The sequence below is a fragment of the Mycobacterium sp. 5-140-3-2 genome (assembly GCF_035666375.1).
GTDB lineage: Bacteria > Actinomycetota > Actinomycetes > Mycobacteriales > Mycobacteriaceae > Mycobacterium > Mycobacterium intracellulare.
In genome coordinates this window covers 5420110-5477513 of the sequence record NZ_CP142025.1, presented here as the reverse complement: position 1 = coordinate 5477513, position 57404 = coordinate 5420110, and the positions used below count along the sequence as shown (strand labels likewise).

Sequence of the window (57404 nt, the reverse complement as noted above, 5' to 3'; positions counted from 1 at the left end):
GATGTCAGCACGGCGTCTCCTCGATCAAAGTCCTTGCGGCGGCGCTCAACCCATCCACTGCCCGCCGGCGACGTCGATGGTCTGACCGCACAGGTAGTCGGCGGCCTCGGAGGCCAGGAATGCGACCATGTTGGCGGCCTCCTCGGGCAACGACGCGCGACCCAGCTGGACCTGGTGGGTGATCGCTTCCTGGATGGCGCCGCGGCCGGCGCGCTGCTTGTCGTCCTGAGGATCGAGCAGGTACTGCCGCATCTCCGGTTTGATCATGATGCCCGGCGCCACGCCCAACACGTTGACACCGCGCAGCGCGACCTCGTGGGCGAGGTTGCGCGTGAACCCGATGACGCCGGCCTTGCACGCGTTGTAGACGACCAGGCCGCGCTGCTGAATGCGGCCGCCGACCGACCCGATGTTGATGATCTTCCCCGAACCCTGGTCGAGCATGTACGCCAGCGCGGCGTGCGCCCCGTACATCATCATCGTCAGGCTGCCCAGCACCGTGTAGTCGATGTCCTCTTTCGTCTGCTTCTCGAACGGACCCGCGGCCACCATCACCGGGTTGTTCACCATGATGTCGAGGCCGCCGAGCTCGTGGTGAGCCTGCCGCACCGCGCCGTGCACCTGGTCCCAGTCGGACATGTCGGCCTTGACCGGGATGGCCCGCACGCCCCAGCGCCGCTCGACTTCCTCGGCCCGGCGTTCGACCTTCTCGAAGGTGCGGCCGATGAGCGCGACCTCGGCGCCGCAGCCGGCCAGCCGGTTGGCGATCGCCTGCCCCAGGCCGTCGCCGCCGGCTCCGGTGACGAAGGCCTTCTTGCCGGACAGGTCCATCAGCTCGGTCACGCGCTTGCCGACGATGTGCTCCGGTAGGCGGTCCAACCCGAGCAGCTGCACCCAGTCCTGGTCGTCCTGAACCGTCATCGTCGACCCCTCCTCAGCCAGACCGGGACGGCATCGCCGCCCCACCTCGCTGACGATATGACGGCCTCACGGCCAGCAGGTAATACCAATTCGGGAAACCAGTCATGCCGCATTTATATGGCTGGTAGATGTGGAGGCGATGGACACCCACCGGCTCAAGTACTTCCTGCGGATCGCGGAGGAAGGCTCGATCACCCGCGCGGCCGCGGTGTTGGGCATCGCCCAGCCGGCGCTGAGTCGCCAGATCCGGCTGCTGGAGGAGGACCTCGGCATCACGCTGTTCGAGCGGACCCGCCGGGGCGTGCACCTCACCGAGGAGGGCGAACGGCTGCGCTCCTCGACCGCCGCGCCGCTGCGTCAGCTCGAGCTCGCGGTCCGGTATGCGGGATCGCCGTTGGCGCGCATCGAGCGCGGGCTGCTGTTCGGGATCGTGCCGACCGCCGCCGGCGTCCTGGCCGCGCCGCTGGCGGCAAGCGTGGGCGCCGCGTTCCCGAATGTCCATTTCCACGTCGCCGTGGCCGAGACCGACGACCTGGTGGAGCGCCTCCTCAAGGGCGCGATCGACCTCGCGGTGATCAACCCGGTCTCCGATGACCGGCTCTTCCACCGGCACCTGGTGACCGAGGACCTCGTGCTGGTCGGGGGGCCCGCGTCGGAGCTCTCGCCCGCCAGCCCGATCCGCTTCACCGATCTCGCCAAGCTCCCGCTGGTCATGCCCAGCGGGCTGACCGGCATTCGAAACACCCTGGAGAACACCGCGCTGCGGCTCAAAGTTGCGATCACGGCCCGCTTTTCGACCGATTCGGTGGAGGTGGCCAAGCATCTGGTCGCCGCGGGGCTCGGCTATGCGGTGCTGCCGATGGCGGCGTGCGGCGCCGATGTGGAGGCGGGGCGGCTGCGGTGGACGTCGATCCACGAACCCCCGATCGACCAACAACTCGGCGTGGCCGCCACCGCGGCGCTGGAACTGCCCCGCGAATTCGCGGCGAAGATCGGCATCGTGTTGCGCGAAGAGGTGGCGCGGTTGACCAAATCCGGCTTCTGGCCGGCGCGTTTCGAGCCGTCACCGGTATGGGATCCCAACATCCCTGAGCCGCGGAACTGAACGGGATTACGCTGCCGGTTAGCGGAAAGGAGATTCGCAATGACCGTCACCGTTGTCGACCGGGGGCCCCGCCAGGTGAGCCGCAGAGTCGAAGTGGCCGCGCCGGCGGCCGAGCTGTACGCCATCGTCGCCGATCCGCGGCGTCACCACGAACTCGACGGGTCGGGCACGGTGCGCGACAACATCACCATGCCGCCGCAACTCCTTGAGGGCTCGAAGTTTTCGACGAGCATGAAGATGTTCGGCGTGCCCTACCGCATCACCAGCACGATCACCGCGCTGACGCCGAACGAGGTGGTCGAATGGCGCCACCCGCTGGGTCATCGCTGGCGGTGGGAATTCGAGGCGCTGTCACCGAACCTGACGCAGGTCACCGAGACGTTCGACTACCGGGATGCCGGTGCGCTGAAGAACAAACTGAAGTACTACGAGCGGATGGGCTTCGTCAAGGCGAACGCCTCGGGCATCGAGGCGACGCTGACCAAACTGCGGGATCGCTACGCTGGGTGATCAGTTCGCCACCGGATCGGCTGCGTCCCAGGGCATCACGCCGGACACCCAGTGGCTCAGTTCCGAGGCCTGGTCGTTGCGGTGCAGATGGCGTGGAGGCGTCGCGTAGGTGGAGTAGGGCCGGCACCGAATGACGACGCGGTTCTCGCGTTCGCACATCGCCTCGATGTGCGGGCGCGCCTCGTCACCGAGTGGCTGGCCGGACATTCGGCCGCCAACCGCCATCATCACGTCGACCGCGAGATCCCGGTCGTCCTCGACGGCGGCGTCGGCGTAGACCTGCAGGTAGGCGAAGGGCCACCGCTCGTCGAGGACGCACAGGCTCACCTTGCCGTCGCGCTGAACGATCCGGGCTTTGCCCCTCCCGGCCATCGTGGAGACGAGCAAGTCGTCGGTGTCGGTGGGGATGTAGTACACGACCGACATGGCGGGGCCGTCGTGGCGGCGACGGTAGCCGAACACGCAGGTGCGATGCGTGCGCACGAACTCGCGTCGTTCGGAGGGAAGCATGTCGCGGTCGGTGGGAGCGGTGAAGGGCTCTGCCGCCAGGGGGAGGAGCATGACGAATTTTCCTTGCTGTCAACGGGGTTGATCGACGCGGTAATTACGGATACAGTGTCTCCGTAATGCGTGACGATGTCAACCGGGGGCCGCGGCGGTCCCGCGGCCGCCCGGCCCTGCCGATGGACCGCATCCTGGGCGCGGCCGTCGAACTGCTCGACGCCGAGGGGGCGGACGCGTTGTCGATGCGGTCGCTGGCCCAGCGCCTGGGATCCGGCACCGCCACGCTGTACCGCCACTTTTCCAATCGATCCGAACTGGTGTCTCAGGTGATCGACCACATACTGGGCGAAGTCGACCTCGATGCGCGGGCGCTGGCGGCCCTACCGTGGCAGCAGGCGTGTATCACGTTCGCGCAACACATGTTTGACGCGCTGCGCCGGCATGGCAATGTCGCGCCGCTATTGATCGAATACACGCCGACGGGGCCGAGCGCGCTGGCCAATCGCGAGCGCTGCCTGGCGATCCTTCTCGGCAACGGCTTCGCGCCGGCGGTCGCGGCCCACGCCTACGCCACGCTGGCCCGTTACGTCTTGGGTTTCGCGCTACAACTGCCCGGGGCGACGGATGGGGGCGGTGAAGCGGAACTGGCGGCGGCGTTTCACCGGCTCGATCCGTCGCGCTATCCCGCGACCGTCACCGTCGCCGACGAGCTTCCCGTTCCGCTGGCCGACGAGTTCGCTTTTGGGTTGCGGCTCATCGTCTCCGGGCTCGAACAACTGCGCGAGTGAACGTTTTCGCGGCGCCAACCGTGGCTTGGGTGGATGACCGCGCCCGAAAGGACACCGCTCGATGATCGCAAACACGCTGAGCCGCTGGGGTCAACTCTTGGGCCGCTATGGCCTGGTGGTGGTGCTGGTGTGGATCGGAGTGGGCAAGTACGTGAAGATGGAATCGCGCGTGCTCATCGAGCACAGCCCCCTGATGAGCTGGCTCTACGACGTCTTCAGCGTCACCTTCGTCGCGCGGGCGCTCGGAACGATGGAAATCGTTGCGGCCCTGCTCATCGCGCTGCGGCCATGGTGGCCGCGGGTCTCGGCGGCGGGCAGCGCGCTGGCGGTGGTGCTGTTCCTGGGCACGGTGAGTTTCCTGGTCACCACCCCCGGCGTGATCGCAACCCATGCCCACGGCGTGCCGGTGCTCTCGGCGCTGCCCGGCCAGTTTCTGCTCAAGGACCTGGTATTGCTCGGGGTCGCCGTGTGGACGCTGGGCGACTCGCTGTCCGCGGGCGTCGTCACCGCACGGCCGTATCCCGCCCGCAGCGAGTGACTATATAGTCGTGGCCACGGAGAGGAAGCCGAGGCCGTGACCGAGACCGTGGGCCAGGGGATAGGCGTCGACGCGCCGCGACGCGGGCACGCCGAGGAACGCCGCGCGCGGGGCAGCCCGTGACCAGCCGAAAAGCCCGCTGGCTCTACGCCGTTGGGCGGCTGCGCGCGGCGACGCGGCGCGGGCGATCGCCGCGGGTGGCGATCATCGGCGCGGGCTTCGGCGGTCTCGGTGCCGCCGTCGCGCTGCGCCGCGCCGGCATCGACGACCTGGTGATCATCGAGGGCGCCGACGGCGTCGGCGGCACCTGGCGCCGCAACACCTATCCCGGCGCCGCCTGCGACATCCAGAGCCATCTGTACTCATTTTCCTTCGCGCCCAACGCATCCTGGACCCGCACGTACGCCCGGCAGCCCGAGATCCTGGCCTACCTCGAATCGGTCGCCGACGATTTCGATCTGCGACGCCACCTCATGCTCGACACGACCGTGCGGTCCCTGCACTGGAACCCGGGCGCCGGGACGTGGGAGTGCCGAGTGGACCGCAACGGCGAGTCCGCCACGTTGGTCGCCGACGTCGTCGTGTGCGCGGTCGGGCTGTTCGGTTCGGCCAAGCTGCCCGACATCGACGGCCTGACGGGGTTCGCCGGACCGGTGCTGCATACCGCGCAGTGGGATCACCAGCTCGACCTGGCGGGGCGCGACGTGGCGGTGATCGGGACGGGCGCCAGCGGGGTGCAGTTGGTGCCGGAGCTGGCGAAGACCGCCGGACACGTCACGGTCTTTCAGCGGACCCCGCCGTGGATGGTGCCCAAGGACGACCGCCCGTACAGCGCAAGCGAATTGGCGCGGTTCAGGCGCAGCCCGGTCGCGCTGCGCCGCACCCGGTGGAAGATCTGGAAATTCCAGCACGACAACACTGCGACGTTCGCCGACGATCCCGTGGTGGCCGGGCGCACGCAGATCGCGACGTCGTTCCTGGACCGCACCGTCGACGACGAGCCATTGCGCCGAGCGCTGACTCCGGACTATCCGTTCCGGTGTAAGCGAGTGTTGTTGGGCGACGACTATTACCGGGCCCTGCAGCGGGACAACGTCGAATTGGTCACCGAGCCCATCGCGCGGGTCGGCGAGGCGTCGGTGATCACCGCGTCGGGCCGCGAAATCGGCAGCGACGCGATCGTGCTCGCCACCGGCTTCGAGACGTCCCGCTACCTGTCCGGCATCGACGTCACCGGAACGGGCGGCCGCCGGTTACACGAGCACTGGGGTGACGATCCGTGCGCCTACCTGGGTGTAGCGGTCAGCGGGTTCCCGAACTTCTTCATGCTGTACGGCCCCAACACCAACCAGGGCGGCAACTCGATCGTCTACATCCTCGAGTCCGCGGCGCGGCTGGTCGCCAGCGCGGTGAGCCGGCTGGCGCGCCGTGGCGGCTACCTCGACGTGCGTCCCGAGGCCGAAAAGCGATACAACGACCAGCTTTCCGCCGACCTGGCGCGGACCATCTGGACACAGTGCGACAGCTATTTCCGTTCGCCCACCGGCCGCATCGTCACCCAATGGCCCTATACCGAGCTGGAGTACGCCCGCCGGACCTGGCGGCTGCGACGCCGAGATTGGATCCAAACCCTGGGGTCAGCGCGTCGAGAGGCCACGCATCAATGTGTCTATTAGCCCGTCGTAACGTCCGATGGTTTCGCCTGCCGTCGTGGTGACACTGAGCATGCGATATAGCGTGGCTCCGATCAAAGCGTCGGCGGCAGCTTCGATGTCGGCATCGGCGCGAATTTGACCCAACGAGATTCCGGATTGCAACCGGTGCATCACCGCGCGGTGGAAGCGGCCGGTGAGTTGTCGGTACAGGGTGTCGCGATCTTGAAGATTCTCAGCGGCGGCAGCGGCAAGAGCGCGGACTAGTGCGATGTTCTCAGGGTGGGCACTGAGCGCGGCAGATTCGTGCATCCAGGTCCTCAAATCTTCGACCGCGTCTCCCGTATCTGGAAGCGTGAAGTCTGCTTGCGCGTAGGCCTGCATTACCGCTTCGGCCACCAAGGGCGCTTTCGACGGCCACCGTCTGTACACCGTTTGCGTTCCCACTCCGGCATTGGCGGCGACTTTGTCCATCGACACTCCGCTGTACCCTGCCTCGATTAGGAGGGCGCGGGTGGCTTCGAGGATCGCCGAATGGACGGCCGCGCTACGCGGTCGTCCTCGGCGCGGTTGGCTCACGTGACGACCTTAAATCAAATCTTGAGCGGCCTGGCTTGTCGGCGACTGGGGCGACGCAGTCTGCCTGTGTACATAGGCGCAGCAATGTGGTTCTATTTACGAGAAAGAGTATCTCGTAATGGTGCGGGTCAGTCGGAACAGGCACCAGGTCCGTATGTTCAGTGCTGACGGGTTCGGCCCGAAGCGGGGCTTCCCGCCAAGCGGGAAGGGGCGCAGGAACACCGGTGAGCAACAACGCTACTCGCCTTTTACGAAGAACGCGCGAACAGAACGTCGCAGCCATCGTCATCGTCGTCGGTGTGGCGCACTTCCTCGTTCCACGGATCTTCGTCCCCATCAACAGCTTTGGCTCCGCCGACCATGCGCGTATCTTCACCTACATCAACGGTGCCATCGAAACGATGATCGGGCTCATGATGGCGAATCCTCGAACTCGTCGACAATCGGCCGTCGTATCTGCTTGTTACGTCATCTATTTGACGAGCAACATCGGCAGAAATCAGATCAGGACGTGGCGCGGCGACCGGCGGCTCGGATAAGGGGAAGCGAAAAGTGTCGATCGGTCAAACCGCCCAAGGGGCTGCCGAAGTCTTCAGGCCGTTCGGTGATGCCGTCCGGATGAACCTGGCTGCTGCAATACGCACCCGCCGACGTGGCTACGACGCTTGGACTGGCGCGGTGAATACCGACTATGACCCACAGAATCCGATCACCGCCGCACAACCATTCGACGCCTACCGCGCCCTACACAGAAGTGGCCGCGTGCACTACAACCCGAGGCGAGCCACCTGGATACTCAGCCGACTCGACGACGTGCGAGCGGCACTGCGCGACACCGATCAGGTCACCAGTACTCAAGGGGTCACCCGGTTGAGAATGTCGGCTCCGCTCGCGGTGCTGACCGACGGTGAGGAACACACCCGACTGCGAAAACAGATCCAGCCGGGCTTCAGCAAGGGAGCCATGAGCGCATGGCAGGAAATCGTCGAGAAGCTCGCCGTGGAACTCGTCTCCGATCTGTTGAACAATCCCGGCTGCGATGTCGTGCAGCACTTGGCGATACCAATGCCGATCCGTCTGATCGCTCAGATCCTCGGGGTACCCGAAGACGACGTCGACGACTTCCGGCGGTGGTCAGAAAACGCCGTGAGAGTCATGGATTTGACCCCGACACGCGCTGGTCTCATAGGGGCAACCAGATCCGTATCCGCAATGGTTGCGTTACAGCGCTACTTCGTGAAGCAATTCGCACACGGTGGACTCAAAGGATCGGGCACCGTGCTGGGGCGACTCCTCGAACACAACACCGATGGCAGCCTCACCGATCGTCAGCTTCTGCTCATCGCAACTCACCTGTTGATCGCCGGGAACGAAACAACCACAAACCTTCTCGGCGGAATGTTCGACACTCTCGCCCGTCACCCCAATCAGTACGACTTGATACGCGCCAACCCCGACCTGATCCCGACCGCCGTCGAGGAGCAACTCCGCATCACCACCCCGATACAGAACCTCTACCGTTACACCCGCGCCGACTATCAGATCGGCGATGTCACTATCCCCGCCGGGTCACGCGTCCTGCTGTCCTTTGGGGCGGCGAATCGCGACCCGGCCGTCTTCGACGAACCCGACGAGTACCGCGCTGACCGCAACCCGCGAGCTCACGTCGCATTCGGCTACGGCCCGCACATGTGCCTAGGAGCACCACTGGCTCGAATGGAAGCCCAAGCCGTGCTGCGACAACTCGTCACCCGCGTCAGCCGCCTCAGCCCCAACGGCCCGACAACCTGGTCGGCCCACAGTTCGTTACGCGGCCCGACTTACCTGCCGATCCACCTGACGCCAGCCTGACCGACCTACGCCGTATGAGAGCTGGACTGTTCGTCTAGCTGGCGGCGGCCGCCCTGGCCCGCTCGGTCATCGAGGCGATCACCCCGCCGTCGTTGAGGATGTCGGTGCCGGTGAGGTAGCCGGCCTTCTCGCTGGCGCAGAAGGCGAGCAGCTCTGCCATTTCCTCCGGCTTGCCCCACCGCGGGACCGCGGCGTCGGCCACCATCGCGCCCGCCCCCGCCTGCTCCTCCAGCCTGCCCATCTCGGTGTCGATCGAACCCGGGGACACCGAGACGATGCGCAGTCCGCGCGCGTTGAAGCGCTCCGCCTGTGACTGGCTGTACCACTTCACGAAGCTCTTGCTCAGGGCGTACGCGAGACCGGACCGCGCCTCTTCGGGGGCGATGTCGCACGCGGTCATCATGGCGTCCATGAAGGCGTCGGCGTCGTCGAGCGCCAGCGGGAATTGGCCTGTCGGAATGATTTCCGCGGGTAGCATGTGCGCCGCCATCGAGGCCACGTTGACGATCACCGCGCCCTCGCCGGCGACCGCGTAGAACTCCTCGTCAACGTTGACGGTGCCGACCGCGTTGGTCCGCATGACGTAATCGGCGGGTCCCATGCTCGGGCTCACGCCCGCGGTGTGGATGACCGAGACGACCGATCCGAGATTCGTGGCGGTGCCGAGCAGGTCCGCGACGGCTCGCCGGTCGGTGACGTCGCAGTTCACAATGGTGGGAGTGATCCCGAGCTCTTGCAGCGTGGCGGCGGCGGTCGTCAGCCGGTCCTGCCGGACGTCGCAGAGCACCACCGTGTGGTCGCGCCCGACGATCTTCGCGGTGGCCAAGCCCATGCCACCCGCGCCGCCTGTGATTACGGACACTCGATTCATACCTGGACCGTATACGGCGCGCGATCGCGGGACGTTACGGGTCCTGCACTGGATGTAACGGGTGGCCGGTGTGGCGGACGGCCGTCCCGAAGAACGGCGCCCGGACCGTGGCGGGCAGGTGGCGCCGGTAACGGATCAGCGCGACGACGGCCACCGCCGCGTAGACGCCGCAGAGCAGCAGGCGGCCGTGCGTCGAGGCGATCGGGAACTGCACGACGAACATTCCCAAGAGCGCCAGCGCCGCGCCCCGGTGGAAGCGCAGCGCCAGGATCAGCGCCACGCCCATCATCGTCTGGGTCGCCGTGAGCAGCATCTCCTCCACCTGGCGGGGGTCGAGGTGCAGGGAGAACCCGCCGCCCCCGAGCAGGTGGGAGATGGGCAGCGAGCCGATCAGCAGGGTCCACTGGTTGACCTTGGAGGAGATCAGCGTGGCGATGGCCGCCGTGCCCTTGCCGCGGGTGGCGAAGATGGTCGCGATGATGAACTCCGGGGCCTCCGACGCCAGCGGGGCCAGCCACTGAACCAGCAGGAAGCGGTTGACGCCCAGTTCGGTACCCGCGGCCACCAGGTTGTCGGCAAACGGCTTGGCGCACAGCAGAATCACCGCGCCCGAGGCGGCGAAGAGGCCGACCACGGCGACGCGACGACGGACGTCGGGCAGTTCGCCCAGCGCGGCGGCGGTACCGATCAGGTCGGGCTCCTCGACCTCGCCGTGGCTCAGCTTGTACAGGTAGAACCCGAACCAGGCCAGCAACGCCAGCCCCAGCCCGAAATGAATCTCGCCGGCCGCCGGCACCGCGAACGCGATGACGCCGGCGATCAACAGGAATCCCAGTTCGACGCGGTTTGCTGGCTCCAGCGTCAGCCCGGTGGGTTTCCCGGATCCGGACCTGCGCGCCACCACGATGCTGACCAGCACCACGACGGGCCAACCCAGCCCCATCAGCAGCCGGTTGGACCCGGTCATGTTGGCGGCCGCGTACTGCGTGTATTCGGCGTTGTGGCCGGAGACGTACGCGTAGTACAGGTCGACGGCGTATTCGGGCAGGACCGCGATCAAGGCGAGCAGCGCCGTCGCCAGGCCGCCGGACACATCGATCTGGGCGGCCTCGGCGGCCCACGCCAGCAAGAAGCTGGCCGCCACCACCGCGGCGCCGAAGATCAGCAGCGCGGGCACGGCGCCGACGTGCAGCCCGGCGATCCGGATGGCCACGGCCGGGGCGACGAATGCGGCGGTGATCAGCCCCGAACGCGTCAGGGTGCGGCGCCGCCACTGGGCCGTCATCGCGACGTCGGCAGCGGGCCTGTCTATGGCGAGCATCGTCATCCTTCGCGGGAGGCGGCGATCGGGTGGTGGTACTTCGGCTCGGTTGCCGTGACGAACTGATTACCCAAGCTACCCGTCGCCCACACCGTCAGCAACGCGATCGGTGGGCAAAGTCGGTGACGTGCCCAAGCCCATATTTGCTGTACAGGGGCCTGCGGAAGCAAAAGTTAGGATGCCCTGATTTCGAACTTTGGCAAACCTCGCCACGACTGGTTCGACGCGCAGCGAACGGTTCGGGTTCCCGCTAGTGGTCCGGCCCCATGGCCGCGGCGGCGGCCTGGGCGAAGAGCTCGACGGCCTGATTGCGGCTCAACGACGCCAGCAGCTGCGCGGCGGCGCGCATGGTGTCGCCCACCATCAGCGTCGGGCCGTTGCCCAGGTTCTCGAAGGCCTCGGCGATGACCTCGGAGACGGGGGCCGCGTCCGCCGGCGCCTCGTCGGACGAGCCGATCTGGCCGCGGCTGTATTCGAGGGCGCGCAGGGCCGGCGTATCGGTCTTGCCGAGGATGAGGCCCAGGACGTCGACGCCCTTGGGGTGCAGTTCGGCCCAGAGCGCCTCGGCGAACACCATGTCGAAAGCCTTGGAGGCGCCGTAGGCGACCATGTTGGGCCCACCGGCCAACCCGGCACCGGAGCCGAAGAGGACGATGCCGCCGCTGCCTCGCCGGACCATCGGCGGCGCGAAGTGGTGGCACAGCTGCATGGGCACCATGCAGTTGCGCTGCACCATCGCCTCGGCGGCCTCGATCGAATTGGCAAGGAACGGTGTGAAGTTCGGGTCGGCGCCGGCGCAGTAGACCAGCATCCCGATCTCCAGGTCGCCGGTGGCGGCGGCGATCGCCGCCGCGGCGCCGGGCTGCGCGAGATCGATAGCGACAGTGCGGGTTTGCGCCGACGTCTTGTTCTCGATCTCGGCCGCGACGCGGTCGAGAACGCCTTGCCGCCGTGCGAGCAGCACCACGTTGACACCGCGTTCGGCCAGCCCTTCGGCGAACGCCGCCCCCACACCGTCGGACGCGCCGGCCACCAACGCCCACGGCCCGTACCTCGTCGCGAACGTCATCTACAGGGCCCCGAACGTAGCGACGCGCACCTGAGTGAAGCGGCGCCGCGCGATGCGCCATCCCTTGCCGGTCCGCACGATCTCGTCGTCGTAGAAGCCCCACGCGTTGACGCCGGCCTCGTTGTCACCGAACATGATCACCGCGTCGACATAGGTTCGGGCAGTGGCGTTGTCGCCGTCGACGGCGATGACCTGGTTGGACAGCCGATGCAGGGTGTGGCCCGCCATCGCGTGCGTCTTGTCCATGAAGTCGGTGACCTCGTCCACACCGCTCCAGCGGCCGATCTCGCCGTAGTCGAGCTCGCAGTCGTCGGTGAACACGGTGCGAAACAGCGGCCAGTCGCGCCTGTCGATGCCGGTGGCGTAACGCACCAGCAGGTCCGAAATGTCTTGCCGGTCTTCTCTTTCGCTCACGGGCGATCTCCAGTCGGGTGGACGATGATCCGGGGCGGACCGTCGGACCTGCGGGCCAGCTCGAGGGCGTCGGGGACCTCGTCGAGGCCGATGATCTTCCCTACGCTCGGTAGCGGGTCCAGCCGCCCCGACGCGATCGCGTCGAGTGTGCCGTACCAGTCCTGCGGGTGCGGGCCGCCGCCGAACTGGATGGTCACGCCCTGGCGGGTGGCGGTGGTGATGTCGAGGGTGTCGCCGGTGTACCAGCCACCCGCACAGTAGATTCGGGTGCCCATCTCGGCGGATTCGACCAGCTTCTGGATCAGCCCCGGGGCGCCGACGCATTCGAATACGACGGCCGGCCCGGGCAATCCGCGCTGCGCGCGGACCTCGTTGAAGGCCTCGAACGGGGACTTCTCGGAAGGGTCGACCACGACGTGGGCACCGAAGCGGTCGCGGGCCAGCTCGCGCCGGTCGGATTTGTAGTCCGCCACGATGATGGGCTCGACGCCGCGGGCGGCCAGCGCGGCGGCGGCCGAAAGTCCGATCGCCCCCGCGCCGATGACGATCGCGACCTCACCCTGTCCCAACCGCGCCGACCGCACGTAGAACTCGCCGACCGCGAACGCGTCGGTCAAGGCGACGGCGTCGCTGGGCACGTCACCCGGGACGCGCTTGGCCGCGACCTCCGAAACCACCAACAGCTCACCGAAACTGCCCTGCGCCTCGGGATGCTGGCCGATGATGCGCATTCCGCCCGCGCCGCCGTCGACCAGCCGCACGGGCATGGCGGTCACCCGCGTGCCGGCGGCGAATTGGTCGGTGCAACCGGGACCGTGCCCGATGACCTCACCCACGAATTCGTGACCGAGCACGATGTCGCGCTCGGTGTCATACAGCGAGCGGCCGGTCGGGTCGTCGATGGCGAGTTCCGGGTGGTCCATGAAATGCACGTCGGACGCGCAGATGGCGGTGCTCAACGTGCGCAGCAACAACTCGCCCTGGCCGGGGATGGGGTCCGCGGTCTCGCGGACCTGCAGCCGACCGTCTCGCAACACCACTGCGCGCAATACGGTAGCTTTCTCGAATAATCGACATAAGATCTCGAATGTTCGTACAACTGTAAAAATCGCGTAGCGGAGGAGTCAAGCGATTCGCGGATCGACGTCAGCGCCGACCGCGCGGGTGCTCGACGTCGTCGAGCTCCTTGCGCGGTCCGGAAGCGCGCGGCTGCGGTTCTCCGACGTGGTGCGCGAGCTCGATCTCACGCAGGCGACGGCGCACGCCATCCTCAAGACCTTGTGCGACCGCGGCTGGGCCAGTCGCGATCCGATCGCGAAGACATTCGCGCTGGGGCCGGCGCTCGCCGTGGTGGCCGCCCGCACGGACACCGCCCGCCCGCTGGCCCACGCGGCGCGCTCGGCCGCGCTGCGCCTGTCCCGTGCAGTCGGCTACGCCTGTTCGGTGGTCGAGAAGTTCGGAGACTCCCTGGTGGTCACCGCCTTTGAGGGCGAACCCGCCACCCAGCCGTCGGGCATACCGGGCGACCGCATCCCCTACGCACCACCCTTCGGGGTGGCGATGGCGGCCTGGGACACCGACGAGGAACAACGCGCCTGGATCCGCCGCGGCGCGGGCAGCAATGCCGATCGCATGCAGCGCCTGCAACAGGTCCTCGCACGGACGCGGGAACGGGGATTCGACATCGACTGGACGACGCCCGCACTGGCCCAGGCCGTCCAGGTGGTCGGCACCTTGGACAGCAGTGAGATGCCGACGCCCGTGCGACACATCATGGACCAGCTGCTCGTCGAATTCACCACCATCGGGTTCCTTTCCGACGACAACCCGGGGCGGCGGAAGCAACCCGTGGTGACCATCGCCGCACCGGTCTTCGACGACAGTGGACGCGTTTCCCTGATGGTGGCCGTGCACCCACTGTGCCCGCTGAGCGCGCGGCAGATCCGGGACATCGGGGCGCATCTGACCGACGAGACGACGGCACTGAGCGGATCACAACCATCAGCCGGGTAGCCTCGCCTCGGAGGCGAAAAGTCGTGGCAGAGAACTATCTTGTGGACGAGCTGGCCCAATTCGTCGTCGGCGCACAGGCGTCTGACCTGACCGGGCGGCCCCGAGCGCTGCTGACGCGCAATGTGCTCGACAGCGTCGCGTGCGCCGTCGGTTCGTTGAACGGGGAGCTCATCGGGGCGATCCGTGAACACACCGCCCAATTCAGCGGAGACCCGACGGCAACGCTGGTCGGCGGAGGCCGGGCATCGGTGGACCAGGCCGCGTTCTTCAATGCGGTGCTGGTGCGCTACCCCGATCTGCTCGACACCTATCTGACGGTGGGAGGTCTGTGCCATCCCGCCGACAACTTCGGTGCCGTGCTGGCGGTGGCCGAGCACACCGGCGCGGGCGGCGCCGACTTCCTGCTGGCACTGGCGGTCGCCTACGAGGTCCAATGCCGTTTCAGCGCACAGGTTCCCGTGATGGCGCGCGGACTCAACCATGCGCTGCAACTGGCGATGTCGGTGGCGGCGGGCACCGCGAAACTGCTCGGGCTCAGTGCCGAACAGACCACCAACGCCATCGCGGCCGCCGCCGCCGACAATGTGTCGCTGGCGGGCGTGCATGCCGAACCGGTTTCCCACTGGAAGGGCATCTCCCCGGCCAGCACCGGCATGCGCGCCGTCTACACGACGATGCTGGCGGCGCGCGGAGTCACCGGTCCCAAGTCGCTGTTCGACGGCCCTCACGGGCTGGTCCAATTATTCGGTCAGCCAATCGATTTCCACACCGCCGACCGGGCACTGTCCTGCGTCGAGCAGACCTATCTGAAGCAGTACTGTTCGCTCATCCACGGCCAGGTGGTGATCGACGCGGTCCTGGCGCTGCGTGCCGAGAACAGTCTGCGCGGCGAGGACGTCGCGCGGGTCAGCCTCGAGGTCTTTCAGGGCGCATTCGACATCGCCGGCGGCGGTGCGTACGGCAACAAGGAGCACCCGCGCACCAAGGAGCAGGCCGACTACAACCTCAAATACCTGAGCGCGGTCGCCCTGCTCGACGGGGGAGTCGGTCCCGAACAGCTTGAGACCGAACGGGTTCTGCGCGCCGACGTTCAGGACCTCTTGTCGCGGGTGGACGTCACGGCGGCCGACGATTTGACCGCGGACTATCCGCAGCGCACGGCGGCGCGGGTGCACCTCAGGACGCACGACGGACGCGAATTCAGCCGCGAGCAGGACGATTACGAGGGATCACCCACCCGTCCGATGTCCTGGGATCGCGTGGTGGACAAATTTTGGTGGCTCACCGGGCCCTTTTGCGAGCGGGCGCTGGGTGACGAGATCATCGCGGCGGTCGCACGGCTCGACGAGATTCCCGTCGCCACGCTCACCGGACTGCTCGGCGCCGTGAGCCCCACCGCCCGGCGACCGCGCAGCGGGCCGCGCTTCTGACGCGCGCCCCCTTGCGCGTCCGGGCACGCGCGGTCGATGATCGGCCATGCCCAAAGAACGTGGCCTCAATCGGTGGGAGCTGGTTACCTGCGCGCTCGCGGGACACGTCACCTACGCGCCCGACGAGCACGCGCTCGCGCAGCGCCTGAGCGGCACCACCGGTCTGGGTGAGGCATGGCGCTGTCTGCGGTGCGGTGAATTCACCGTCGGCCCGCCGCACGGACGCGGTCACGCCGAGGACGCGCCGATGATCATGCGCGGCAAGGCCTTACGCCAGGCCATCATCATTCGGGCCCTGGCGGTGGAACGCCTGTTCCGTGCGGTCGTGATCGTCCTGGCGGCCTATGCGGTGTGGAAGTTTCGCGGAGCGCGGGGCGCCATTCAGGCCACCCTCGACCGGGACCTGCCGATCTTCCGCGCCGCCGGCTTCAAGGTCGATCAGATGACCATCGTGCACGAACTGGAAAAGGCGTTGGCGGCCAAGCCGTCCACCCTGGCGTTGCTGACCCTGATGCTGGCGGGCTATGCACTGCTGGAGGTCGTCGAAGGCGTCGGCCTGTGGCTGCTGAAACGCTGGGGCGAATACTTCGCGGTGATCGCCACCTCGGTCTTCCTACCGCTGGAGATCCACGACCTGGCCAAGGGCATCACGATGACGCGGGTGGTGACGTTCACCATCAACGTGGCCGCGGTGATCTATCTGCTGATCTCCAAACGCCTGTTCGGCCTGCGCGGTGGGCGCAGGGCCTACGACGCGGAACGGCGCGGCGAGCAGCTGCTCGACGTCGAGCGGGCCGCGACCAGGACCTGAATCTGCGGCACGGTCCGCTATTCCGCGGCCGGCCTGGGATGAATGAAAATACCCTCGGCCTCCACGGTGACGCCGTGCTCGTCGGCCAGGTGACCGACGGCGAACGTCTTGACGCCCTCCACACGCTCGACATGAGCCTGGGCCCGCAGTGGCCGTCCCAGCGCCGTGGGGCGCCGGTACCGCAGCGTGAGCGTGCCGGTGAACGCGGGCTTGTCGGGCTGGTGCGCGGTCGCGCCCAGCACATGATCGAGCACCAGCGCGCACACGCCGCCGTGCACGGTGTCCGGCGGGCCCTCGTAGGCGGCGCCCAGCACGAACTCCGACCACACCAGTCCGTCGGGTTCGTGATGGATGACCAGCGGCGGTGCGATCGGGTTGCGCAGGCCCACCACCGCGTTGCCCCACGCGATGGTCTGGCCATCGGGATTGCGGTGCACGCCGAACGGCCCGGGCTTCAACGCCCCGCTCAATTCCGCTGCCGCACTGTCGATCTTGGACGTGGCCGCCGCCACCGCCGCGGCGCCGGCCTCGGTGCGGATGCTGATATCGATGAGCCGGCGAAGCGATTCGGCCAGCGGCGCGTAGACCGACTCGAGCTCGCCGAAGTCGATGCAGGGCGTTTGGTCATGCATCTTCGCAACTTAACTCAGGTGTCCACCCAGCGGGCGGCGCCCCTCGGAAGCGTCCGGCGGGCCGGGCATACTGCCTGGGGAAGGAGGACCTCGATGGGGACCTACGCGATCACCGGATCGGCGTCCGGGATGGGGCGCGAGACCGCGCAGCGCCTCCGGGACGGCGGGCACACCGTCATCGGAGTCGACATCAAGGACGCCGACGTCGTCGCCGATCTGTCGACGCCACACGGGCGTAGCGAGGCCGTCGAGCGCGTCCTGGCGGCATCGGGCGGCAGGCTCGACGGCGCCGTGCTTGCGGCCGGACTCGGGCCCAGTCCCGGGCCGGATCGCCTTCGCCAGATCGCCCAGGTCAACTATTTCGGGGTCGTCGACTTACTGACCGCCTGGCGGGCGGCGCTGGCGGCCTCCGGGCGCGCCAAAGCCGTTGTCGTCGCCAGTAATTCGACGACGACCGTGCCCGCGGTGCCCCGCCGGGCCGTGAGGTCCCTGCTCGCGCACGACGCCGACAAGGCGTTGCGCTCGGTGCGGCTGTTCGGACCGGCCGCGCCGACCATGATGTACGCGGCCTCGAAAATCGCTGTCAGCCGTTGGGTGCGGCGGCATGCGGTGCTGCCCGAGTGGGCCGGGTCCGGCGTGCGCCTCAACGCCCTGGCGCCGGGTGCGATCATGACTCCGCTTCTGGCCGAACAGTTGTCGGACCCGCGGCAGGCCAAGGCCGTCGAATCGTTTCCGGTCCCGGTCGGTGGTTTCGGCGACCCGGGGCAGATGGCAGAGTGGGTGTGCTTCATGTTGTCGGACGCCGCCGACTTCCTGTGCGGCACGGTCATATTCGTCGACGGCGGCACCGATGCCTATTTCCGGTCCGACGACTGGCCGAAGGCCGTGCCGGTGGGCCGATTGTCCGGGTACCTGCGCCGGTTCAGGGCCTTTCCATAAATTCTGCTGTTGCGTGCCTTTCGATATACCGGGAATGTGCGCTATCCCACAGCGCGGCTTTTCGTGACGTTTACCTCGGCGCGGCGTCCACGCAAAACGGCTGTGGTGCAATTGAATGAATCGGCGCACGGCCGAAAAACAAAGGATCAACTGTGACCACTCTTCCGTCCTGGGTCAGCCAGGGCTCCGCCAACCTCGACGTGGGCGCGCCCCTGAAGGCGCGCGCCTGCGACGCGCTGTACGCGGTCCTCGGCAGCAAGCGGCGCCCGGGGGCCACCGCCCCGCGCATCATGCCCAGGGGCGTCGAACGCTGCTGACGTCCGTCGGTCAGACTGGCAACGGTGCCTGAATACGCGAAGCACGACGACTACTGGAACCACAATTCCGCCTATCACCCGTGGCTGGTCGGCCTCGCCGCGCGGCGGCACGGCGATGTCTTCGACGTCGGGTGCGGCGAAGGGCTGCTGGCCCAGCGGTTGGCCGCGGTGTCCCGCAGCGTTGTCGGCATCGATGCCGACCCGGTCTCGGTGTGGCGCGCGGCGCAGCGATTGCAGTCCATCGACAACGCGTCGGTGGAACATGGGCGGTTCGAGGACCTCGATGGGGCCGAGCGGCGCTACGACCTGATCACCTTTGTGGCCAGTCTGCATCACCTGCCGCTGCGCGATGCCCTGCACAAAGCGCGTCAAATGCTGCGGCCCGCCGGGCAACTGGCCGTCGTCGGGCTGTCCGCCAACAAGAGCATCGCCGACTGGGTGTGGGCCGGCCTGTGCGTGCCGGGGGCGCGCGTCGGCGGGTTACTGCATCGGGAGACCCGCGACATCGGGGTGCCCGTTGCCGATCCCCGGGAGGGCCTCGACGAGATCCGGCGTGTCGCCGCCGACGTCTTACCCGGGGCCGCCATCCGGCGGGGCCTCTATTACCGTTACCGCCTACTGTGGCGAAACCGCTGAGCGCGTTGCCTTTTCGCGTTCGCGCCGGCGCGCCCGGGACGCCCGCAGGTTGACGGCGTTGCCGCACGTCTTGACGTCGTGCCAGACCCCGCTGTTGTTCTTCGAGCGGTCGTAGAACGTCGACCCGCACCGGTGGTTGTGGCAGCGCTTGATCCGCCGCCAGGTGTCGGCGTGCTGGCTCAGCAGGATTTCGCCCCACAACGCCGAGGCCAACCAGCGCCACCCGTTGCCGCTGGGATCAAGCCGCACCTCACCGGCATCGGACAGCCCGAAGGACGCGACGACACCGTGGGCGCCCCGAGACCTCGGCGGTTCGCCGTCCACCATCCGCTCGATGGTGGACCGCACCGCGCGAAGCCTGCCTAAATCCGCCTCACCCAGCTCCGGTGGCGACACGTCCACGCCGCGCGCGGACGACCAGGCCCGCACCGCGGCGTCCGCCCACTCGCGCGCCTGGCCCGGGTCGGCCAGCAGGTCCGGTCCGTACCCGTCGACGCCCCTCGTGTTGAGGAAGTCCTGGACCAAGCCCAGGCCTCCAGGCGCCGCGGCGCAGCCGTATCGCTGTGACGCAATCCACGATGAAGACATAGGCAAATACTACTTGACTGCGTCGCTGCCGACAACTAGCTTGACGTAATCAAAGCAATTTTGCCTCAGTCAAAGGAGCAGGATCATGGTCAACGTCAACGGAGCGGCCGTGGTGGTCACCGGCGGGCAGCGCGGTCTCGGCAAGGCCATCGTGGCCGAGTTGTTGGACAGGGGCGCGGCGAAGATCTACGCGACGGCGCGGGTGCCGAAGCCCAGTGAGGACCCCCGCGTGATCGGCGTCGAATTGGACGTCACCCGGCCGGACTCGGTGGCCGCGCTGGCGACGACGGCGGCCGACGCAGAAATCGTCATCAACAATGCCGGCGTTCTCGGCGCCCGGACCCTGCTCGACAGCGACATCGAAGAGGTGCGAGCGGTCTTCGAGACGAACTACTTCGGCGCGCTGCGCGTCGCCAAGGCATTCGCACCCGTCCTGGCCGACAACGGCGGTGGTGCCCTCGTCGACATCGCCTCGATCCTGTCCTGGATGCCCGGATCCGGTGGGTACGGCGACTCCAAGGCCGCCCTGTGGTCGATGACGAATTCCCTGCGTGCCGAACTGGAGAAGCAGGGCACCCTGGTCATTGCCGCGCATCTCAGCTTCACCGACACCGACATGACCTCCGGCTTCGACGCGCCCAAGAACGACCCGCGCCAGGTGGCACGCGCGATCGTCGACGGCATCGAGGCGGACGACAAGGAGGTGCTGGCCGACGACGATACCCGCTACGTGAAGGCGGCGCTGGCCGGACCGGTCGAGGCGCTGCCCCGGATGCCGTGAACCGCCCGGCTCGACGTGGCCCGGCGCGGCGGGCGGCGCTCCGTGTTTGGATAGCGGTATGTCCGATACCGAACGCATCGTGACCGCCACCCGGGTCATGTCGGCCAACGCCGCGCGGATCTTCGAACTGATCGCCGACCCGTCGCGCCAGCCGAGCTGGGACGGCAACGGCAATCTGGCGTCATCGGCGCCCGGTCAGCGCGTGCGCGCAGTGGGTGACGTGTTCAAGACCACGCTGACCAACGGCGCGGTGCGGGAGAACCATGTCACCGAGTTCGTCGAGGGCAGCAAAATCGCTTGGCGCCCAGCCGAACCCGGCAAGCAGCCGCCCGGTCACCTGTGGCGCTGGGAGCTCAGCCCGGTCAACGCCGAGCTGACCACGGTGACCCACACGTACGACTGGACGGAGCTGACCGACGCCACCCGCCTCGAGCGCGCCCGCGCGACGACGACGGACATGCTGCGCGAGTCGATGGATCGGCTCGCCGCGCTGGCGCAGAGCGCCGAATAACAAGCCGCCCGGAAAAGTCAGCCCAGCTTGGCGCGCACCCACTGGAAGGTGCCGACGTTCTTGACCCGAACGCTGCTAAATCCGTTGTCTTCCAAGGTGTCGCCGATCTCGTCGTCGTCGAACGCGTGCGCCCCGACGTTGGGCAGCAGCTGCCAATAGCGGGCCAGCCGCCCGGCCGTCGGGACCATGATCGCCACCCTGCCCCCGGGCCGCAGCACCCGCGCGATCTCGGCGAGCGCGGCCTTCGGGTCCGGAACCAGTTGCAGCACGGCGGTCGACACCGCCGCGTCGAAGGTGTTGTCGCGCAGCGGAAGTCGCTGCGCATCGGCCTTGATGAAGCCGACCTGGGGCCCGGCCTCATTGCGGACGGCGCGGGCGAGCATCGGCTCGGAGATGTCGACGCCGAGGGCCAGCCCGTCGGGTCCGGCGGCCCGCGCCAGCGACGCGGTGACGTTGCCCGGTCCCGAGCCGACGTCCAGCGCGATACCGCCGGGCGGGATTTGCAACCACTCGAGCGGCAGCTGCCAGGCGCTGATCCACTGGCGAGCGAAGGCCTGGGCGTTGTCGTAGAGCATCGACCCGACTCGTGACGCCCACGCGGCCTGGATCGGGCCGGTGTTCTTCCCCACGCCGTCGTCGCCGGCCGAACCGGAGCCGAGCAGGTCGAGATAGCCGTGACTGACGTCGGGATCGGCCGGCGGATCGATGAGCAGGTCCAGTGCCCGCCGCAGCGCGGGAGGCAGCGTGATGTCCACGTCGGTCATGCGTAACTCCTTCGGGCAGCAGCCCCGAGCTGGACGCCAAATCGCACAGTGGGCTGGCGAAGATTCCCCCGTTGGGCAGCCTACGCCGCGCGCGGGGTTACCGGCGGACGGCGGCGTGCTCGCGGACGAGGGCGTAGAGGCGCCAGTAGCCCGGCACGCCCTTGAGGGCGGACTCGCCCCGGTCGCCGAAGCGGTGCCGCGATCCGGTGACGATGTCGCGCAGCGTCGAGGACACCAAGACCTCGCTCGGCCCGGCGAGGGCCGCCACCCGCGCGCCGATGTGCACGGCCATGCCGGCGATGTCGTCCTTGCCGGCGCCGCGCACCTCGACTTCGCCGGCGTGGATGCCGACCCGCACCTCGATGCCCAGCACTTGCACCGCGTCCACGAGAGCGTCGGCGCAGGCGAGCGCGGCGCTCGGGCTGCTGAACGTCGCGACGAATCCGTCCCCGGCGGTGTTGACCTCGCGGCCGCCGAAGCGCTGCAGTTCGTGCCGCACGATCCTGTCGTGGTTGTCCAGCAGGTCGCGCCAGCGGTAATCGCCGAGCTCGGCGGCGCGCTCGGTCGACCCGACGATGTCGGTGAACACGATGGTCGTGAGCAGCCGCTCGGCGTCAGAGGCGCCGCGGATCCCGGTGATGAACTCCTCGATCTCGTCCAGCATCGGCCCGGTGTCGCCCACCCAGTACAGGACGTCTTCGCCGGGGAGCTCGACCAGGCGCGACCCGGGGATGCGCTCGGCGAGGTAGCGCGCGTGCCCGACGGGGCTGAACCGCGGGTTGTCCCGGTGCAGGATCAGCGTCGGCACGCCGACCCGGTCCAGCCGGTCGCGCACGTCGCCCTCGCGGATCTTGCCGATGAACGCGCGCGCCATGCTGGGCGACGCCGCCCGGTTGCCGGCCATGTCCCACCACGACCGGAACGCGTCGTCGTGCGCGACGCTGGGGGCGATGATGCCGAGGATGTCGAAGCCCCGCTCGACGGCGTCCGGCTCGATGGCGACGGTGGTGTAGGGGTCGGCCTCGGCGAGATCGGAGCCGAACGGGTAGTCGGGGGCGCGCAGCGTGCGCGCCTGGCCGTTCACGATCACCAGGCTGTTCACCCGCTCGGGGAAATCGGCGGCGAGAACCACCCCGGCCAGCGACGTGAAGCTCGGAGCCAAGATCGTCGCGCGCTCGCATCCGACCGCGTTCATGACCGCGATCGCGTCGTTGGCCCAGGATTCCGCGCCGATCATGTCCAGCGACGGGACCCGGGAGGACAGGCCGATCCCGCGTTGGTCGAAGCGGATCACCCGGCAGAAGGACGCCAGGCGCCGATGAAAGCGGTACATCGACGGCTCGCTGTCGACGCAGTCGATGGGGATGAACGGGCCCGGCAGCACGAGCAGGTCGATCGGGCCATCGCCGAAGACCTGATAGGCGATGTCGATCTCGCCGCAACTGGCATACCGGGTCCGTGGAGCCGCAGAACTCCCAGCCACGGGTCGAGCGTAGTTCAGGGCACCGACACCGCAACGGCCTTCAGGGGCCGATGATCGGAACCAGATAGCGGGCGGCGTACTCGCGCACTGCCGCCGGGTCCGAGGTGTCGAGCCGGTCGGTGGGAAAGACGATGATGCCGAGCGCGACGCGCAGCAGGATGTCGGCGACGTTGTCCAGGTCGGTCCCGGACATCTCGGCGCCGCACCGCCGCAGGGTATGGGCGATCCCGTCGGCGAACTGGCGGATCGGGAACACGTGCGACCGGGAGAACATCCCGAACAGCTCCGGCTCGCTTTCGGCGATCCGCGAATACAGCGGCGAGTCCTGCACCAGGCGCACCCCGAGCGCGAACGCCTCGACCACGGCCTCCCGCGGATCACACCCCGCCGTGGCCTGATCGAGCGTGCTGAAGAACAGCTCGGCCTCGCGCCGCACTACCTGCCCGAACAGCTTCTCCTTGGTCGGAAAACGGCGATAGATGGTGCTGCGGCTGACCCCGGCCCGGGTGGCGACGTCGTCGATATTGGCCCGACGCACGCCGTAGGTCTCGAACACGCCGCGCGCGGTGTCCAGGATGGTGCGATCGAGATCGGTCAGCGCCTCGGCGGAAGCGGAGTGAGAGGCCGAGCCCGGTTCGGACTGCATGATTGGCGGCATCGTATCAACTCTCCGGCACGGTTCATCGGCGCTTTTCGGCGCGAGGAAAGCGGCGCGGCCCACCGGCGATGTGCGAGGCCGCGGGACGGCTGCTAGGCTCTGAAACAAAGATACGACTTTGTGTCACTGGTTCACAACGCGTGGCCGGCTCAGCGCGTGCATGAGGAGGTGGGCATGACCGCCCAGAACGACGAACTCGCCGCCCCGAGCGCGGGATCGCGTTTCGACAGCGGCGTGCGCGAGGCCGTGCCCATGCCCACCGACGGCCCCGACTGGTCGGCCACCGACGACACGTCACCGCGCCTGGGGCCCGATTCGTTGATCTGGAAGTTCTACGGAGACAACCGAACCCAGCTGTTCGGATTCCAGCGCACCGCCGGGGTCGAGAACTGCATCGAGCAGCTCGCGCAGGGCGTGCTGGACCACTCCGTGATCTTCAGCGACACGCTGGGCCGGGCCAAGCGGACCGCGCCTCCGCTGATGAACACGGTCTACTCCGAGGACCCCCACGAGTGGGGGCGAAAGGTGCGGGACTTCCACAAGACCATCAAGGGCACGATCAGCGACGGCTCGCGGTATCACGCGTTGAACCCGGAGCTGTTCTACTGGGCCCACGCCAGCTTCGTCGACCAGGTCATCTACAACACCGACACCTTCATCCGGCGGCTGTCACACGCCGAGAAGGAGCAGATCTTCAACGAGGGCAAGGTCTGGTACAGCCTCTACGGCGTCAGCGACCGCGGCCAGCCGCAGACCTACGACGACTTCGTGGCCTACTGGGACGAGATGCTGGACCGGTTCGTCCCGCACAAGACCGTGCTGTACGGCACCGGCTACATCCGCAAGGGCATCCCGGGCCCGCGCTGGATGCCCAAGCCGATCTGGAACGTGGTGTCGGCTCCGCTGAACGCCTATACCCGGCTGGTCGTCGTCGGAACGCTGCCGCCGCAGATGCGCGAGGTGTGCCAGCTGCACTGGGATGCCAAGAAGGAGAAGCGATTCCAGCGCTTCGCCGGGGTCATCCGGGCGCTCAACCCGCTGATCAACCGACTCCCCGTCAAGGCGCTCTACACCCCTTGGGCGGCCCGGGCGTGGGCCCGCGCCGGCGTCGACCCGCGGAAGTTGCACAACCGGGCCGCCGCGGCATAATCCCGCCTCCGGCGGCCCGCCCTCCCAGGGTGCCGGCCGTGACATCGCGCGGGTGGATAGGGCATCGTGGTTAGCCGGCTTCCCAACGGGGCATTCCGCTGCGTCGGTCGGGTGTGCCGGTCGAGCGAATCCGAAGGAGAACCGCGATGCAAATGACGGGCAATACGGTTCTGGTCACCGGCGGTGGTAGCGGAATCGGCCGCGGTCTGGCCGAATCTTTTCACCGGCTGGGCAACCAGGTGATCATCGCCGCCCGACGCAGCGACCAGCTACGGGCCGTCGCAGAGGCCAACCCGGGCATCCAAACCCTGTCGCTCGATCAGGGTGACGCCGCCGACATCCGGCGGTTCGCCACCGAGGTGACCGACCACTACCCGGACCTCAATGTGCTGATCAACAACGCCGGCATCCAGCGGGTCGAGGACCTCACCAGCGGCAATGTCGGCCTGGCCGAGCAGTCCGTCGCCATCAATCTGCTGGGCCCCATGCGGCTGACCGCGTCGTTGCTGCCGGCGCTGCTGCGCAAGTCGCACGCCACCATCCTCAACGTCACGTCGGGCCTGGCGTTCATGCCCAGCGCGCTTACCCCCACCTACTGCGCCTCCAAGGCGGCGCTGCACTCCTACACCGAATCGCTGCGCTTCCAGCTGCGCGACACCTCGGTCCAGGTGATCGAGATCATCCCGCCGCACGTGCGCACCGCCCTGCAGGGCGAGCGGGGATTCGATCCCAGGGCGATGCCGCTCGACGAGTACATCACCGAGACGATGACGCTGCTGCAGACGCAGCCACAGGCCAACGAGATCGTGGTGGAGCGCGTCAAGATGTTCCGCTACGCCGAGCGTGACGGCACCTACGACGACATCTATCCGCGGTTCAACGAGACGATCACCGCCATGTTCGGCAGCTAGCGCCGCCCCCTGTACGCCCGCGGGGCGCGGGCCGAGACCCCGTGTGACACAGGGCGATAAAACCCCGCCAGCGGGTTAGCCGCTCACTCTCCGAAACCGCCGTGCGGCGACGCGACCGACATCGCGCCGGGGCTACCCATGCCGAGGTGGCTGGAGGCGAAGGCGACGCCTTTGTCGATGATGGAGCCGTCGTCGGCGTAGGTGTTGTGGGCGGCGAAGTTCATGCCGTCGGAGCAGACGGGGTCTTCGGTGGCGCAGACTTTGAGGGTTTTGTCTTGGTAGGCGGGTCCGATGACGACGGGGGGTTCGCCGAGGAAGTTCATGGCGCGCACGTTGGGCATGCCGAAGAGCACGACTGAGGAGACGTGGTTGGCGACGTCGGGGGACAGGGGTTTGGGGACGGTGGCGGGGTCGATGCCTTCGGGGACGGCGGCGGAGGTGACAAAGCCCATGACGGCGGCGCCTTGGGAGTAGCCGCCGAGGACCATTTTGGTGTTGGGGCAGTCATGGGCCATGGAGACGACGTGGGCGCCGGCGTCGCGGATGCCGTCGATGCCGGTGTCCCATTGGTCGGTGGCGGGGTAGTTGACGGGGTAGACGTCGAAGGAGCGGTCGCCGACGCGTTGGTGCAGGGCGTCGACGAAGGCTTGGCCGGTGGGGCCGACGCCGGGTTCTTCGCCGGTGCCGCGGGCGAAGACCACTTGCACGTCGGGACATTGGGCCGCGGCGGTGGGGATGAGGGAACCGGAGACGGCCGAGGCGGCCATGCCCGACGCGGCGATAACTACTGCTGGACCAACGGAACGAACCATGTGACGCGCAAACATGCCGCCATTGTGCCCATTCGACACGCGGCCTAAACAAAGGAAACGCCGAAATTACCGTGTTCTCATAAAAGAACCGCCGCTGCTGCGGTCGGAGCGAGATCGGTTGTGCGCGGCGCTCATCCGGCATGAGCGCCCGGCACCTTGCGTCCCGCCCCTCACTGCGAGTGCCACCGGGTCGTCACGGCCGGGCCGAAGCGCGGACCCGGGCCGCAATGTGGTCTGCTACTTGTAGTTACGGGTCGGGACACGGTTGAGCAGCAGCCACGTCCCGGCCAGCGGCTCGAATGAATGCGGCAGCGATGTTGAACGCAGTAGCCCAGGCCCTCAACGCGGTCCTCACCGCGGCGGGCGACCACGTGGCAAATCCGGCGCGGGTGTCGGATCCCGACAAGCTGCGTGCCGCCACCTCCGGCAAGACCGCGTTGGTGACCGGCGCCTCCTACGGCATCGGCGAGGCGACCGCGCGCAGGCTGGCGGCCGCCGGCGCGACCGTGCTGGCGGTCGCCCGGTCCGAGGAGAGGCTCGGGGACCTGACGGCGTCGATCAACGCCGGCGGCGGGCACGCGGTCGCCTACCCGACCGACCTCACCGACGAATCCGCGGTGAGCGGCCTGGCCAAGCAGATCACCGAGGAGCACGGCCCGCTCGACATCGTGGTGAGCAACGCGGGCAAGTCGCTGCGCCGCTCGCTGCACCACCAGTACGACCGCCCGCACGACTTCCAGCGCACCATCGACATCAACTACCTGGGGCCCGTCCGGCTGCTGCTGGGACTCGTGCCCGCGATGCGCGACAACGGCAGCGGGCACATCGTGAACGTGTCCAGCGTCGGCGTGCGGGTGGCGCCGGGCCCGCAGTGGGGCGCCTATCAGGCATCGAAGGGGGCGTTCGACCGCTGGCTGCGCAGCGTGGCTCCGGAGCTGCACGCGGACGGCGTCGACGTCACGACCATCTACTTCGCGCTGGTCCGCACCCGCATGATCGCGCCCACGCCCCTCCTCGGCCGGTTCCCCGGCCTGTCACCGGATGACGCCGCCGACGTCATCGCGAAAGCTGTCATCGAGCGGCCCCGCACCCTGGAGCCGCCCTGGGTGCTGCCGGCCGAGTTTGCCTCGGTGCTGTTGGCCGGGCCGGCCGACCACGCCGCCCGGCTATGGCACCGCCGATTCCTCACCGATGCCGACGGGGGCGACCGTGACCACTGACCGCGTCGCCACCACCGCCGTCCGCGCCCTGGTGCACTCCGGCCTGCTCACCCCGCCGTCGCCGACGGCGGGCGTGCGGCTGCTTCGCGAGGCGCGCCGGGGCGGCACGAACCCCTACACGCTGCTGGCGGTCACGGCGGCCCGCTGGCCCGACCGCACGGCGATCGTCGACGACGACGGCGCCCTGAGCTACCGCGAACTGCAACGCGAAACCGAGTCCCTGGCGCGGCGGTTGGCCGCGGACGGGGTCGCGCCCGGCCGCGCGGTCGGGGTCATGTGCCGCAACGGGCGCGGCTTCGTCGCCGGTGTCTTCGCCGCCGCGCTGCTGGGCGCCGACGTCGTCCCGGTCAGTACGGAGTTCCGCAGCGACGCGCTGGCGGCCGCCGTGCAGGCCCACCGCATCTCAACGATGGTCGCCGACAACGAATTCGCCGAGCGGATACGGGCCGCCGACGACTCGGTCGCCACGGTCGACCCGGCCACGGTCACCGCCGAGGAGGGCGCCCGGCGGCCGCGGGTGGCCGCGCCCGGCCGTATCGTGCTGCTGACGTCGGGCACCACCGGCAAACCCAAAGGGGTGCCGCGCGCACCGCAGCTGCGCTCCGCCGTGGGGGTCTGGGTAACCATCCTTGACCGCACCCGGTTGCGTACCGGTTCGCGAATCTCGGTGGCAATGCCGATGTTTCACGGCCTGGGGCTCGGCATGCTGATGCTGACGATCGCCCTCGGCGGCACCGTGCTCACGCATCGCCAGTTCGACGCCGAGGCCGCGCTCGCCCAGGCGTCGCTGCACCGCGCCGACGCCTTCACCGCGGTGCCCGTCGTCCTCGCGCGCATCCTCGACCTGCCCGAGCGGGTTCGGGCGCGTAACCCGGTGCCGCACCTGCGCGTGGTGATGTCCAGCGGCGACCGCATGGATCCCACGCTGGGGCAGCGGTTCATGGACACCTACGGGGAGATCCTCTACAACGGCTACGGCTCCACCGAGGTCGGCATCGGATCCCTTGCGACGCCCGCGGACCTGCGCGAGGCCCCCGAAACCGTCGGGCGGCCGGTGGCGGGCTGCCCGGTGCGGATCCTCAACAAGAGCGACCGACCGGTGGGGCCGCGGGTGACCGGACGCATCTTCGTCGGCGGCGACCTGGCCGGCAAGGGCTACACCGAAGGCGCCGGGGAAGCCAAGGCCGTCGTCGACGGCATGACGAGCACCGGCGACATGGGCTACCTCGACAACGCCGGCCGCCTGTTCATCGTCGGCCGCGAAGACGACATGATCATCTCGGGCGGCGAGAACGTCTATCCGCGCGCGGTCGAAAACGCGCTCGCCCGCCACCCCGCCGTCGCCGACAACGTGGTGATCGGCGTCCCCGACGAGCGGTTCGGCCAACGGTTGGTGGCGTTCGTGGTGGCGCGGCCCGGCAGCGACATCGACGTGCCGGAGCTCCGGGAGTACTTGAAGAGCCGCGTCTCGCGCTTCGAACAACCCCGCGACATCAACGTCGTAGACCGCATCCCGCGCAACCCGACCGGCAAGGTGCTGCGCAGGGAGCTGTCCGGCTGAACAGGATCGTCCGGCTCCTTACTCGCGCCGCTCCACGGCGCTCGCCGTCGCCGGACCGCGCGATCACTCCTCGGCGGGCTCCAACGCGGCGACCTGCTTGGCCAGCCAGTTGGGCGCCAGCGCCGAGATCACGGTGGCGCCCGCGGTGGAACCCAGCACCCCCGACCAGGCGACCGGACCCAGGGGCGTGCAGCCGAAGAACTGGCTGAGCACCGGGGTCTGCACGATGCCGACCAGCACACCGGCGCTGCCCAGCGCGGTCGCGATCACCAGCGGGCTGTGCCGGCGGGTCAGCAGCGTCTGCGCCAGCTGCGTCGTCACCAGGGCGGTCAAACCCATTGTCGCCGTGCGGCGTTCGGTGCCCGGCGTCCAGCGCCCGATGGCCCAGGCCGCCGTCGCCCCGGCCGCGGTCACCGCGCCGCGGGTGACGATCTGGCGCATCAGCGGCGCGTCGAGGGAAGGCGTGGGCCCGGTCAGCACCGCGCGCCGGTGCTGCCGGCGCGCCTCCTCGGCCGCCTCGGGCGACGCGTACTCGGCTTCGTCGGGCTCGACGTATTGCGACGTGACCGCCACCGCGAGCGCGGGGAACATGTCGGTGAGCAGGTTGACCAGCAGCAGCTGGCGGGTGCCCACCGGTGCACGGCCGGCGCCGAAGGCGGTGCCGATGATGGTGAACAGCACTTCACCGACGTTGCCGCCGACCAGAATCGTCACGGCGTCCCGGACGCCCGCCCACATGCTGCGGCCCTCGACCAGGGCGTCCATCAGCACGCCCAGATCCTCGTCGGTCAAGACGATGTCCGCGGCGCCGCGGGCGGCCGACGAACCCCGCCCGCTCACCCCGATCCCCACGTCGGCCATCCGGATCGCCGCGGCGTCGTTGGCGCCGTCGCCGACCATCGCGGTCACCCGCCCGCAGCGCTGCAGCGCGGCCACGATCTGCACCTTCTGCTCCGGGCTGACGCGGGCGAAGACCTGCACGTCGGCGACCATCTTGGAGCACGCGTCCTCGTCGAGCCCGGCGAGTTCGGCGCCGGTGATCACCCGCGCGTCCGCGGGCAGGCCCAGCTGCCGGGCGATCGCCCGCGCGGTGATGGGGTGGTCGCCGGTGATCAGCACGACGTCGCGGTCGGCGTCGGTGAGCGCCTCGATCAACGGGCGCGCCGACGCCCGGGCGGTGTCCGCCAAGCCCACGTAGCCGAGCAGCTCGAGGTCCTCGGCCGCGGCGTCCACGGCGTCGGCGTCGGTGTCGTCGTCGTCGGTCTCGTGCTTCCAACCGCGCTGCGCCACCGCGAGCACCCGCAGGCCCTGTTCGGCGAGACCGCGGACGACGCCCTCGGCCCGTTCCTGGTCGGCCTGCGGGTCGGCGAACCGGCAGCGCGGCAGGATGACCTCGGGCGCGCCCTTGAGGATCAGCACCGGCGCGTCGGCGGGATGCCCGTTGGAGCTGCCCAGCGCGCCGATCGCGGCGGCGAAGCCGCGACTGGACTCGAAGGGCACCTCGGCGATCATCGTCCAGTCCGAATCGCCATGGCCGTTCAGCGAATTCGCGGCGGTGAGGATAGCCTCGTCGGTGGCGTGGGCATGGCCCTGGCCGTCCTGCGGCTGGGCGGACGCCCGCGCGGCGGCCCGCAGCAGCCCCGCCGATTGCGGATCGGTCAGTTGGGGCAGCGGGTCGTGCGGGTCGACCCCGACCGGCACGGCGCACACCACGCGTAGCCGGTTCTCGGTGAGCGTGCCGGTCTTGTCGAAACAGATGGTGTCGACGCGGCCCAGCGCTTCGATGGTGCGCGGCGCGCGGACCAGCGCGCCGCGGGCCGTCAGCCGCTGGGCGGCCGAGAGCTGGGAGAGGGTGGCCACCAGGGGCAGCCCCTCCGGCACGGCGGCCACCGCGATCGCGACGCCGTCGGCCACCGCCTGGCGCAGCGGGGCGCGGCGCAGCAGCGCCAACGCCGACACCGTCGCACCTCCGGCCAGCGTCAGCGGCAGCACCTTGCTGGTGAGTTCCCGCAGCCGCGCCTGGATTCCGGCCGCCGTCTCGACGTCGGCGACCGCCGAAATCGCGCGGTGCGCGGCGGTCCCGACGCCGGTGGCCACCACGATCGCCCGGGCGTGGCCGGCCACGATGGTGCTGCCCTCGAAGAGCATGCTGGCCCGGTCGGGGTCGTTGACGGCGACGGGGTCCACCTGCTTGTCCACCGGCAGCGACTCGCCGGTGAGCAGGGACTCGTCGACCTCGAGGTCCTCGGCCACCAACAGGCGGGCGTCGGCCGGCACCACCTCGGGGGCGGCCAGATCGATGACGTCGCCGGGCCGCAGCGACTTCGCGGACACCGTCGCCGTGCGGGTGGCGTGCTTGGCCGCCTCGAGCCGGCGGCGCGTCGTTGCGACCGCGGGGACGACCACCCGGCGCACCATCTGGTCCTGCTCGGCGAACAGCTCGGCGGCCGCGGATTCGGCCCGCAGACGTTGCGCCCCACCGGTTATCGCGTTGACGGTCATGACTCCCGCGACCAGCAGCGCGTCGATGTTGCTGCCGACGATCGCCGACGCGGCCGCCCCGACGGCCAGGATCGGGGTCAGCGGATCGGCGAGCTCGGTCCGGGTCGCCGACGCCAGCCGGGCCATGTTGTGCAGCGGCTTGCGCAGGGGCGCCAGGCCCGGGCTGTAGGACAGGTCGTCGAGACGGCGCCGCCACGAGGGTTCGGTCTCGACGGCCAGCGGCCGCGCGCCGCCGGCGAGCCGCGAATAGACGATCTCGGGATCCAGTGCGTGCCAGGCGGTCAGCGGTTGGGGGGTCGGGTCGGGCAGCCGCAGCACCCGGGTGGCCGAGAACGTTCCGGCCACCAGGGCCGTGGCCGCCGCGGCGTTGACCGGGTTGAGCCAGCGCCGAAAGCTCACCGGGTTGGTGGTCTTCTCCTGCTCACCGGTGACCAGCAGCAGCCCGGCCAGCGTGGTGCCGCCCTGGGCCAGGTGCACCGCCGACTCGCTGGCCGATCGGGCCACCGGAATCGCCGAGAGGATCCGCACCGCGTCGGCCAGGTCGGTACCGGTGATGATGTCCGCGGTCCACGCCGTGGCGGCGCGCGGATCATCAAGCGCCACACCGACATCGGCGATCGCGAGCGCGGCCAGGGTGTCGGTCGACGCGAAGTCGCGGTGCAGCGCGGTGATCAGCAGCACCGGTCCGCGATCGGCCCGCAGCTCGCGGACCACGTTCAACAGCGGGGTGCCGGGCGGGTGCGTCGCGCCGACGCTGGCGGTCAGGTCTTCGGTCCCCGCGACGTGGCGGAGCACCACCCGCGCGCCGGTGCGGTGCGCGGTCTGGAACAGCGGGATCGCGTACGGGTCGACCTCCCAGCCCACGTCGACGCTCCCGACGCATTCGCCGTCGACGATCAGGTCGGCGCTTTCCAGGCCCTGCGCGGGCGTGGCCGAAGGCCCTTGATTGCGAACCCATTTCAGTCGTGCACCGGTCGCCGGCAACTCGTCCGGGTCGGGCTCGGGCGCCTGTTCGCCGTGCAGCAGGGCGTCGGCGACCTCGTAGACCCGGTCGTCGTCCCAGCCGGGCGCGTCGCCGCGGACCCGCAGGACCGCGCGATGGTCGCCGCGCAGGGCGGCGCCGTCGATGACGACCACCTTCACCCGATCCAGGCGGCGCAGCGCGCCCGGGTCGAGAACCAGCTGTCCGGAATTGGCGAGCCCGCGGCCCAAAATCGCCGCGAACGCCTGTCGGCCCATGTGCGCGGCCCGCGGCACCCCGGCTTCGATGGCCGCGGCCGCGTCGTCGGTGCCGCCGCCGGCCACCAGCGCGCTGACCGCGGCGATCAGCGAGCCGTTCGCCGCGGAATCGACGTAGCTCTCCACCGGCCCGGCCATCGAGCCCTTCGCCTTGTCCATCGCCGCGTCGATGGTTCCCCCGACCACGACGTGCGAAGCCTCGCCGGCCGCCGCGGCCGCCCAGCTGTGCCGGGGCACCTCCGACTTGGCGGACGAGATGACCGGGACCACCGGGGCCTGTGGCCGTTGCGGCGAGGCCAGGTGGGGTTCCCGGTCCCGCCACACCCGGCGGTGCGCCGCCGCCTCGGAGACCTGCAGGGTGCGCTGGGTCAGGTCGAGCATCGGCGTGCCGAACGATTGCGTCAGGCCATGGGCGGCGGCCGTCGTGGCGGCCAGCGCGATGTCGGTGCCCACCCGGCCCAGCCGCTCCTCGAGGATCGAGACCATGCGCGGTTGATGGTTGATGAGCGCGGCCGCGGCCCGGGTGGTCTGCGGCGCCGCGGGCAGCCGGGTCACCCATCCGGTCACCGCGGCGCCCATCGCGATCAGATCCAGTGCCGCCGCGGTGAGAGGCACCAGAATCGCCAGGGGGTTGCCCGGGTCGGCGAAGGGCGCGGACGGCGTCGCCGCCTCCGACTTCGACCAGGTGATATCGGCGGCGATGGATGCGACGGTCGAGCGCACCTCGTCCAAGACGGCGTCGTGGTCCGCGCCGTCGGACAGTTCAACCACCAACCGGCCCAACGCACCCTCGACGTGCGCCTCGGCCACGCCCGGGATTCGGCGCACCGGCTCCTCGACGGCGGGCGCGTACTCGCCCCAGCGGGGGAACGGCAGCAACGGGTCCAGGTCCAGGTGCACGCGTTGCCCGCTGCGCCAGCGCACCGGCGGCGTGATCGGGGCGGCGGCGTTGTCGGTGGACGTGTCGGCACCGATTGCCCGGCCCGTGGTTTGAACCACCGATTGCAGGACGGGGCCCGCGAGCTCGGCGACCGGGCCGGCCAACGTCTGCAGCGCGCCGGCGGCCCCCGCCGCAGTCGACACGCCTGCCCGCACCACCTGCGCGGCTCCGCCGGCCACACCGGCGACGACGTCGGAAACGCCGGGAATCTTCACTCGTCACCCTTCAACTACGTCTCCCGCGCCTAATGATCCTGGCGTGTGAAGGACCTGTCCACACGTGGGGCGGGAAGGTAAACCGTCCGACGACATCGATGACGATGCGGGTCGATGCAGGTCGGGCTTCCCAAGATGGCAAGGGCTGCGATCACGTCCCTGGGACAAACATTACCGGGTTGAAGACAAACCAAACGCGCTGAACAAGTCGGGGTCGAGAAAGACGGTGATGCCGGCGATCCCGTCGCGACCGGGGGTCAAGACGTGGATCGAATGGGCCCGCAACACGTGATCGGCGGCGCGGCGGTACTCGGCGACGGCGGGTTGCGCGTTCGCGGCGGTCGGAACCATCGCGATGTCGCCGGGCTGCGCCACGGCACGCTCGGCAAGGAACTTCAGCACCGTGTCCCGGCCGGCGAACCACACTGGCAGGGGCGGCATTTCGAGTTTGACGTCCGCCTGCAGCAGCGCGGTCAGCGCCGCCATGTCCGCGTTTTCGAATGCCGCGCAATACCGGTCGAGCAGTTCGCGCCGCCGGGCGTTGCCCGGCTCGGCCATCTGTTCCTCGCTGGGGGACAGCTCGGCGAGGTGGGCCCGGGCGCGCTGTAGCGAACTGTTGACCGCGGCCGGCGTGGTCTCCAGAAGCTCGGCGACCTCGGCGGCGCTGAACTGCACGACGTCGCGCAGGATCAGCACCGCGCGCTGGCGCGCCGGAAGCTCCTGAAGGGCGGTCATCACGGCCAGCCGCACGCTCTGCTTCGCGGTGAAGTCCTCCTCGGGGCTCTTGAACATCATGTCGTCCGGGATGGGTTCGAGCCACGCGTGCGCGCCCGCCGCACCGAGGTCGGCGTCCGGGTCCATCGAGCCCTCGCCCAGCCCGGCCGGCAGCACGCGGCGGGCGCGGTTTTCCAGCGCGCGCAGACAGGCCGTCGTCGCGATCCGGTACAGCCAGGTCTTCAACGCCGCGCGTTCCTCGAAGGCCTGATAGCCCCGCCAGCCCCGCAGATACGTCTCCTGCACGAGGTCTTCGGCGTCGTGCACCGAGCCCAGCATGCGGTAGCAATGCGCGATCAGCTCGGCACGAAACGGCGCCGCCCGCTCGACGAACTCCTCCTGCGCCGGCAATGCCCTCTCCTCTCGGCCGCGTGGTGAACCTACTCCTGTAGAGACATCCGGCCGCCGAAATTCATCGGCCGGCAGCGATGAATTCGGCCGCCCCCCCGTATCTCAATCAGTGAAGTCGCGGCACGGCCGCAGTCCACGCGAGGAAGCGAGCACGACATGAACCAGACCCCAAACCCCGGCGCCGACGGGTTCGCCGGCAGCACCGCGATCGTGACCGGGGCCGGCCGCGGATTCGGCCGCGCGATCGCCACCGCGTTGGCGACCGCCGGCGCCGAGGTCGTCGGCGTCGCGCGCACCCGATCGCAGCTCGAGGAGGTGCGCGCCCAACTGGGCGTCACCTTCACCCCGGTGGTGGCCGACGCCGCCGATCCGGCGACGGCCGGCCGGCTCATCGACCGGCACCGGCCGCGCACCCTGGTGCTGTGCGCCGGGGCGGCGCCGCGGATGGCGCCGCTGCAGGATCAGACCTGGGAGTCGTTCAGCGACAACTGGAACTCCGACGTCGCGCAGGCGTTTCACTGGGTTCGTGACGCGCTGCGGCGCCCGCTGGCGCCGGGCAGCTCGGTGATCGTGATGTCCAGCGGCGCCGCCCTGGCCGGATCACCGCTGTCCGGTGGCTACGCGGGCGCCAAGGCGACCGTACGGTTCCTCGCCGGCTATGCCGCCCTCGAATCGCAACGCGCCGGGCTCGGGATCGGCTTCACCGCCGTGCTGCCGCGGTTGACCCCGGCCACCGGCCTCGGCGCGGCCGCCGTCGCCGCCTACGCCGAGCGCCAAGGCGTCGACGTCGACACCTTCTTACAGGCCGCCGGGCCCGCGCTCACCGCCGAACAGGTGGGCAAGTCGGTGCTCGAGATCGCCACCGCCGGCCCGGACCACGACGCCTACCTGCTCACCTCCGCCGGCCTCGCGCCGCTGACCTGAAAACACCCGAGTTCGAAAGGCGCACAGCGATGAACACACCCCCGATCGTGACGGCCCAGGAATGGGCGAGCGCGCATCGAGAGCTGCTGGAAGAGGAGAAGAAGCTCACCCGGGCCCGTGACGCGCTCGCGGCCCGGCGGCGCCGGATGCCCTGGATGGAGGTGGACTCCGACTACCGGTTCGAGGGACCCGAGGGCGCGGTCAACCTGGCGGGCCTGTTCGGCGGCAGGCGCCAACTCATCGTCTACCGCGCGTTCTACGGGCCCGACATCGACGGCTGGCCCGAGCGCGGCTGCCGGGGCTGCTCGATGATGGCCGACCACGTCGGCAACCTGGCCCACCTGAACGCCCGCGACACCACGCTGGTGTTCGCCTCACGCGCGCCGCAGGCCGACATCGCGCGCCTCAAGGAGCGGATGGACTGGAAGATGCCCTGGTACACGATCACCGACGGCTTCGACGCGGATTTCGGCGTGGACGAATGGCACGGCACCAACGCCTTCATCCGTGACGGCGATCGGGTGTTTCGCACCTACTTCATCAACAACCGCGGCGACGAGGCGCTGGGGACCACCTGGAGCTTCCTGGACATGACCGCGCTCGGACGCCAGGAAACCTGGGAGGATTCGCCGGAGGGCTATCCGCAGACCGCTCCCTACGAGTGGTGGGACTGGCACGACGCGTACGGCGAGCACGAGCCCTCACGCTGGTTCGGTGACCCCGACCCGAACAACCCCAACGACATCCGGCCGCCGAAGAGTTAAGTGGCACAGGCTGTTTGGCGCGGCCCGAAAACACGAATGCGCGGTAGCCGTCGAACGGTTACTCGCGCATTTGTTCCGCCGAGAATTCGTCGGCTATAAAATTCGGTGGTTCGCCCTGCCGACCTGGTAGCCGGTGGGGAACGATTTCTCGATGACCTGCAGTTGGTGATCCACCCGGGATTCGAGCTCGAGGACCACGCAGTCGCTGAGCGCCTTCGATTCGAGAACTATGTACCGCTGACCACAATCGGTGATCGGGTCGCCCGAGTGCAATTTCTCGACCGGCACCGACTCCGGAGTTCCATCTGCCTCCATCCATGACACGTTAGGTCAATTCCGCAAGCGAGGGAATAGACCGCTACGTGGCGGCGTCGGCCTGGCGCTGCTTGAAGAACACGCTGACGTGAACGATCAATCCGTCGTCGTCCCGCTCGAAGAGGATGCATTCGGGCCACGTGGTCGCGACGCCATCGATCTCGAACGTCTCGGACAGCTCGGCGTAGGAGGTTCGGGCGTCGACGTGCGAGATCCGCCGCACCTGCAACCGGTGGCCCTGCAGAGCGGTGCATACCTTGCGCAGGTAGGCGACGTAGTGCGCCTTGCCCTCGACGACGTCGCAGAACGGACCCTCCCGGGTCAGGCCGTCCTCGGCGAGGGTGCCGGCCAGTCCGTCCCAGTCGTGATCGGTCAGGCATTGCAGGTAACGCTCGACCGCTTGACCTTCCGCCGCGTCGCCCATCACGCCTCCGCTCCCGCGCTCCTGGCATTGCGCCGAGCGTAACGCTGCGGCGGAAAAACCGGCAGAATGTCGCCGTGGCGTTACATGCGCGGGCCCGGTCGCTGCTTTTCGTGCACGCCGACCGGACGCTGTCCGAGCGCGTGCCCGCGCCGCCCGATGCGGTGCGCGGCTTCTACGTGGACCTGGACAACATCAGGCTCGTGCACCCGCTGATCGTGTCAGTGGAAACGTTGTCCCGCGGCGAAACCCCGGAGGGCTACCAGCAGAGCTATCGGGTGGTCGATCGAATCCCCTTGGGGCCGCTGACCATCCGTACCGTCTATCACGCCCGGCTGCGAGTGCCGGCCGACGGCGACGTGCTGACGGAGGCCGCCCAGTCACCCGGGGTGCGGTTACGCGGCACGGTGAGTTTCGTGCCCGACGACGGCGGCACCCGGATCACCGAGCGCATCCGGATCTCCGCGCCGCGGCTCCTGGCCGGGGTGACCGTCCGCGGGGCGGTCAAGGCGCACGCCGAGATGCTGGCCGGCATCCGCAGGCACTTCGAAGTCACGCACCCGCGAAATCGATGACGCCGCGAATGTTGCGGCCCTCGCGCAGATCCACGAACGCCTCGTTGATCTGGTCGAGTTGGTAGTGGCGGGTGACCAACTCGTCGAGTTTCACCGCGCCCGCCTGGTACAACGACAGCAGCATCGGCACGCTGGTGCGCGGATTCATGCCGCCGTAGAGCGCGCCCCTGAGCTGTTTGGCCGACAGCGTCATCTCCTGCAGGACCAACGGGACCGGGGGTTCGGTGAACGGGGTGATGCCGGTGAGCACGCAGATCCCGCCTTTGCGAAGCAGCGCCATCGCCAACGGAAGCAGGTCCACGTGCACCACGCCGGGGCAGACGACGACGCGGTCGGCCATCAGGCCGGCGGTGATCTCCCTGACCAGAGGTATCGCGTCCTCGGCGGAGGCGGCGGTGTGCGTGGCGCCGAAGACCTTGGCCGAATCGCGCTTGGACTCAACAGGGTCCACCGCGACGACGTATTTGGCGCCCACGGCGCGCGCGCCTTGCAGGGCGTTCATCCCGACGCCGCCCGCGCCGATGACGACGACGGTGTCGCCGGGTTCGGTGCCCGCCGAGATCGTCGCGGACCCCCAGCCGGTGCTCACCCCGCACGACACCAGCGAGGCGGCATGGAACGGGATCGCGTCGTCGATCTTGATGACGGAGCGTTCCGATAGCACCGCGTATTCGGCGAACGTGCCGAGTTGCCCGTAGGCCAACAGGTTTTCGTCACCGAGGTGGCGCCGGCACGTGCCGTCGGTGGGCATCTCCCGCACGAACAGGCTTGCGCCGATGTCGCAGATGTAGCTCTGGCCGTTGACACAGAACCGGCAGCTGCCGCACGCGGGGATGAAGGAGAGCGCCACGTGGTCTCCCGGACGCACCGAGGTCACGCCGGGCCCGATTTCTTCAACGACGCCGGCTCCCTCGTGACCGCCGAGCAGCGGGAACCAGTCCGGCGCCGGCTGGCCGCTCGCGGCCAGCGCCTCGGGGGTCGGCACCACATCGCCGGTGAACAGATGATCGTCGGAGTGGCAGATCCCGGCAACGGCCATGCGCACCAGCACTTCACCGCCGCGGGGCGGATCCAGCTCGATCTCGCGGATCTCCCAGTCCTGGCCGACCCCGCGGATCACAGCGGCGCGACACTTCATTGCGACCTCCCTGATGTCTCATGGCATTCCCGCAGCGGCGCCAGGCGGGCCCGCAGTTCCCGCTTGAGCACCTTGCCGTAGCTGTTTTTTGGTAGCTCGTCGACGAATTCGTAGCGCTTGGGACGTTTGAACCGGGCGATGCGCGTCAGCAGGTGCACGTCGAGCGCCGCGGCGTCGACGGGATCGCCTGTGCCGACGACGAATGCGACCACCACCTCGCCCCACTCGGCGTCGGGGGCGCCGACCACGCACGCCTCCGCGACCGCGGGGTGCTCGAGCAGGACCTCCTCGACCTCGCGCGGGTAGATGTTGCTGCCGCCGCTGATGACGACGTCCTTCGATCGATCGCGCAGCGTGAGGAAACCGCGCGCGTCGAACGAGCCCATGTCGCCGGTGTACAGCCAGCCCTCTTTGAGCGTGGCGCGGGTGGCATCGGGGTTGCGCCAGTAGCCGGACATGACCGCGTCGCCGCGGCAGACGATCTCGCCGATCTCGTCGACGGGCGCCGGGTCGCCGCCGGCGCGCAGCACCGCGACGTCCATCCCGGACCGCGCATAGCCGACCGATCCCAGGATTGCGTCGTCGCCGGATTCGTGGTCGGCGCGGCGCAGCCCGGTGATGGTCATCGGTGACTCGCCCTGCCCGTAGATCTGGGCGAAGATCGGGCCGAACGCCGCAATCGCCTTGCGCAGGCTTTCGACATACATCGGGCCGCCGCCGTAGACGATCGACTTCAGGTTGGCCGGGCGGGCGCGGCCCGTGCCCACCAGGCGCTGCACCATCGTCGGGGCGAGAAACGCGCTGCCGCCGGGGTGATGCTCGCACAGATCGAGGAACTCGTCGGGGTCGAATGCGCCCGAGGCGGGCACCACCTGGCGGGCGGCGCGCAGCACGTACGGCAGGACGTAGAGCCCCGAGCCGTGCGACATGGGCGCCGCGTGCAGGAGGCTGCACCGTTCGTCCGGGTCGTCGATGTCGGCGAGGTGGGCCACGGTCATCGCGGTCAGGTTGCGGTGCGACAGCATCGCGCCCTTCGATCGGCCGGTGGTCCCGCTGGTGTAGAACAGCCAGGCGAGCGCCGACGGATCGGTGCGCGGCTTCGCCGACGGGGCGACGGTGACCCGCCGCGAGTAGTCCTGCGAGTCAAAGGTTTCCATCGGTGTCGTGGTGATCGGCGCCAGTTCGCCGGCAATCGCCGTGGAGGCGAACACCCGCGCCGCGCCCGCGTCGTCGAGGATCTCGGCCATCTCGCGCGGATGCAGCTTGTAGTTGATGGGGACGACGACGCACTCGGCGGCCCAGATCGCGAACATCAACTCGATGATCTCGGGACGGTTGTGGGTCGCGATCGCGAGGCGGGCGCCGGCGGCGTGCTGTTTTCGGATCGACGCGGCCAGGCGTAAGGCCCTGTCGCGCAGCTCGATCCAGGTGTACAGGCGCCGGGTGCCGTGATACATCGCGCCGCGGTGGGGGTGCCGGCTCGCGGCCTGCTCGAGCATCGCGAATAGGTTCACCGCTCCGTCCACCGCGAGGACAAGGCGAACTCCGACAGATACTTCGTCGAACTCCATCCGCCGTCGACCACGATCGTCTGGCCGTTGATGAAACTTCCGCCCGGCGAGCACAAGAACGCGACCGTGCTGGCGATGTCGTCGACGCGGCCCAACCGCGGGTGCGGCGTCATCTCGGTGTTGATCTTGCGGAATCGCTCGTCCTGCAAGCGCTTCTCGACCATCGGTGTGACCGTGACGCCAGGCGCGACGGCGTTGCAACGGATGCCGGACGCGCCGTACTGGCAGGCGATGTGGGTGGTCAGCGCGGTCAGCCCGCCCTTGGCCGCGGAGTAGGCCCCGCCCCGCAGGCCGCCGACGACCGCGAACGTCGATGTCACGTTGATGATCGCCGAGCCGGGTCCCATGTGGGGCAGCACGTCACGCGCGAGCCGAAACGGTGCCCGTAGCATCAAACCCAGGAAGTAGTCCAGGGTTTCGTCGTCGGTTTCGTGCAGCGGCTTGGGGCTGCCGACTCCGGCGTTGTTGATCAGGAAGTCGATGTGGCCCCATCGCTGCACGGCGAGGTCCACGATGCGTCGCGGCGCGTCGTCGTCGGTCAGGTCGACGGCAAGTGTGGCAACGCGATCCGGATCGCCGATGGCCGTGTGCAGTTCGGCCAGCCGGTCCTGGTCGCGGCCCGTGCCCAGGACCGCCATGCCCATCTCGGCGAGTTTGGTGGCGCAGCCCAGGCCGATGCCGCTGCTTGCGCCCGTGACGATTGCGACCTGCATCTCACCCATCCTTAGTCTCCACCCGCGTGAGCGCCGCCCGGATCCGATGCTTGAGCACCTTGCCCGCGTCGTTCTTCGGCAAGGCATCCCAGATCACGACCTGTTCTGGCGCCTTGAATTTGGCGACGCCCTTGCTCACCAGCAGCGCAAGCAAACTCGCGACGTCCGGGCGCTGCGCGCCCGCGGGGACGATCACCGCGCAGGCCCGCTCCCCGGTGCGCTCGTCGGGCAGCCCGACCACAGCGATCTCGGCGATGCCGGGATGGTCGGCGAGCAGGTCCTCGACCTCCTTGGCCGAGATGTTCTCGCCGCTGCGGATGATGACGTCCTTGGCCCGTCCCGTCACGACGAGGTACCGGTCTCCGGAACCGGTCGAGACCCAGCGCCCGAGATCCCCGGTGCGGAAAAACCCATCGACATCGAAGGAATCGTCTTCGGGATGGCGGTAGCCCAGCAGCATCTGCGGCCCGCGCAGGTAGATTTCGCCGTCACCGGCGGGTGCGGCACCGTGGGGGACGAGCTTGATCTCGGCGATGCCGGCCCTGCCGTCGGTATCCGCGGCGCTGTCGGCTTCGTCGGGCCGGGGCGCGCCGACGGTCGCGACGGGCACCTCGGTGCAGCCGTACACCCGGGTGACCACCGCGCGGTCGAAATAGTCGGCGGCGCGCCGGATCAGCGACGGCGATACCGACGCGCCGCCGCAGATGAACACCTTCAGGTCGGGCAGGCGGGTGCCGAGGTCTTCGGCGGCGGACAGCAGCTGCTGCAGAAACGGCGTGGCCCCCGCCATGTGGGTGCACCGTTCGGCGTTCATCAGCGCAACGGCCTGCGCCGGATCCCACCGGTCCATCAGCACCGCGGTGGTGCCCAGCAGCAGCGGGCATTCGAAGGCATAGATCGAGCCACCGATGTGGGCGACCGGCGACGGGACCAGGAACGTGTCGCCCGGCTCGATGTTCCAGTGCTCGCGGAGCTGGCGGATGAGCGCGTGCAGCGAATTGTGGGTGTGCAGGACGCCTTTCGGGCGGCTGGTGGTCCCCGAGGTGTACAGGATCATCCGCGCGGCGTCGGGATCGAGCGCCGGAAGCGTCGCGGGGTCCGGCGCATGGTCGAGCAGGTCCGGATAGGGGGTGTGCGGACCGGCGTGCCCAGTTTCGCGCAGCACCACGACCTCGGGCGCGTTGTCCATCGCGGCCGTCACCCGTTCGAGCATCGCCCCGTAGTCGTGGCCGCCGAATCGGTGCGGGACGAATAGCATTGCGGTGCCGGCGTCTTCGAGAATGAAGCGCAGGTCGCGGTCGCGCAGCGACGGAAGGATCGGGTTCACCACCATGCCGGCCAGCGTCGCGGCCAGATAGATGACGGCGGTCTCATGCCAGTTCGGCAGCATGAAGGACACGACGCTGCCGGTGGGCATGCGCGCCAGCATCGCCGCGGCCAGCGCGCCGGCCTGCGCGTGCAGTGTGGCGCAGTCCAGCCGAACATCCTTGTCCACCAACACCGTTCGGTGCGGCGACGTCTGCGCGGCCGCGCGCAGGGAATCGGCGAGCGTGGTGTGCACCCACAGTCCGCGCCGGTAGGCCTCTGACGCATGCGCCGCGTCGTGGCGGGCCCGGGCGAGCAACTCAGCCGGCCTGACCGGTGACGCGACGCATGGTCATCGCATACCGAAACCTCGACGACAGGTGGGTGTTGATCGTCACCTGGGCCACCTCGCCGTCGGAGGTCGTGTAGGTGCGCCGCATCTGCAGTGCGGCCGTTCCCGCGTCCACGCCGAGGCCGTCGGCCAGTTCCGGGGAGAGCAGGACGGCCGCGATCTCCTGGTGCAACTGGGCGACGCTCACGCCGAAAAGATCCTCGATCAACGGGAAGATCGGGCCGGCATGGCGTTGCAGCAGCCTGCCCACCGCGGCGAAACTGCGGCTGATGTAGTACTCCGTCCGGCACATCGGCACCGACGCGCCGTCGGCCTGCCGGTAGCCACGCACCGAGAGCCACTGGGTGCCGGGCTCGAGTCCGGTCCGGGCGGCGAGGTCGTCGTCGATCGTCACCATCGCGTTGGATTCGATGGTCAGCTGCGCGCCGGCGGCGAACGCGAGCAGGTCGTCGATCGACATCGCGTCCTGGGCATAGGAACTCGACGCCGGGCGGGGTACCACCCGGGTGCCCGCCCGCGGCCGGGAGGCGACCAGGTTGTCCTCGCGGAGCCGGCGCAACGCTTCGCGAACGGTGTAGCGGCTCACCGCGAAGCGCTCACACAGTTGGTGCTCGGTCGGCAGCTGCGACCCCACCGGGTAGACCCCGTCGACGATCTCCTTGCGCAGCGTGCGGGCGATCTGCAGGTAGCGGTGGTCGCCCGCGATGGCCTGGGACATCAGTGGCCCGTGGGGCGCAGGGCGAGCACGCTGCCCTCGCCGTCGGCCGAGATGTACAGCGTCCCATCGGCCGCGGCCGTGATGCCGGCGAACGGACCCTGTGGCCCCGAAAACGGCGGCATGCCGCGCAGTGGCTTGGCAGTCACGCCCGGCGGGGGACCGACCGGCAGCCCGGACGCGATCGTCCGGCGTCCGTGGCCGGCGAGGTCGAAGGCGATCAGTTCCTTGGCGCCGGCATCGACCACGTAGAGCACACGGTCGCGGACCAATATGCCCTGCGGCCGTTGCAGATCGGCCACGACGGTGTCGGCCCGCGACCCGGCCGGCCGGACCACCCGGCCCGCGCCCGCCTCCGCCACCAGCGGGGCTCCGTCGGCGTCGATCGCGACCCCGACCGGCTCGCGCAGATCGGTCGCCAGCACGTCGACACCTTCGGACCGCAGCGACAACACCCGCCCGGTCCCCAACTCCGCAACCACCACACCGCCTGGGGTCACCGCGACACCGTAGAGCTGGTCGAAACCGTCGGCCAGCACCTCGGTTTCGCCGGCTTCGGGCCGGTAACGGGCGACCTGGCCGCCCGAGGTCGTGACGACGAACTCGCCGGGCCCGCCGGCGGCGAGGCCGCGCAGGAACCCGGGATAGCCGGGGCTGAACAACATTCCCGCGGTCTGCAGGGACCCGTCGGGCAGGGCGACATAGAAGTACGTGCCGTCGGCGATGTAGAGCTGCCCGTCCTGGCCCACGGCCAGGTCCAGCGGCCAGTTGAGTCCGCCCGGCAACACCGATGTCGTTGCGCCGTCGGGCGATATCTCGGTGATCTCGCCACTGAAGTTGGAGACGAACAGCCGGTCGCCGACGAAGGTGCAGTTGTCCAGCCCCGGATTCAGCTGGGCGAGCAGGCGACGTTCGCCGCTGCGGGGATCGATGCGCAGCACCTGCCCGCTGGCCACCTGGGTGGAGACGAGGTAGCCCCGGGCGTCGAACTTCACCGAGTCGGGCACGCCGAGATCTTTTGCGACACAGTGTGGCTCGCCGCCGTCGGGGTCGACGCGCCAGATTTCGTTGGCGCCCATCACCGGGAAGTACAGCAGGCCGTCGGGACCGACCTCCATCGCGTTCGGTGAGGGCACGTTCTCCAAGAGCACCCGTGGCGGGCCGCCCGACAGGTCGAATTCGAGCAGCCGCCCGCCCTCCCGGCATTCACCGATGAACAACCGGCCGTCATAAAACGTGATGCCGTTGGCCGACGGGACGTCGTCGCGCAGCACCCGCGTCCGGCCGCTGGTCTCGCGCACGCTGACCCGGCCGTCCATCACCTCGGTCGCGTACAGGTTGCCGCGGGGATCGAACGCGACGTCGTCGGGTGCCACGATGTCGCCGCCCTTGGGGCTGGCGGTCACCAGTTCCCCGGTGCGGTGGTCCAGCGCGCTGATCTGACTGCCGGTCACCTGCGCGATGTAGATGCGGCCGTCCGGGCCGGTGCGCAGCCCGTTGGCCCCGAACAGCCGGCTGGGCGCGGTCAACCGGTCGAGTTCCCAGCCCGGAGCGACGTCGATCGCGTCCGGGACTGCGTACCGCGAGGGCTGCGTTGAGAGGGCCCTTGAAATGGACATGCTCGTCGAGGTCCTTCCGTCAGCCGGTTGGGCTGGACGTTATCAATTCCTCGTAGTCCAGACAATAGCCACGGTGATGTCTCGGCTCGATCTTGACAGCGAAGTCTGCCGCTCGGAATAGTGTTCTCCCAGGGACAGAATGCCATATTTTGTCCGGACAAACTGGTAGCGAATGTCGCGGCCGGCGCGGGACGGCGCCGTCGGCGGCCGAAAGCAGGTCATGGACGATCAATTCGGGCACCTCAGGCTTGATGGTCGCGTCGTGGTGGTCTCCGGCGCCGGCGGAGGCGGCATCGGCACCACCGTCACAGCCATGACCGCCCGGGCCGGGGCCACCGTGATCGCGGTGAGCCGATCGAAGGAAAACCTCGACGAGCACATCGCCCCGCTGGCCGCCCAGGGCCTGGCCGTGGTGCCCGTCGCGGCCGACGCGTCCACCGACGAGGGCATCGCCGCGGTGATCGACCACGCGCGCCGCGCCGACGGAAGCTTGTACGGGCTGGTCAATGTCGCCGGCGGCGCCGAGCCGTCGACGTGGATGCCGTCGACGCGGGTGACCCGCGGCGACTGGCGCAAGATCTTCGCCGACAACCTCGAGACGGCGTTCTTCATGAGCCAGGCCGTGGCGGCCGAGCTCGTCGCGCAAAGACTGCCGGGGTCCATCGTGTCGATCTCGTCGATCAGCGGCATGAACACCGCGCCGTTTCACATCGCCTACGGAACCGCCAAGGCCGCGATCACCGCGATGACCCGCACGATGGCCCTCGAGTTGGCGCAGGCCGGAATCCGGGTCAACGCCGTCGCGCCCGGCGTCACCGAGACGGCGGCCTCGCGCACCTACGTCGACGAGGACCCCGAACGGGATCGGCAGGCGATCGCCATGGGACGGCGGGGCCGGCCCGAGGAGCAGGCCGGCGCCATCCTGTTTCTGCTCTCGGAGATGTCGAGCTATATCACCGGCCAGACGCTGTTGGTCGACGGCGGCCTGGACCTCAAATGGAGCCATCTCGGCGCCGACAACACGTCGCTCTTCTTGCGTGACGAATCCTTCCGCGCCGCCATTAGGAGGATGTGATGACCGATCTCGCCAAGGGCACGAATTCCGCCGGAGCCGAGGAACTCTCGTCCCCGATGACGATCGGCGTCGAGGCATACATCTCCGAGGACTACGCCCGCGCCGAGCGCGACAAGCTGTGGCGGCGGGTCTGGCAGCAGGTCGGCCGCGTCGAGGAATTACCCGAGGTGGGCAGCTATTTGACCTACGACATCCTCGACGACTCGATCATCGTGGTGCGCACCGGCCACAACGAATTTCACGCGCACCACAACGTGTGCATGCACCGCGGCCGCCGGCTGATCGACACCCCCGAGGGCGCCAAGAACGCCTGTGCCCGCACCCGAAAGTCGTTCGTCTGCGGCTTTCACGGCTGGACCTATGGCTTGGACGGGGCGTGCACGCACATCCGCGAGCAACAGGACTGGCAGGGAGCGCTCACCGCGGACAATACCCACCTTCGACCGGTTCGGGTCGACACCTGGGGCGGCTGGTTGTGGATCAACATGGATCCCGACTGCGAGCCGCTGGCCGATTACCTGTTCCCCGCCGCGAAGATCCTCGACCCGTTCGGGTGTGAGAACATGCGCTACAAGTGGCGCAAATGGCTTGAATTCGACTGCAATTGGAAGGTCGCGCTGGAAGCGTTCAACGAGACCTACCACGTCTACACCACCCACCCCGAGTTCAACAAGTTCGGCGAGTTCAAGGGTTGGGCGAAAGCCCAAGGCAGACACAGCAATATCGGCTACGACGCCCCAGAGGACATGGAGGCCACCAAGTCCAAGATCCGCCTCGGCATCGGCGCCGACCCGCGGGTGTCCACCGCGGAGATGCAGGTGTACACGATGGAGGAGACCAACGCCACCACCACCCAAACGCTGGTGAACGCGGCCAAGCGACTCGTCGACGAGTTGCCCGAGGGGACGCCGGCCGACAAGGTCCTCGAGCACTGGCTGGCATCGGCGCGCCGCGACGACGAGGCCCGTGGCGTCGTCTGGCCGACGATCCCCGCCGACATCCTCGGGCAGGCCGGCACCGCGTGGCAGATCTTTCCGAACTTCCAGATCGGACAGGGCCTGACCAGCGCGCTGTGTTACGGCGCGCGACCGCACCCCAGCTACAACCCCGACAAGTGCATCTTCGAGGTGTCGGTGTTCGAGCTGTACCCGAAAGGCCAAGAGCCCCAGACCGAGTGGGAGTACACCCCGGTCGGGGATCCCCGTTGGCGGTCGGTCCTACCGCAGGACTTCTCCAACATGGCGGCCGTGCAGCAGGGGATGAAGTCACTCGGCTTCGCCGGCACCAAGCCCAACCCGTACCGCGAACGCAGCACCGTCAACCTGCACTACCAATTGTCGAGATACATGGGTACCGGTGAGCCCCAGGAACTGTCACGCAAGGAGTCACCATCGGCATGACCATGCACCAGGACAGCTGCGGGCCCACCCAGACGCCCGACGACGTCGACATCGCCGCGCTGCGCGAGAAGTACCGGCTGGAACGCGAAAAGCGGCTGCGCAAGGAAGGTTCCAAGCAGTACATCGAACTGGAGGACGACTTCGCCGGGTACTACGAGGTCGATCCCTATACCCCGGCCGCGCCACGCGACCCGATTTCGGAGGACATCGACGTCGCGGTCCTCGGTGGCGGTTTCGGGGGATTGCTGTCGGCGGCCCACCTGAAGAAGGCGGGCGTCGACGACGTACGCGTGATCGAGCTCGGCGGCGACTTCGGCGGTGTCTGGTACTGGAACCGGTACCCTGGCATCCAGTGCGACAACGAATCCTACTGCTACATCCCGCTTCTCGAAGAGCTCGATTTCATGCCGTCGAAGAAGTTCGCCGACGGCGCCGAGATCTACCAGCACTGCCGCAACATCGGCAAACATTTCGGCCTCTACGATTCGGCGATCTTCTCCACCCAGGTGCGCGACCTGCGTTGGGACGAGGACGTCAGGCGCTGGCGAATCGGCACCAACCGCGGCGACGACATCCGCGCCCGGTTCGTGGTGCTGGCGTCGGGCCCCTTCCACCGGCCCAAACTGCCCGGCATTCCGGGGATCAAGGACTTCAAAGGCCACGCGTTCCACTCGTCGCGGTGGGACTACGACTACACCGGCGGCGACAGCGGCGGCAACCTGCACAAGCTCGCCGACAAGAGGGTCGCCGTCATCGGCACCGGCGCCACTGCGATCCAGATCGTCCCATTCCTGGCCCGAGACGCCCAGCACCTCTACGTCTTTCAGCGCACCCCTTCGACGGTCGATGAACGCAACAACGCGCCGACCGACCCGGAGTGGGTGAAGTCGTTGCGGCCGGGCTGGCAGCGGGAACGGCAACGCAACTTCCACTCCTGGACCTTCGAGGGCATGGCGCTGGGTCAGCCGGACCTGGTGTGCGACTTCTGGACCGAGCTCGGGCGCAATACCGCGGCCCGGGTGCTCGCGCTGGACGACCCAGCGTCGCTGACGCCCGAGCAGTTCATGGCGATCCGCGAGGAAGAGGATTACAAGGTGATGGAGCGGCTGCGCCGCCGCATCGACGTGATCGTCGAGGACGCGCAGACCGCCGAGGCGCTCAAGCCCTACTACCGGTTCCTGTGCAAGCGGCCACTGTCCAACGACGAGTACCTGCCGATGTTCAACCGACCCAACGTCACCCTCGTCGACGTCTCCGATTCCAAAGGGGTGGAACGGATCACCGAAAAGGGGCTGGTGGCGGGCGGCGTCGAGTACGAGGTCGACTGCATCATCTATGCCAGCGGCTTCGAGATCACCACCGAGATCAGCCGCCGCTATTCCATGGAGACGATCGAGGGCCGTGACGGGCTGTCGCTGTTCGACCACTGGCGCGACGGCTACAAGACGCTGCACGGGATGACCAGCCGCGGCTTCCCGAACCAGTTCTATACCGGTTTTACCCAGGTCGGCATCTCCGCCAACATCGCCGCCAACTACGAGCTGCAGGGCGAGCACATCGCCTACATCATCGCCGAGGCGTTGAAGCGGGGCGCGACCACCGTGGAGCCCAGCGCGGCGGCCCAGGAGCAATGGTGCGCGACGATCCGGGAAACCGCCGTCGACAACTCGGCGTTCGACGCCCAGTGCACGCCCGGCTACTACAACAACGAAGGCGGCGGCGGGGGTGAGGGCATCCGGTCCCACCTGGGCGAACCGTACGGCCCCGGCTTTTACGCGTTCGAGGACTTGCTGCGCGTGTGGCGTGACAAGGGCGACCTGGACGGGTTGGTGCTCGGCACTTGAGCGAAACCCCTGCAGAGCAACTACGATTCGACGGCCGCGTCGCCGTGGTGACCGGGGCCGGCCGCGGGTTGGGTCGCGCCTACGCGCAGCTGCTGGCCTCGCGGGGGGCGAAGGTGGTCGTCAACGACGTCGGCGGCGCCCTCGACGGCGAAGGGGTCGACGCCGGCCCGGCCGAGCGGATCGTCGCCGACATCACCGCGGCCGGCGGACAGTCCGTCGCGTGCAGCGCTTCGGTCGCGACCGCAGCGGGCGGCGACGCGATCATCGCGACCGCGCTCGAGCACTATGGCCGCGTCGACATCCTGGTGCACAACGCCGGCAACGTCCGTCGCGGCTCGCTGAAGGAGATGAGCTACGAGGACTTCGACGCCGTGCTCGACGTGCACCTGCGCGGCGCGTTCAACGTGGTGCGTCCGGCGTTCCCGCTGATGTGCGGGGCGGGCTACGGCCGCATCGTGCTGACGTCGTCGATCGGCGGCCTGTACGGAAATCGCGACGTGGCCAACTACGCGGCCGCCAAGGCGGGCGTCATCGGGTTGTCCAATGTCGCCGCGCTCGAGGGCGCCGCCGAGGGCGTCCGCTGCAACGTGATCGTGCCGGCGGCGGTGACGCGCATGGCGGACGGCATCGACACCTCCGCCTACCCGCCGATGGGACCGGAACTCGTTGCGCCCGTGGTGGGTTGGCTCGCGCACGAATCCTGCTCGGTGACCGGGGAAATATTCATCGCGCTGGCGGGCCGCGTGGCCCGGGCGGTCGTCGCGGAGAGCCCCGGTGTGTACCGGTCGTCGTGGACGATCGAGGACGTCGGCGGCCATCTGGACGCGATCCGCTACGCGGAGGCGCCGCTGATCTTCCCGGTCGTCCCGGATGGCCATGACGAGCACATCCGCTACAGCTTCGAGCTGGCGCAGAGGTCGGCCGATCAAGGAGCGCTCAATGGCTAGCCCCGCGGGCCCGATGGCCGGTGTGCGCGTGATCGATCTCACCGCGATGGTGATGGGGCCCTACTGCACGCAGATCATGGCCGACATGGGCGCCGATGTGATCAAAGTCGAACCGCCCCAAGGTGATAACACCCGCTACATCTCGGTCGGCCCGGCGCCGGGCATGAGCGGGGTGTTCGTCAACGTCAACCGCGGCAAGCGCAGCGTCGTGCTGGACCTGCAGACCGACGCCGGAAAGCGGGCGTTACGCGCTTTGGTCGAGACCGCCGACGTGTTCATCCACTCGATGCGGGCCAAGGCGATCGCCAAGCTCGGCTTCGGCTACGACGACGTCGCCGCGATCAATCCCAAAGTGGTCTACACCAATTGCTACGGGTACGGGCGACGCGGACCCGATCGCGACCGCCCGGCCTATGACGACACGATCCAGGCCGAATGCGGCCTGCCGGCGGTGCAGCAGCAGTTGACCGGCGAGGCCGACTACGTCGGCACCATCATGGCCGACAAGATCGCCGGGCTGACGGCGCTGTACGCCACGACGATGGCGTTGTTCCACCGCGAGCGCACCGGGCAGGGCCAAGAGGTCGAGGTCGCCATGTTCGAAACCATGGCGTCGTTCATGCTCGTCGAGCATGCCAACGGCGCCCTGTTCGATCCCCCGCTGGGGCCCGCGGTGTATCCGCGCACGGTCGCGCCCAACCGCCGTCCGTACCGCACCAGCGACGGCCACATCGCCGCGCTGATCTACAACGACAAGCACTGGAACGCGTTCATGAACGCCGTGCGGCCACCGTGGGCCAGCGAGCTGTACGCGACGCTGGAACAGCGCGCCCGCGAAATCGACACCGTCTACGGGCTGGTGGCCGAGACGATGAAAGAGCGATCCACCGCGGAGTGGTTGGAGCTGCTGCGCGAACTCGAGATACCGGCCGCGCCGTTGAACACGCCCGGCGCGCTGTTCGACGATCCGCATCTCAAGGCCGTCGGCATGTTCGAGACCGTGGACACCCCGCACGGGCCGGTGCGCTTCCCCGGCGTGCCCACCTGGTTCTCCCAGACACCGGGCCGTGTCGCGGGGCCGGCGCCCGCACTCGGCGCCCATACCGAGGAAGTGCTTGCCGAAATCGGCGCGAGCAGACACAAAAGCACCCGACACGCCGTGCCGGAAGGTGCTTTTACGTCTGCTCGCGAGGGAAAGGAAATTTAAATGACCGTGCCGGTGTACAAGCGCATTCTCGACCTGTTCGAGGCCGAGGGAGTGAACACCCTGTTCGGGATCCCGGACCCGAACTTCGTGCACATGTTCGCCGAGGCCGACGCGCGCGGGTGGTCGGTGGTCGCGCCGCATCACGAGTTGAGCGCGGGTTTCATGGCCGAGGCCGCGTCGCGCATGACTGGTAAACCCGGCCTGTGTATCGGGACGCTCGGTCCGGGCATGGCCAACATGGCCGGAGCGATCCAGTGCGCGCTCGTGGAGAACTCGCCGGTGATCTTCCTCGGCGGCCAGCGCGCCCGCATCACCGAACGCCGGGTGCGGCGCGGCCGCATCCAATTCGTCCGCCAGGAGCCGCTTTTCGCCCCGTCCGTCAAGTACAGCGCGTCCATCGAGTACGCCGACCAGACCGACGAGATCATCCATGAGGCCATCCGCCGGGCCATGTCCGGCACCCCCGGCCCGGCCTACGTCGAGTACCCGTCGCACGTCATCCTCGAAGAGCTCGACGCGGCCGATCCGCTGCCGCCGCATCGGTATCGCCTCGTCAACCAGGGGGCGGGCGCCCCGGAGATCGCCAAGGCCGCCAAGCTGATTCGCGAAGCGAAGAGCCCGATCCTGTTGGTGGGCCACGGCGTGCACACGTCGCGCACCGGTCCCGCGGTGAAGGAGCTCGCCGACCTGATGGCCTGCCCGGTCATCCAAACCTCCGGGGGTACTTCGTACATCCCGGGCCTGCAGGAGCGGACCTTCCCCTACCTGTTCTCCCCGGCCGCCAACGAGGCGGTCGAGCAATCCGACCTGTGCGTCGCGTTGGGAACCGAACTCGGTGAGCCCATGCACTACGGCCGGACCCAGCATTGGGCGGGCAACGATGCGAATCGCAAATGGGTGTACGTCGAGCAGGACCCGGCCGCCATCGGCGTCAACCGACAGTTCGACGTGCCGCTGGTCGGTGATCTGCGCGGCGTCGTGCCGCAGCTGGTCGAGGCGCTCCGGGACGCGCCGCGCACCCCGTCGCCCAGCCTCGAGAAGTTGGTCAAGGCCGACGCCGAGGAGCTCGCACAGCTCGCCGAGACCGCGCCGTCGGGTCGTTCGCCGATCCACCCGGCGCGCTATGTCGTCGAGGCCACCAAGGCGTTCAACGAACTCGACGACGCCATCATGGTCCGCGATGGCGGCGCGACCGTCATCTTTCAGTGGACCTACTCGCAGGCCAAACCGCGCGATGTCATCTGGAACCAGAACTTCGGCCACCTCGGCACCGGCCTGCCCTACGCGGTCGGGGCATCCGTCGCCGAGGGCGGCAAGCGTCCCGTCATGCTGCTGACCAGCGACTCGGCGTTCCTCTTCCACATCGCGGAACTGGAAACGGCCGCGCGGCAGAACCTTCCGCTGGTGTGCGTGGTGGGCGTCGACCACCAGTGGGGCCTGGAGGTCGGCGTCTACAAGCGCACGTTCGCCCAGCCGTCACCGCAGCCGGGCGTGCACTGGAGCAAGGACGTCCGGATGGACAAGATCGCGGAGGGCTTCGGCTGCCACGGCGAGTTCGTCGAGAAGGAATCCGAGATCGGGCCGGCCATCGCGCGCGCCTACGCCAGCGGCAAAGTCGGTGTGGTGCACGTGTGCATCGACCCGAAGGCCAACTCCGAGGAGATGCCCAAGTACGACCGATTCCGCACCTGGTACGCAGAAGGCACCCAGTGAGCGCCGCAACTAAGGAAGAGTGCTAGCTATGCGCGAGTACCTGAAGTTCTACATCGACGGACAATGGGTCGACCCGGTGCGGCCCAACCCCTTCGAGGTGGAAAACCCGGCGACCGAGCAGGTTTCGGGAAAGATCTCGCTGGGGTCGGCGGCCGACGTCGACGTGGCGGTTCAGGCCGCCCGGCGCGCCTTCGCGGGCTGGTCGCAGAGCACCCGCGAACAGCGCCTGGACCTGTTGCAGTCCATCCTCGCCGAATACCAGAAGCGGGCCGACGATCTCGCCGAGGCGGTCACCGAGGAGATCGGCGCGCCGCCCTCGCTGGCCGCGGGCCCGCAGGTCTTCCTCGGCATCGGCCACCTCACGACGGCCATCGACGTGCTGAAGAACTTCCCGTTCTACGAACACAAAGGGGAGACCCTGATCGCCAAGGAGCCGATCGGTGTCTGCGGCTTGATCACGCCGTGGAACTGGCCGATCAACCAGGTCGCCGTCAAGGTGTATCCGGCGCTGGCCACCGGCTGCACCGTCGTCCTGAAACCCTCTGAGGTCGCGCCATATTCGCCGTACATCTTCGCCGAGATCCTGGCCGCCGCGGGCGTGCCGGCCGGGGTGTTCAATCTGGTCAACGGTGACGGCGCGGGCGTGGGCGCGGCGCTGGCGAGCCATCCCGACATCGACATGGTGTCGTTCACCGGGTCCACCCGCGCCGGCATCGAGGTCGCCAAGAACGCCGCCCCGACGGTGAAGCGCGTGACCCAGGAACTCGGCGGCAAGAGCCCCAACATCGTCCTCGACGACGGCGGCTTCGCCGACGGCGTCCGCGCCGGCGTGGCCAACATGATGCCCAACTCCGGGCAGAGCTGTAACGCGCCGTCGCGCATGCTGGTGCCGAATTCACGGATGGCCGAGGCCATTACGATCGCGCGCGAGGTGGCCGAACAGGTCAAGGTGGGCAGCGCCGACGACGCGACGGCGATCGGGCCGGTGGCGTCGAGGACGCAGTTCGAGAAGGTGCAGCGGCTGATCCAGCAGGGCATCGACGAGGGCGCGACCGTGGTCGCCGGCGGCCCGGGCCGGCCGGCGGGGCTGGACACGGGGTACTACGTCAAACCGACCGTCTTCGCGCACGTCACCAACGACATGACGATCGCGCGCGAGGAGATCTTCGGGCCGGTGCTGTGCATCCTCGGCTACGACGACATCGACCAGGCCGTCGAGATCGCCAACGACACCGAGTACGGCCTCGCCGGCTATGTCTCCGGGGCCGACCTCGACAAGGCGCGCGAGGTTGCCCGCCGGATCCGCGCGGGATGGGTGACGATCAATCACGCGTTCGACATGAACGCGCCGTTCGGCGGCTACAAGCGCAGCGGCAACGGCCGCGAATGGAGCGAATTCGGCTTCCACGAGTACCTGGAGGTCAAGAGCACCCTGGGCTACGCGCCGGGCAAGGCCTGACGCCCGACCCCGAAATCCGAACGCAGCGCAGCGGAAAACCGTTGCGTGTCCTCCACGCGATCCCGCGCGTCCGCCCTTAAGCTGGCTCCGTTCACGAGGAGGGGCAGCGACGTATCGGCATCAACCATGGCGCCGGGCGGGATGGTAGTCACGGCGCGCTGACAGCGAGCATCGAGCCGGGCGGGTCTCACCCCGCACCGGCTCGTCGTTCTCGGCCCCGATGGGTCGCCCCCGTGCGCCGGGTCGGCCGGCTGGGGGTCTGGGACGGGCCAGAGGGGCGCAGCGGAATCCCGGCGCTCGACGGCCTGCGCGCGATCGCCGTCGCGCTGGTGCTCATCGGGCACGGCGGCATCCCCGGCGTCAGCGGCGGATTCATCGGCGTCGACGTCTTCTTCGTCCTGAGCGGATTCCTCATCACCTCGCTGCTGCTCGACGAGCTGGGACGCACCGGTCGCATCGACCTCACCGGCTTCTGGATCCGGCGCGCGCGGCGACTCCTGCCGGCGCTGGTGTTGATGGTGCTCACCGTGGCCGCGGCCCGGCAGCTGCTGCCCGAGCGGTCGCTCACCGGCCTGCGCGACGACGCCATCGCGGCGTTCGTGTGGCTGGCGAACTGGCGGTTCGTCGCCCAGAAGACCGACTACTTCACCCAGGGCGCACCGCCGTCGCCGCTGCAGCACACCTGGTCGCTCGGCGTGGAGGAGCAGTACTACTTCGTCTGGCCGCTGCTGCTGATCGCGGTCACGCTGGCGTTGGCGGCGCGCGCGAGGCGCCGTTTCACCCGGGCCACCGTCGGGGGCGTGCGCTTCGCGACGTTCGTCATCGCCACCGTGGGGGCCCTGGCGTCCGCGGCGCTCGCCATCGTCATGGTGTCCGACGGCACCCGCGACCGGATCTATTTCGGCACCGACACCCGCGCGCAGGCGCTCCTGGTCGGCGCGTCGGCGGCGGCCCTGCTGGTGCGGGATTGGCCGTCGATGAACCGCGGCTGGTGCATGATCCGCACGCGGTGGGGGCGTCGCGCCGCCCGGATTCTGCCGCTGCTGGGCTTGGCGGGTCTGGCGGCCGCGACCCACTACGCGACCGGCGCCAGCGGTGAATTCCGCCACGGCTTGCTGATCGGCGTCGCGATCGCGGCCGTGCTCGTCATCGCCCCGGTCGCCCTGGAGCAGCGCGGCGTCGTCGCGCGCGCGCTCGCGTTGCCGCCGCTGGTGTGGCTCGGCACCATCTCCTACGGCGTGTACCTGTGGCACTGGCCGATCTTCTTGGCGCTCAACGGCGAACGCACCGGGTGGTCCGGGCTGCCGCTGTTCGCCGCGCGGTGCGCCGCCACGGTGGTGTTGGCCGCGGCGTCCTACTGGGTGCTCGAGCAGCCCATCCGGCGCTGGCGGCCGGCGCGGGTGCCGCTGCTGCCGCTGGCGGCGGCGACCGTCGCCAGCGCCGCGGCGGTGACGCTGTTGGTGGTTCCGGTGGGAGCCGGGCCGGGGCTGCGCGAGCCGGGTTTGCCGCCCGGCGTCTCCGCGGTCGCGGCCGTCTCGCCGTCACCGCCCGGCGAAAGCCGGCCGCGGGATCCCAACCGGCCGTTCACCGTATCGGTGTTCGGGGACTCGATCGGGTGGACGTGGATGCACTACCTCCCGCCGACACCGGGATTCGCGTTCCTCGACCACACCGTCATCGGATGCAGCCTGGTGCGCGGCACCCCGTACCGGTATGTGGGCCAAACCCTCGAGCAGCGATCCGAGTGCGACGGCTGGCCGATCCGATGGGCCAGGCAGGTCGCCCAGGACCAACCCGACGTCGCGCTGCTGATCATCGGCCGCTGGGAAACCGTGGACCGCGTCAACGAGGGCCAGTGGACCCACATCGGCGACCCGACCTTCGACGCCTACCTCAACGGCGAGCTGGAGCGGGCGCTGACCATCGCCGGCTCCACCGGTGTGCGGGTGGTGGTCGCGACCGTGCCCTACAGCCGCGGCGGTGAAAA

The 57404-nt window shown here is 68.9% G+C and carries 55 protein-coding genes (2 of these 55 only partly in view); 30 read left to right on the top strand and 25 right to left on the bottom strand.

The window, feature by feature from the left end:
* On the bottom strand, positions 1-11 hold the start of the coding sequence (locus tag P6281_RS25730; protein WP_009954484.1) for a sulfotransferase family protein. The gene continues 1150 nt to the left of window position 1, outside the view; 11 of the gene's 1161 nt are visible here — the first part of the coding sequence; its start codon is at positions 9-11; its stop codon lies off the left edge, out of view.
* Between the two features lie 34 nt (positions 12-45).
* A complete protein-coding gene (locus tag P6281_RS25725; protein ID WP_008262344.1) occupies positions 46-921 on the bottom strand; it encodes an SDR family NAD(P)-dependent oxidoreductase in 876 nt (291 codons plus the stop codon).
* A 139-nt stretch (positions 922-1060) separates the two neighbouring features.
* On the opposite strand from P6281_RS25725, the gene P6281_RS25720 reads away from it, so the two are divergent.
* Together P6281_RS25720 and P6281_RS25715 are read left to right on the top strand one after the other, a co-directional pair.
* On the top strand, positions 1061-2026 hold the full coding sequence (locus P6281_RS25720) for a LysR family transcriptional regulator (protein ID WP_014712576.1): 966 nt from the start codon (positions 1061-1063) through the stop codon (positions 2024-2026).
* A 39-nt stretch (positions 2027-2065) separates the two neighbouring features.
* Entirely contained in the window at positions 2066-2536 is a 471-nt protein-coding gene (locus P6281_RS25715; protein WP_008262340.1) for an SRPBCC family protein, read from the top strand.
* Here P6281_RS25715 and P6281_RS25710 read toward each other — a convergent pair whose 3' ends face one another.
* The gene (locus P6281_RS25710; protein WP_014712575.1) at positions 2537-3097 is read right to left on the bottom strand and encodes a pyridoxamine 5'-phosphate oxidase family protein; all 561 of its coding nucleotides are present in this window, start codon (positions 3095-3097) and stop codon (positions 2537-2539) included.
* A gap of 122 nt (positions 3098-3219) precedes the next feature.
* On the opposite strand from P6281_RS25710, the gene P6281_RS25705 reads away from it, so the two are divergent.
* The 3 genes from P6281_RS25705 to P6281_RS25695 all read left to right on the top strand — a co-directional run bounded on the left by P6281_RS25705 (position 3220) and on the right by P6281_RS25695 (position 6042).
* A complete protein-coding gene (locus P6281_RS25705; RefSeq protein ID WP_197690747.1) occupies positions 3220-3828 on the top strand; it encodes a TetR/AcrR family transcriptional regulator in 609 nt (202 codons plus the stop codon).
* Between the two features lie 61 nt (positions 3829-3889).
* Positions 3890-4366, top strand: a complete 477-nt coding sequence (locus tag P6281_RS25700) for a YkgB family protein (protein WP_014712573.1) — start codon at positions 3890-3892, stop codon at positions 4364-4366.
* A gap of 119 nt (positions 4367-4485) precedes the next feature.
* Positions 4486-6042 carry a flavin-containing monooxygenase gene (locus tag P6281_RS25695; protein ID WP_014712572.1) on the top strand — a complete coding sequence of 519 codons (1557 nt, stop codon included), beginning with the start codon at positions 4486-4488 and terminating at the stop codon, positions 6040-6042.
* On the opposite strand, the gene P6281_RS25690 is transcribed toward P6281_RS25695, so the two are convergent.
* On the bottom strand, positions 6004-6597 hold the full coding sequence (locus P6281_RS25690; protein WP_014712571.1) for a TetR/AcrR family transcriptional regulator: 594 nt from the start codon (positions 6595-6597) through the stop codon (positions 6004-6006). The two genes, P6281_RS25695 and P6281_RS25690, sit on opposite strands and share 39 nt — an antisense overlap.
* Before the next feature lie 224 nt (positions 6598-6821).
* Here P6281_RS25690 and P6281_RS25685 point away from each other — a divergent pair, with 224 nt between their 5' ends.
* The gene (locus tag P6281_RS25685) at positions 6822-7136 is read left to right on the top strand and encodes a hypothetical protein (RefSeq protein ID WP_014712570.1); all 315 of its coding nucleotides are present in this window, start codon (positions 6822-6824) and stop codon (positions 7134-7136) included.
* Positions 7137-7215: 79 nt separating this feature from the next.
* Positions 7216-8448 carry a cytochrome P450 gene (locus P6281_RS25680; protein ID WP_081490175.1) on the top strand — a complete coding sequence of 411 codons (1233 nt, stop codon included), beginning with the start codon at positions 7216-7218 and terminating at the stop codon, positions 8446-8448.
* A gap of 34 nt (positions 8449-8482) precedes the next feature.
* Here P6281_RS25680 and P6281_RS25675 read toward each other — a convergent pair whose 3' ends face one another.
* The 5 genes from P6281_RS25675 to P6281_RS25655 all read right to left on the bottom strand — a co-directional run bounded on the left by P6281_RS25675 (position 8483) and on the right by P6281_RS25655 (position 13163).
* On the bottom strand, positions 8483-9319 hold the full coding sequence (locus P6281_RS25675; RefSeq protein ID WP_014712568.1) for an SDR family oxidoreductase: 837 nt from the start codon (positions 9317-9319) through the stop codon (positions 8483-8485).
* Between the two features lie 34 nt (positions 9320-9353).
* Positions 9354-10646, bottom strand: a complete 1293-nt coding sequence (locus P6281_RS25670; RefSeq protein ID WP_041298132.1) for a sodium:proton exchanger — start codon at positions 10644-10646, stop codon at positions 9354-9356.
* A gap of 244 nt (positions 10647-10890) precedes the next feature.
* On the bottom strand, positions 10891-11709 hold the full coding sequence (locus P6281_RS25665; RefSeq protein WP_014712566.1) for an SDR family NAD(P)-dependent oxidoreductase: 819 nt from the start codon (positions 11707-11709) through the stop codon (positions 10891-10893).
* Positions 11710-12123 carry a nuclear transport factor 2 family protein gene (locus tag P6281_RS25660; RefSeq protein ID WP_014712565.1) on the bottom strand — a complete coding sequence of 138 codons (414 nt, stop codon included), beginning with the start codon at positions 12121-12123 and terminating at the stop codon, positions 11710-11712.
* Entirely contained in the window at positions 12120-13163 is a 1044-nt protein-coding gene (locus P6281_RS25655) for a zinc-binding dehydrogenase (protein ID WP_008262325.1), read from the bottom strand. Before P6281_RS25655 ends, P6281_RS25660 begins: the two co-directional genes overlap by 4 nt.
* A 124-nt stretch (positions 13164-13287) precedes the next feature.
* Between P6281_RS25655 and P6281_RS25650 the strand changes: the two genes are divergently transcribed.
* From P6281_RS25650 to P6281_RS25640, 3 genes are read left to right on the top strand one after another with little or no spacing between them, the layout of a single operon-like run.
* The gene (locus tag P6281_RS25650) at positions 13288-14136 is read left to right on the top strand and encodes a helix-turn-helix domain-containing protein (RefSeq protein ID WP_008262323.1); all 849 of its coding nucleotides are present in this window, start codon (positions 13288-13290) and stop codon (positions 14134-14136) included.
* A gap of 41 nt (positions 14137-14177) precedes the next feature.
* A complete protein-coding gene (locus P6281_RS25645; protein WP_008262321.1) occupies positions 14178-15566 on the top strand; it encodes an MmgE/PrpD family protein in 1389 nt (462 codons plus the stop codon).
* Positions 15567-15612: 46 nt separating this feature from the next.
* Positions 15613-16377 (top strand): DUF2127 domain-containing protein, encoded by a 765-nt coding sequence (locus P6281_RS25640; RefSeq protein ID WP_008262319.1) that lies wholly within the window; start codon positions 15613-15615, stop codon positions 16375-16377.
* 17 nt (positions 16378-16394) lie between these two features.
* On the opposite strand, the gene P6281_RS25635 is transcribed toward P6281_RS25640, so the two are convergent.
* Entirely contained in the window at positions 16395-17009 is a 615-nt protein-coding gene (locus P6281_RS25635; protein WP_008262317.1) for a PaaI family thioesterase, read from the bottom strand.
* Between the two features lie 93 nt (positions 17010-17102).
* Here P6281_RS25635 and P6281_RS25630 point away from each other — a divergent pair, with 93 nt between their 5' ends.
* From P6281_RS25630 to P6281_RS25620, 3 genes are all read left to right on the top strand, one after another.
* Positions 17103-17948 carry an SDR family oxidoreductase gene (locus P6281_RS25630; protein ID WP_014712564.1) on the top strand — a complete coding sequence of 282 codons (846 nt, stop codon included), beginning with the start codon at positions 17103-17105 and terminating at the stop codon, positions 17946-17948.
* Positions 17949-18100: 152 nt separating this feature from the next.
* Complete coding sequence (locus P6281_RS25625; RefSeq protein ID WP_008262315.1) at positions 18101-18265, top strand: hypothetical protein; 165 nt, start codon at positions 18101-18103, stop codon at positions 18263-18265.
* Positions 18266-18289: 24 nt separating this feature from the next.
* Positions 18290-18901, top strand: coding sequence for a class I SAM-dependent methyltransferase (locus tag P6281_RS25620; protein WP_008262314.1), 612 nt, complete (start codon positions 18290-18292; stop codon positions 18899-18901).
* On the opposite strand, the gene P6281_RS25615 is transcribed toward P6281_RS25620, so the two are convergent.
* Complete coding sequence (locus P6281_RS25615; RefSeq protein ID WP_008262309.1) at positions 18881-19426, bottom strand: CGNR zinc finger domain-containing protein; 546 nt, start codon at positions 19424-19426, stop codon at positions 18881-18883. The two genes, P6281_RS25620 and P6281_RS25615, sit on opposite strands and share 21 nt — an antisense overlap.
* A gap of 148 nt (positions 19427-19574) precedes the next feature.
* On the opposite strand from P6281_RS25615, the gene P6281_RS25610 reads away from it, so the two are divergent.
* A complete protein-coding gene (locus P6281_RS25610) occupies positions 19575-20270 on the top strand; it encodes an SDR family oxidoreductase (RefSeq protein ID WP_008262306.1) in 696 nt (231 codons plus the stop codon).
* Positions 20271-20328: 58 nt separating this feature from the next.
* Positions 20329-20781 (top strand): SRPBCC family protein, encoded by a 453-nt coding sequence (locus P6281_RS25605; RefSeq protein ID WP_008262303.1) that lies wholly within the window; start codon positions 20329-20331, stop codon positions 20779-20781.
* A gap of 17 nt (positions 20782-20798) precedes the next feature.
* On the opposite strand, the gene P6281_RS25600 is transcribed toward P6281_RS25605, so the two are convergent.
* The 3 genes from P6281_RS25600 to P6281_RS25590 all read right to left on the bottom strand — a co-directional run bounded on the left by P6281_RS25600 (position 20799) and on the right by P6281_RS25590 (position 23674).
* Positions 20799-21545 (bottom strand): methyltransferase domain-containing protein, encoded by a 747-nt coding sequence (locus P6281_RS25600; RefSeq protein ID WP_008262302.1) that lies wholly within the window; start codon positions 21543-21545, stop codon positions 20799-20801.
* A gap of 97 nt (positions 21546-21642) precedes the next feature.
* Positions 21643-23028: an adenylate/guanylate cyclase domain-containing protein gene (locus tag P6281_RS25595; protein WP_009954459.1), complete on the bottom strand. Its 1386-nt coding sequence runs from the start codon at positions 23026-23028 to the stop codon at positions 21643-21645.
* A gap of 40 nt (positions 23029-23068) precedes the next feature.
* Positions 23069-23674 (bottom strand): TetR/AcrR family transcriptional regulator, encoded by a 606-nt coding sequence (locus tag P6281_RS25590; RefSeq protein WP_008262290.1) that lies wholly within the window; start codon positions 23672-23674, stop codon positions 23069-23071.
* A 186-nt stretch (positions 23675-23860) separates the two neighbouring features.
* On the opposite strand from P6281_RS25590, the gene P6281_RS25585 reads away from it, so the two are divergent.
* Together P6281_RS25585 and P6281_RS25580 are read left to right on the top strand one after the other, a co-directional pair.
* Complete coding sequence (locus tag P6281_RS25585; RefSeq protein ID WP_050989431.1) at positions 23861-24835, top strand: oxygenase MpaB family protein; 975 nt, start codon at positions 23861-23863, stop codon at positions 24833-24835.
* A gap of 146 nt (positions 24836-24981) precedes the next feature.
* Positions 24982-25746: an SDR family oxidoreductase gene (locus P6281_RS25580; protein ID WP_008262286.1), complete on the top strand. Its 765-nt coding sequence runs from the start codon at positions 24982-24984 to the stop codon at positions 25744-25746.
* 83 nt (positions 25747-25829) lie between these two features.
* Here the strand turns inward: P6281_RS25580 and P6281_RS25575 are convergent, their stop codons facing one another.
* The gene (locus P6281_RS25575; RefSeq protein WP_036429697.1) at positions 25830-26573 is read right to left on the bottom strand and encodes a cutinase family protein; all 744 of its coding nucleotides are present in this window, start codon (positions 26571-26573) and stop codon (positions 25830-25832) included.
* Between the two features lie 299 nt (positions 26574-26872).
* Between P6281_RS25575 and P6281_RS25570 the strand changes: the two genes are divergently transcribed.
* Both P6281_RS25570 and P6281_RS25565 read left to right on the top strand, forming a co-directional pair.
* Positions 26873-27778, top strand: coding sequence for an SDR family NAD(P)-dependent oxidoreductase (locus tag P6281_RS25570; protein ID WP_008262282.1), 906 nt, complete (start codon positions 26873-26875; stop codon positions 27776-27778).
* Positions 27768-29339 carry an AMP-binding protein gene (locus tag P6281_RS25565; RefSeq protein WP_036429856.1) on the top strand — a complete coding sequence of 524 codons (1572 nt, stop codon included), beginning with the start codon at positions 27768-27770 and terminating at the stop codon, positions 29337-29339. Before P6281_RS25570 ends, P6281_RS25565 begins: the two co-directional genes overlap by 11 nt.
* A 63-nt stretch (positions 29340-29402) precedes the next feature.
* Here the strand turns inward: P6281_RS25565 and P6281_RS25560 are convergent, their stop codons facing one another.
* Together P6281_RS25560 and P6281_RS25555 are read right to left on the bottom strand one after the other, a co-directional pair.
* On the bottom strand, positions 29403-34235 hold the full coding sequence (locus P6281_RS25560) for a cation-translocating P-type ATPase (RefSeq protein ID WP_014712562.1): 4833 nt from the start codon (positions 34233-34235) through the stop codon (positions 29403-29405).
* 171 nt (positions 34236-34406) lie between these two features.
* Positions 34407-35360 carry a sigma-70 family RNA polymerase sigma factor gene (locus tag P6281_RS25555; protein ID WP_008262277.1) on the bottom strand — a complete coding sequence of 318 codons (954 nt, stop codon included), beginning with the start codon at positions 35358-35360 and terminating at the stop codon, positions 34407-34409.
* A 156-nt stretch (positions 35361-35516) separates the two neighbouring features.
* On the opposite strand from P6281_RS25555, the gene P6281_RS25550 reads away from it, so the two are divergent.
* Both P6281_RS25550 and P6281_RS25545 read left to right on the top strand, forming a co-directional pair.
* Positions 35517-36284 (top strand): SDR family oxidoreductase, encoded by a 768-nt coding sequence (locus P6281_RS25550; protein WP_008262275.1) that lies wholly within the window; start codon positions 35517-35519, stop codon positions 36282-36284.
* A 29-nt stretch (positions 36285-36313) separates the two neighbouring features.
* A complete protein-coding gene (locus tag P6281_RS25545; RefSeq protein WP_008262270.1) occupies positions 36314-37048 on the top strand; it encodes a DUF899 domain-containing protein in 735 nt (244 codons plus the stop codon).
* Between the two features lie 93 nt (positions 37049-37141).
* On the opposite strand, the gene P6281_RS25540 is transcribed toward P6281_RS25545, so the two are convergent.
* Positions 37142-37363: a hypothetical protein gene (locus P6281_RS25540; protein WP_009957137.1), complete on the bottom strand. Its 222-nt coding sequence runs from the start codon at positions 37361-37363 to the stop codon at positions 37142-37144.
* Between the two features lie 43 nt (positions 37364-37406).
* A complete protein-coding gene (locus P6281_RS25535; protein ID WP_008262266.1) occupies positions 37407-37787 on the bottom strand; it encodes a nuclear transport factor 2 family protein in 381 nt (126 codons plus the stop codon).
* A 74-nt stretch (positions 37788-37861) separates the two neighbouring features.
* Here P6281_RS25535 and P6281_RS25530 point away from each other — a divergent pair, with 74 nt between their 5' ends.
* Positions 37862-38359, top strand: coding sequence for an SRPBCC family protein (locus tag P6281_RS25530; RefSeq protein WP_008262210.1), 498 nt, complete (start codon positions 37862-37864; stop codon positions 38357-38359).
* On the opposite strand, the gene P6281_RS25525 is transcribed toward P6281_RS25530, so the two are convergent.
* From P6281_RS25525 to P6281_RS25500, 6 genes are read right to left on the bottom strand one after another with little or no spacing between them, the layout of a single operon-like run.
* Complete coding sequence (locus P6281_RS25525; RefSeq protein WP_008262201.1) at positions 38337-39479, bottom strand: NDMA-dependent alcohol dehydrogenase; 1143 nt, start codon at positions 39477-39479, stop codon at positions 38337-38339. The two genes, P6281_RS25530 and P6281_RS25525, sit on opposite strands and share 23 nt — an antisense overlap.
* 14 nt (positions 39480-39493) lie before the next feature.
* Entirely contained in the window at positions 39494-41023 is a 1530-nt protein-coding gene (locus P6281_RS25520) for an AMP-binding protein (protein ID WP_009957132.1), read from the bottom strand.
* A complete protein-coding gene (locus tag P6281_RS25515) occupies positions 41008-41790 on the bottom strand; it encodes an SDR family NAD(P)-dependent oxidoreductase (protein WP_009957131.1) in 783 nt (260 codons plus the stop codon). Before P6281_RS25515 ends, P6281_RS25520 begins: the two co-directional genes overlap by 16 nt.
* Positions 41783-43405 carry an AMP-binding protein gene (locus P6281_RS25510; RefSeq protein ID WP_014712561.1) on the bottom strand — a complete coding sequence of 541 codons (1623 nt, stop codon included), beginning with the start codon at positions 43403-43405 and terminating at the stop codon, positions 41783-41785. The genes P6281_RS25515 and P6281_RS25510 overlap by 8 nt, the downstream gene beginning before the upstream one ends.
* A gap of 1 nt (position 43406) precedes the next feature.
* The gene (locus tag P6281_RS25505) at positions 43407-44156 is read right to left on the bottom strand and encodes a GntR family transcriptional regulator (RefSeq protein ID WP_008262192.1); all 750 of its coding nucleotides are present in this window, start codon (positions 44154-44156) and stop codon (positions 43407-43409) included.
* Positions 44156-45772: an SMP-30/gluconolactonase/LRE family protein gene (locus P6281_RS25500; protein ID WP_008262190.1), complete on the bottom strand. Its 1617-nt coding sequence runs from the start codon at positions 45770-45772 to the stop codon at positions 44156-44158. The genes P6281_RS25505 and P6281_RS25500 overlap by 1 nt, the downstream gene beginning before the upstream one ends.
* A gap of 220 nt (positions 45773-45992) precedes the next feature.
* Between P6281_RS25500 and P6281_RS25495 the strand changes: the two genes are divergently transcribed.
* From P6281_RS25495 to P6281_RS25460, 8 genes are all read left to right on the top strand, one after another.
* Positions 45993-46847, top strand: coding sequence for an SDR family NAD(P)-dependent oxidoreductase (locus tag P6281_RS25495; RefSeq protein ID WP_041298295.1), 855 nt, complete (start codon positions 45993-45995; stop codon positions 46845-46847).
* The gene (locus P6281_RS25490) at positions 46847-48247 is read left to right on the top strand and encodes an aromatic ring-hydroxylating oxygenase subunit alpha (RefSeq protein WP_014712559.1); all 1401 of its coding nucleotides are present in this window, start codon (positions 46847-46849) and stop codon (positions 48245-48247) included. Before P6281_RS25495 ends, P6281_RS25490 begins: the two co-directional genes overlap by 1 nt.
* Positions 48244-50091 carry a flavin-containing monooxygenase gene (locus P6281_RS25485; protein ID WP_065507255.1) on the top strand — a complete coding sequence of 616 codons (1848 nt, stop codon included), beginning with the start codon at positions 48244-48246 and terminating at the stop codon, positions 50089-50091. The genes P6281_RS25490 and P6281_RS25485 overlap by 4 nt, the downstream gene beginning before the upstream one ends.
* A complete protein-coding gene (locus tag P6281_RS25480; RefSeq protein ID WP_065507254.1) occupies positions 50088-51038 on the top strand; it encodes an SDR family NAD(P)-dependent oxidoreductase in 951 nt (316 codons plus the stop codon). Before P6281_RS25485 ends, P6281_RS25480 begins: the two co-directional genes overlap by 4 nt.
* Before the next feature lie 13 nt (positions 51039-51051).
* The gene (locus P6281_RS25475) at positions 51052-52245 is read left to right on the top strand and encodes a CaiB/BaiF CoA transferase family protein (protein WP_065507253.1); all 1194 of its coding nucleotides are present in this window, start codon (positions 51052-51054) and stop codon (positions 52243-52245) included.
* On the top strand, positions 52246-53958 hold the full coding sequence (locus tag P6281_RS25470) for a thiamine pyrophosphate-binding protein (protein ID WP_065507252.1): 1713 nt from the start codon (positions 52246-52248) through the stop codon (positions 53956-53958).
* A gap of 28 nt (positions 53959-53986) precedes the next feature.
* Entirely contained in the window at positions 53987-55417 is a 1431-nt protein-coding gene (locus tag P6281_RS25465; RefSeq protein WP_065507251.1) for an aldehyde dehydrogenase family protein, read from the top strand.
* A gap of 233 nt (positions 55418-55650) precedes the next feature.
* A protein-coding gene (locus tag P6281_RS25460; RefSeq protein ID WP_065507250.1) for an acyltransferase family protein crosses the window boundary here: on the top strand, positions 55651-57404 show its 5' portion. Its footprint extends 241 nt past the window's final position; the window shows 1754 of its 1995 coding nt (coding positions 1-1754); the start codon lies at positions 55651-55653; the stop codon falls past the right edge of the window.

Bases quoted from the DNA above. Each gene is read 5' to 3' on its own strand.
- P6281_RS25725 (WP_008262344.1), bottom strand. From the start codon at position 921: ATGACGGTTCAGGACGACCAGGACTGGGTGCAGCTGCTCGGGTTGGAC.
- P6281_RS25720 (WP_014712576.1), top strand. From the start codon at position 1,061: ATGGACACCCACCGGCTCAAGTACTTCCTGCGGATCGCGGAGGAAGGC.
- P6281_RS25715 (WP_008262340.1), top strand. From the start codon at position 2,066: ATGACCGTCACCGTTGTCGACCGGGGGCCCCGCCAGGTGAGCCGCAGA.
- P6281_RS25710 (WP_014712575.1), bottom strand. From the start codon at position 3,097: ATGCTCCTCCCCCTGGCGGCAGAGCCCTTCACCGCTCCCACCGACCGC.
- P6281_RS25705 (WP_197690747.1), top strand. From the start codon at position 3,220: ATGGACCGCATCCTGGGCGCGGCCGTCGAACTGCTCGACGCCGAGGGG.
- P6281_RS25700 (WP_014712573.1), top strand. From the start codon at position 3,890: ATGATCGCAAACACGCTGAGCCGCTGGGGTCAACTCTTGGGCCGCTAT.
- P6281_RS25680 (WP_081490175.1), top strand. From the start codon at position 7,216: ATGAACCTGGCTGCTGCAATACGCACCCGCCGACGTGGCTACGACGCT.
- P6281_RS25675 (WP_014712568.1), bottom strand. From the start codon at position 9,319: ATGAATCGAGTGTCCGTAATCACAGGCGGCGCGGGTGGCATGGGCTTG.
- P6281_RS25670 (WP_041298132.1), bottom strand. From the start codon at position 10,646: ATGACGATGCTCGCCATAGACAGGCCCGCTGCCGACGTCGCGATGACG.
- P6281_RS25665 (WP_014712566.1), bottom strand. From the start codon at position 11,709: ATGACGTTCGCGACGAGGTACGGGCCGTGGGCGTTGGTGGCCGGCGCG.
- P6281_RS25640 (WP_008262319.1), top strand. From the start codon at position 15,613: ATGCCCAAAGAACGTGGCCTCAATCGGTGGGAGCTGGTTACCTGCGCG.
- P6281_RS25635 (WP_008262317.1), bottom strand. From the start codon at position 17,009: ATGCATGACCAAACGCCCTGCATCGACTTCGGCGAGCTCGAGTCGGTC.
- P6281_RS25630 (WP_014712564.1), top strand. From the start codon at position 17,103: ATGGGGACCTACGCGATCACCGGATCGGCGTCCGGGATGGGGCGCGAG.
- P6281_RS25610 (WP_008262306.1), top strand. From the start codon at position 19,575: ATGGTCAACGTCAACGGAGCGGCCGTGGTGGTCACCGGCGGGCAGCGC.
- P6281_RS25605 (WP_008262303.1), top strand. From the start codon at position 20,329: ATGTCCGATACCGAACGCATCGTGACCGCCACCCGGGTCATGTCGGCC.
- P6281_RS25600 (WP_008262302.1), bottom strand. From the start codon at position 21,545: ATGACCGACGTGGACATCACGCTGCCTCCCGCGCTGCGGCGGGCACTG.
- P6281_RS25590 (WP_008262290.1), bottom strand. From the start codon at position 23,674: ATGCAGTCCGAACCGGGCTCGGCCTCTCACTCCGCTTCCGCCGAGGCG.
- P6281_RS25585 (WP_050989431.1), top strand. From the start codon at position 23,861: ATGACCGCCCAGAACGACGAACTCGCCGCCCCGAGCGCGGGATCGCGT.
- P6281_RS25580 (WP_008262286.1), top strand. From the start codon at position 24,982: ATGCAAATGACGGGCAATACGGTTCTGGTCACCGGCGGTGGTAGCGGA.
- P6281_RS25575 (WP_036429697.1), bottom strand. From the start codon at position 26,573: ATGTTTGCGCGTCACATGGTTCGTTCCGTTGGTCCAGCAGTAGTTATC.
- P6281_RS25570 (WP_008262282.1), top strand. From the start codon at position 26,873: ATGTTGAACGCAGTAGCCCAGGCCCTCAACGCGGTCCTCACCGCGGCG.
- P6281_RS25550 (WP_008262275.1), top strand. From the start codon at position 35,517: ATGAACCAGACCCCAAACCCCGGCGCCGACGGGTTCGCCGGCAGCACC.
- P6281_RS25545 (WP_008262270.1), top strand. From the start codon at position 36,314: ATGAACACACCCCCGATCGTGACGGCCCAGGAATGGGCGAGCGCGCAT.
- P6281_RS25540 (WP_009957137.1), bottom strand. From the start codon at position 37,363: ATGGAGGCAGATGGAACTCCGGAGTCGGTGCCGGTCGAGAAATTGCAC.
- P6281_RS25535 (WP_008262266.1), bottom strand. From the start codon at position 37,787: ATGGGCGACGCGGCGGAAGGTCAAGCGGTCGAGCGTTACCTGCAATGC.
- P6281_RS25515 (WP_009957131.1), bottom strand. From the start codon at position 41,790: ATGGGTGAGATGCAGGTCGCAATCGTCACGGGCGCAAGCAGCGGCATC.
- P6281_RS25505 (WP_008262192.1), bottom strand. From the start codon at position 44,156: ATGTCCCAGGCCATCGCGGGCGACCACCGCTACCTGCAGATCGCCCGC.
- P6281_RS25500 (WP_008262190.1), bottom strand. From the start codon at position 45,772: ATGTCCATTTCAAGGGCCCTCTCAACGCAGCCCTCGCGGTACGCAGTC.
- P6281_RS25495 (WP_041298295.1), top strand. From the start codon at position 45,993: ATGGACGATCAATTCGGGCACCTCAGGCTTGATGGTCGCGTCGTGGTG.
- P6281_RS25490 (WP_014712559.1), top strand. From the start codon at position 46,847: ATGACCGATCTCGCCAAGGGCACGAATTCCGCCGGAGCCGAGGAACTC.
- P6281_RS25485 (WP_065507255.1), top strand. From the start codon at position 48,244: ATGACCATGCACCAGGACAGCTGCGGGCCCACCCAGACGCCCGACGAC.
- P6281_RS25475 (WP_065507253.1), top strand. From the start codon at position 51,052: ATGGCCGGTGTGCGCGTGATCGATCTCACCGCGATGGTGATGGGGCCC.
- P6281_RS25470 (WP_065507252.1), top strand. From the start codon at position 52,246: ATGACCGTGCCGGTGTACAAGCGCATTCTCGACCTGTTCGAGGCCGAG.
- P6281_RS25465 (WP_065507251.1), top strand. From the start codon at position 53,987: ATGCGCGAGTACCTGAAGTTCTACATCGACGGACAATGGGTCGACCCG.